The sequence below is a fragment of the Desulfoluna sp. CYM3A genome (assembly GCF_056829965.1).
In genome coordinates this window covers 3020001-3076952 of sequence record NZ_CP186556.1, presented here as the reverse complement: position 1 = coordinate 3076952, position 56952 = coordinate 3020001, and the positions used below count along the sequence as shown (strand labels likewise).

Sequence of the window (56952 nt, the reverse complement as noted above, 5' to 3'; positions counted from 1 at the left end):
CGGGCTCAGGCGCCCTGCGGATCTCTACCTTGAGGGTTCCGACCAGCACCGCGGGTGGTTTCACAGCTCCCTGCTCACCAGCGTGGGCAAAACCGGTAAAGCGCCTTACAAGGCGGTTCTTACCCACGGGTTCGTTGTGGACGCCAAGGGACACAAGATGTCCAAGTCCGTGGGCAACGTTGTTGCCCCCAAAGAGGTGATCAACAAGTACGGCGCGGAAGTGCTGCGTTTGTGGGTGGCATCCACGGATTACCGGGACGATGTGCGCATCTCCGACAACATCCTGAAGCAGCTCAGCGACGCCTACCGCAAGATCAGGAACTCCTGCCGTTACATGCTGGGGAACCTGAGCGGGTTCAATCCGGACACCGACCGGGTGGCCTACGAGGACCTCCGGGACATCGACCGGTTCACCCTGGCCCGCCTGGCCGCCCTCATCGAGCGGGTGAACAAGGCCTACGAGACCTATGAGTTCCACACCATCTACCACAGCCTCAACAACTTCTGCACGGTGGACCTCTCCAGCTTCTACTTTGACATCGTTCGCGATGCCCTTTACGTGGAAGGCACGGATTCTGTTGTGAGAAGAGGTGTTCAGACGGTGCTCTTCGATCTCGTGGACGCCATTGTCCGCATGATGGCTCCCATCCTCTGCTTCACCGCCGAGGAGATCTGGGGGCACGTGCCCGATTTCGAAGGCAAGAAAGAGAGTGTGCACCTCATGGCAGGTGCCGAGCCCAAGGCCGACTGGAAGAACGAGGCCATCATCGAGCGCTGGGAGCACCTGGTGACCCTGCGCGACGAGATGAACAAGGCCCTTGAAAAGGCCCGAAGCGAAAAGCTCATCGGCCAGAACCTCGACGCGGCAGTCACCGTGACAGCTAAAGGTGAGACCCTGGCGTTCCTTGAAAGCTTTGCAGAGGAGCTTAAGCAGGTGCTTATCGTCTCCGACTTCACCCTGGCAGAGGGCGACGCCCCGGAAGGCGCCTTTGTGAGTGAGGAGGTGGAAGGCCTTGCCGTTCAGGTTGCCTCCGCTGCGGGCGACAAATGCGAGCGATGCTGGACCTGGAGCCCCTCCGTGGGCGAAGACGGCGAACGGCCCACCCTGTGCAGCCGCTGCCGCGGGATCCTTGACCGCACCGCCTAAAGCGTATAGCTAATAGAGGGGCTGGTGGCATGTAGCGTGCCCCTGCCAGGTTTGCACATGTGCGGTATTATGCAGGGCTGAGAGAAAAAGCAAAAAGCAATGCCTCCGGCGGGCAGGGGATAAATCCCCTGCACCCCAGGTTTGCAAATGCTCCGTCCCTTCGTTCCTCAGGGGCGTCACATTTGCTGACGGGTATTCAAGGAAGTACCCCATTCGCCGGAAAATACGGCACGCCTGTTATACCGAACGGGTAGGAATAATTCAGGTCAGCGGTTGGTTGGAAATGGTGCACGGAGTGCACCCTACGGGTGTCCCGGGTGGATACAATCTAGTTAGAACCCTGTCGGATGGGCACGGATATAACCGCCCACGCCGGGGGACTGGTGTCCGGCATCAGAGCTCTTGTGATTATCATTGTTGCGGGTAGCCCGATGAAAGATGGGCACGCTTCGCGCTTTGCCCATCCTACATGATCGTGGACGAATAACAATGATGGTGGTGGCTTAGAAGGGCGACGCTCTGGCCACACTGAATGGGTGGAAACAGCTCAGGCCGGTGCTTGGTTGAAAATGGTTCACGGAGTGCATACACCCTACGGGCCGAAGTATTTCGACATATTTCTTGATGCCCGTCTATGGGGTGCTGATCCTTCCCGAATCAACCCGTACCGATGCGATGACCGCAGCGCGTAGAGTGCACATGGACCAGAGACGACCCCGTGAGCATGCGAGATGTTGATGCACAGGGTCGGACAACCTGCGGCGCCACCCACGGGCGTAGCCCATCAGGGAATGGGAAGGGCCTGAGGGACGAAGGCACGGAGCATTCCCGATTTCGGGGGTCCAGGGGATCATCCCCGGCCGCCGGAGGCACGATTTTAATTACTGAAAGGACAATTGGATGACATGGTTTAAGCAAAAATGGCCCCGGCTTTTGCTGGTGGCCGGGTTGGTGGTGCTTCTGGATCAGCTCTCCAAGCAGCTGGTGTTGCACTCCATGCCCGTGGGCAGCGGGTTTCCTCTGATCGACGGCTTTTTCGACATTGTCCATGTGAGGAACCCGGGCGGGGCCTTTGGGTTTCTCTCCGGCCAGAGCCAGTCGGTGCGGGAGTTTTTCTTCCTCTTTGTGACCGGCGTTGCCACCATTTTCATTCTGTGGGTATACAACACCATTCCCGAAACCCACCGGGTCCTTTCGTCGGGTCTTGCCATGGTGTTCGGCGGGGCCGTGGGAAACCTCATCGACCGGCTTCGGTTCGGCAACGTGGTGGACTTTATCGACTGGTACATTGGCGACATGCACTGGCCTGCCTTTAACCTGGCCGACAGCGCCATCTGTATCGGGGTGGGGATTCTCATTTTCCATATCCTTTTCAATCGCATGCCTGAGGAGAATTGATGCATCCGGTACTCTTTAAAATCGGTCCGGTGGTGGTTCACACCTATGGGTTGATGATGGCCCTGGCGTTTCTCGCGGCCATGGTGATTTCCAAACGCGAGGCCAGGGTGTTCGGCGAAGATCCCGACAAGATCGCCGATTTGATTTTTTATATTTTGCTCTGGGGGGTGATCGGTGCCCGGTTGTTTTATGTTGCCGTGAACCTCTCCTGGTTTGCCGCCCATCCCCTTGACGTGGTGAAGGTGTGGGAAGGCGGCCTTGTGTTTTACGGCGGGTTCATCGGCGGCCTGGGCGCGGCGCTTTATTGTGTGCGCAAGCGGCAGATCCCTTTCTGGAAGAGCTTCGATATCCTGACCCCGGCCCTTCCCTTTGGCCATTTTTTAGGGCGCATCGGGTGCTTCAACGCCGGGTGCTGTTACGGCAAGGTGTGTGACCTGCCCTGGGCCGTGACCTTTACGAACCCCGATTCCCTGGCGCCCCTTCACACCCCGCTTCATCCTACCCAGCTCTACGAGTCCCTTGCCAACCTGGCCCTGTTCGGGGTGATCATGGCGGTGCGCAAGAAAAAGCGGTTCGAAGGGCAGCTTTTCTGGGGATATGTGGTGGCCTACGGCGTGATCCGTTTTCTTCTGGAGTTTGCCCGGGGGGATGAACGGGGATCGTATCTGTTGGGTCTTTCACCGGCCCAGCAGGTGGGCGTTCTCTTGTGCCTTTCGGGAGTGGTGATGCTCTTTGTCCTTTCCAGGCGGGGGCGCAGGGAGGTGGTTCGTGGCTGAGCTGGCGCATAATACCCTTCAAAAGGGGCTGGCCAAGGCATCGGACTCTCCTGTCTGGCTGATTTACGGGGAAGAGTTCCTTGTGGACCGGTCCCTGAAGGCCCTTGTGGGGACCCTGCTTCCCGGTGGTCTGGGGGATTCCTGCTGCGAAGTGGTGGAAGGCGATGCCGAACTTCGGGATGCCCTGGAGCAGGTGTCTACGTTTTCCCTTTTTTCCAGCGGCAAGGTGGTGGTGATTCGGGACTCCCACATCTTTTATGCCAAAAAAGGGGAGAACAAGGAGCTTGCCAAGATCACCAAGGCCTTTGAAGAGGGCAAGATGAAGCTTGCTGCCCGGCGCCTTGCCCAGCTGCTCTCCAAGCTGAAGCTTCAGTTCAAGCACCTCTCCATGCCCAAAGGGTTGGACAAGCTCAAGGCCCTCTCCGAAGACGGCCAGGTGCCTCCCTGGGTGGGTGAAGTGGCGGCCTGGGCCGAAGCCAACAAAGCGGTGGTCCCCGAGCCCATGGACGACCAGAGCCTTGTGGAGCGTGCCATCCGCGCCGGGCTTCCCGCAGGGCATTACCTGGTGCTCACCACGGACCAGGCCGATAAGCGCAAGAGCCTTTTTAAGGCCTTTAAAGAGTGCGGCAGTATCGTGGACTGCTCGGCCCCCAAGGGGGAGCGCAAGGCCGACAAAGATCAGCAGGCCAAGATCATCGATGAAACCGTCAAGGCGGTGCTCTCCCGGTACGGGAAAAAGATGGAACCCCGTGCGGTGAAGTACCTTGTGGAGATGGTGGGTTTTGACTTAAGGGCCCTTGTGGGGGATGTGGAAAAGCTCTGCTCCTTTGTGGGGGACAATCCGTCCATCACCTACGACGACGCACGGCGCATCGCCAAAAAGACCAGGCAGGACCCCATCTATGAACTCACCGGCGCCATCTCCGAGCGCAACGGCCGGACAGCCCTTGCCTGTGTCCGCAACCTCCTTGCCAACGAGACCCACCCCCTTCAGGTGCTGGCCGCCCTGGTGAACCAGGTGCGCCGTCTTCTGCTGGCCCGGGCGTTTCTGGAGAGCCGTGAGGGCCGCTCCCTTGGTGGGCTCAGGGACTACAACCAGTTTCGTGCCAGCGGCATCAACGCCGTGAAAGCCGCCGACGAGATCATGGGGGGCCGGGTGGAGGCGTGGCAGGCATCGTTGGGCCTGTCCAAAAAAAAGAGCGATCTGCTGCTTAACCGCGGCGGGAGCCCGTACCCCCTGTTCTTCTCCTGCAGAACGCAGCCAGGTTTTCCATGGCCGAGCTCACCACCATCCACTCGCTTCTTGCTGACTGCGACCGCACCATGAAAAGCAGCCCCGAAGACCCCACCGTGCTTCTTGATCGCATTATCCTGCGGATCTGTACCCGGGAGACGTAACCCCGGTTCGCACATGCTCCGTACCCTCGTTCCTCGGGTGCGTCACATGTGCTGACGGGCTTCGCCCGTTGAGGTCTCGGGCAAAGCCGAAATTGGCCAAGCCGCATTGGAGCGCCGCACTCCAGTGCGGCTTTTTCATTTCGTTCCCAGGCTCTGCCTCCCCACATCCTAATGATTTAAATTTTCAACCATTGACGAGCGCTTGAGCGCAATCACGCCATGGCTCCATCCATGGTCATGCTGGAACGCCTTCACGGCATCTTGCAGGGCAATGGCTCAGACCTTTATCAATCAGGGAGAATGTGGGACCACACGTCATCCCGTAGGGTGCGCTTGCGCACCATTGCCTTTGCAAGCCAATACCGCTTGCCGTTCAAGCAAGGGGGCGATACCGCCATCACCCTTTTTCTGTCTGCGGGTTCGGTTTATCGGCGGTGCGCAAGCGCACCCTACCGTCGCTTGCCTCGTTTTTTATCGGAACGCAGCAATATCTCGAATGAAGAGTGTCGGAGATTCAAAGTGTTTCAAGGTGTTTCGTGTATACCTTGACATGCGCATCGGAAAAGAGCGCGAACACCACCTGTTCGATATCCGGGTACCGATTCAGCGCTTCAACTGTTTCTCGCAGGGCAATGGCGCAGGCCTCCTCCACGGGGTATCGGTACACCCCGCAGCTGATGGCCGGAAAGGCGATGGAGGAGAGCCCGTGTTCGGCGGTTAGCGTGAAACTGTTTTTGTAGCAGGCGGCAAGGAGGTCGGGATCGCTTGGGTTGTTGCTGTAGACAGGGCCCACGGTGTGGATGACGTGCCGGGCAGGGAGGCGGTAGCCTTTGGTGATTTTGGCCTCGCCCGTAGGGCAGCCCCCGAGGGTTTTGCATTCAGCCAGGAGCTCCGGGCCTGCGACCCGGTGGATGGCGCCGTCTACGCCCCCTCCGCCGAGCAGGGAGTTGTTGGCGGCGTTGACAATGGCATCCACATCAAGGGTGGTGATATCTGCTTGCCTGATAGCGATTTTTTGCGTAACATTTTTCATGGAAGTGCCTCGATTGGATAGGGTTCGTGATGGTTTTCAAGTGTAGGCAACCCTGTTCTGAAAGGCAAGGGTAGGAATTCGAATGGGATTGTCCCCGGGAGGTTCCTTCCGGCGGTAGGGCGTTTCTGTAACTGCCGGGACTTCCGAGGCTTTCGAAAGGGGATGCCATGACCGTGATTACCGTATCCAGGCAGGTAGGGAGCCATGGCGGCACCATCGCCGCGCGGCTCGCCGAAGAGAAGGGTTACCAACTTTTCAACAAGGAACGATTTCACCGTGAGGCCGAGGGGTTTGACGGTCATTTTTCCCGGGAGGTGGAGGCTCTGACCAACGAGAGCCCGCCCAAGCTGTTTGAAAAGTTGTTCCACAACCATTGCGTGTACGGCAATATCATCGCCGCCATGGTGTATGAAGCGGCGGCAGCAGACCACGTGGTGGTGGTGGGCAGGGGAGGGCAGTTTATTCTTGAGGGGCTTAAGTGCGTTCTCAATGTGCGCGTGGTCTCGCCCGTCGAAGAGCGGATCCGCAACTACGCCGGGTTCAAGGGTATTGAGATCGGCATGGCCGGGGACATCATCAAGGCCTCGGACCGTGAGCGCAGCTCCTTTATCAAATACCTCCACAACCGGAACATCGCAGACCCGGATATCTACGACCTGATTATCAACACCCGGGTGGTCTCCAAAGACATGGCGGTAAGGCTTATTCATGAGACAGCCGAAGAGCTGAGCCGGCTTCATCCGGTGACAGCTGAGATCAAGATGGAGTTCCGGCAGATGGCCATCTGCAAGCGGGCGGAGCTGATGCTGATGATGGAGATGGGCGAATCCAACGCCGTAAAGGTGTCCCCTTGTGAAAGCGGCAAGGTGATGCTCACCGGCTATCTTCCCACCGAGGGAGAACGGATTTCTGCGGAAAACATCGTCCGGAGCGTCAAGGGGATCCACAAGGTGGATAACCGTATTGTGGTGTCCCAGTTTCCTGTGCGGCCCTGGTATTGATGGCGCGGGTGTCGGTATGACGGGTTGTATTGTTATGGCTGTAGATTGATTTCTGGCTGTATCGCATTTGGGGCTCACGCCGCGTCCGAAGGGCTTCCGGGGCCGTGAGGGGTGTGAGGTGTGGCTGTGACCAGAAAAATTCTGCGGGGCAGGGGCTACTTTTTTTTCCCGTTTTCACATATACAGGTGCTGCAACAGCAACGCATGATTCATTTCGGGCGGCATCGCAGGGAGGTGGCCCCTCTCTGCTTCGGACCTGCAGACAAGGCCAAGGGCGCATGTGTCGTCGGGGATACGATCCAACCAACAGGAAGAGATTTTGAAAAAAGAACTGGTTATTACGATTGACGGGCCATCCGGTGCCGGCAAGACAACGGTGAGTAAGACGCTGGCAGCCAGGATCGGCTACCGATACATTGATACCGGGGCCCTTTATCGCGGGATTGCCCTTGAAACACTGGAACGTGGGATTACAGCCGACGACGAGAAGGCCATGGAGGAGGCGTGCCGGACCATCGACCTTCGGTTCAGGATCGAAGACGGCGAGCTTCGCCTCTACTCCGGTTCGCGGGATATCTCAGAGTTGATCCGCACTCCGGAGATCTCCATGCGCGCTTCGGCCGTGTCTGCCCTTGCGCCGGTACGTGCCTGGCGGTTCCGCTACGGCAACCTGGGGGAGGAGCGCTCGGTGGTGTTCGAGGGGCGGGACATGGGGACCGTGGTGTTTCCCGAGGCAGATGTGAAGTTTTTTCTTGATGCCGACACCGATATCCGTGCAGAACGCCGCTATCTTGAATTGAAGGCCCGGGGGGAAGACCTGGACTACGAAGAGGTGAAGCGGGACCTGATCACGCGGGACGCCAACGACAGCAGTCGCAAGCTGGCTCCGCTCAAGCCCGCGGAGGATGCCATCCATGTGGACGCAAGCCGCATCGGCGTAGACGAAGTGGTGGAAAAGATGGCAAAGGTTGTGGCTGAGATAAGAGCATAATTTTTCGTTGAATTTTTTTGAACCAACTGATATGTTGACCCGGATTACGCTCTCATTCATAACCGGTGGGGGCGTAAAATACATTGTTTAGGGGGTTAATATTAATGTCATTCAGTACAAACGAAACCAAGGGTAATAGGGAAGTGAAAACAGATCTTTTTGGTGATGCAATCGACGGTAATCTTACCACAGACGGGGAAGAGAGTTACGAGGATTTTCTCAAACTTTATGAGGAGAGCTTCAAATCTTTTTCCGAAGGCGAACTCGCAATTGGTAAGATCATTGCCGTAGACAAAGATTACGTCCTTGTTGATGTCGGATACAAATCCGAAGGTCTCATTTCCATCCACGAATTCAAAAATGAGAACGGCGAAGTTAACGTTGCCATTGGCGATGAAGTGGAGGTCATGGTTGAGCTTTGGGACGAAGAGGAAGAGCGTGTTGTCCTCTCCAAAGACAAAGCGGCCAAGATCAAGGTATGGGAGAAGATCAAAGAGATCTACGACGCAGAAGGCACCGTGGAAGGTGTTATCGCCAGCCGCGTCAAGGGTGGCTTCTCCGTCGACGTTGGACTTCAGGCTTTCCTTCCCGGGTCCCAGGCCGACCTGCGACCCATCCGCAATCTCGACGAGATGGTTGGCAAGACCTATACCTTCAAGGTTCTCAAGTACAACAGAAAACGCAGCAACATCGTCCTCTCCCGCAGGGTTATCCTTGAGGAAGAGCGTGAAAAGACCCGTTCCAAAACCCTCGAGACCATCGAGGAAGGAAAGGTCATGGACGGCGTTGTCAAGAACATCACCGAGTACGGTGTCTTCGTGGACCTCGGCGGCGTGGACGGTCTCCTCCACATCACCGATATCTCCTGGGGCCGTGTCAAGCATCCTTCCGAGCTCTTCTCCGTTGGTGACAATATCACCGTGAAGATCCTCTCCTTCGATCTTGAGAAGGAGCGTGTCTCCCTGGGTATGAAGCAGCTTTCCGAGGATCCCTGGGCATCTGCCGCAGAGAAGTACCCCGTGGGCTCCAAAGTGGGCGGTCGCGTGGTCAGCCTCACCGATTACGGTGTATTCGTTGAGCTCGAAGAGGGCATCGAAGGCCTCGTTCACGTGTCTGAAATGTCCTGGACCCGAAAGATCCGTCACCCTTCCAAGATCATCTCCGTGGGCGAAGAGATCGAGGCCATTGTCCTCGACATCAAGCCCGACAACCGCCGTATCTCTCTGGGTATGAAGCAGGTTGCGGAGAACCCCTGGGAGGTCATCAGTGACAAGTATCCCGTGGGTACCATCATCGAAGGCAAGATCAAGAACATCACCGACTTCGGTCTCTTCATCGGCATCGACGACGAGATCGACGGCCTGGTCCACATCTCAGATATCTCTTGGACCAAGCGCATCAAGCACCCCTCCGAAGTTTACAAGAAGGGCGATGTGGTGCAGGCGGTTGTTCTGGATATCGACAAGCAGAGCGAGCGTTTCTCCCTCGGCATCAAGCAGATCCAAGAAGATCCCTGGAAGAGCGTTGGCGAGCGTTACGCCGTGGGCACCGAGATCAACGGTACCGTGACCAATGTGACCGACTTCGGCGTGTTTGTTGAGCTGGAAGAGGGCATCGAAGGTCTGGTTCACGTTTCCGAGATCAGCAAAGAGAAGATCAAGACCCCCGTTGGTACCTACAACGTGGGCGACTCTCTGGTTGCCAAGGTGATGAATATCAACAGTGACGAGCGTCGTATCGGTCTCTCCATCAAGCGTCTCGAGATGGAAGACGACAAGGCGATTCTGAGCGAATACATTAGCAACTCCAAGAAGCCCACTTCTGACTTCGGCGAGATCCTCCGTGAAAACCTGGCGGATCAGCTGAAAGGCGAAGAAGAAGGCGGTGATGACGCTGCTGAGTAGGCATATCCCATACGATTTGCCTGCAGGCTTTCTAAGGAGGGCCTGATAAAAGTGTGAATAATGCCCCGGTCATGACGTGAGTCTTTCCGGGGCATTTTTTTTATCTGGCACAACGCCCGGCGGCCGATTCTTTCGGGTTTTGAGGTTTTGGTAGGGCCGGCCGCCGGGTAACTGAAATTAAGGGCAGGACTCAGAGATTTTGGTGTGTTTGTCGGGCTTGGTCATTGTTTGGGCCAACAGAGTGTTATTGATGATACGGTCCCAAAAGGCCGGCAGTCCGTAGGGTGACTCTGGCGAGCCGTCCAGGTCGCCCAAGGTTTCTATTTTACTAAGGCGTTCGGAGTATGGCGGGTTTTGATTTTGGTGCGCGGAGTGCATCCTAATATGATTGCCTGTGTGTCGATGATTTATCCCTTATTCAAAATTCGATGCGCTTGGGTGCCGAGGTTTAGGTAGGGTGCGCCGTGCGCACCGCCGAGTGGCCGAAACCAAGCGCAGAGCTCTGGAATTGACGTGTGTCGATTTTTTAGAATTATTATCACCCTTATAATGCTCTTTTTATAGCAAAAGGTGAAACTATGTTTTCAAGACGTCATCCGATTCTGTTTTTTATCCTGATGTTGACCGGGATGTTTTCTGCGACCATTGTTGTGATCAGCGTAGCGGTGATGATTTCCCTGGCCCCCGAGGCGCCTGTGTTGGAGGAGGGGGTGGGGGTGGTGGAAATCACAGGCGTGATTTCCGACTCCCAGCAGGTGCTGGATGACCTGAAATATTTTCGAGATGCCGACGAGGTTAAGGCCATCGTTGTAAGGATTAATTCCCCCGGTGGCGGGGTTGGTCCGTCCCAGGAGATCTATCGCTCCCTCATGAGGACTCGTGAGCTCAAGCCGGTCATTACCTCCATGGGTGGCGTAGCCGCATCTGGCGGCTATTACGCTGCCGCCGCCACAGATGGCATCGTGGCCAATTCCGGGACGATCACCGGGAGCATAGGGGTCATTATGGGCTATACCAATTTTCGTCAAATTTTGGACAAAATTGGCCTTGAACCCGTGGTTTTCAAAAGCGGTGACATGAAGGATGCCGGATCCCCCACCCGTGAGATGACCGAACAAGAGAGAGCCTATCTCCAGAAACTCGTCACGTCCCTTCATACCCAGTTCGTGCGTGACGTGGCCCAAGCCAGGGAACTTGAAGTGCCCGAGGTGTCCAAGCTTGCCGACGGCCGTATCTACACAGGTGAAGAGGCGCTGGCGCTTGGCCTCGTGGACCGCCTCGGTAATCTCGAAGATGCCCTGGAATGGGCCGCAGAGCTTGGGGGGCTCGAAGGTGATCCCGAGGCCCTCTATCCCCCGCGTCCCAAAGAGAAGATGATCGATTATCTTCTTGATAACGCGGCGGTGCGGATTTCATCTGCGCTTCAGCCGTCGGAAATGGGGCGTGCGTTTTTGTATAGGATGGGGAATTAAAACAGGTTATAGAATCTCAGCGAATAGGTGATAGAAGGGAAGGTGCTGGACTGGTAATTTACCACGGATGAGTCTGACGTTGGTGAAAGCAGGCGGATAACTTGGTTTTATACATTTAATCTGTTCTTTGTTAGTCGTAGGGTGCACTTCACGTTTCAGACCATCAAAGGGAAAAGGCTTTCAATTGCCCCCAAAGGTACCCTGTATTTGACGGGATTGAATTCAGGTAAGAGCATGCACCCTGCTGACATATAGACTATCTATTCAAACATCGACACATCCCCAGCGCCTTCCCGGATGACCTCAGGCTCATCATCCGAAATCGAAATCACGCTGGAATCTACCTCCGGCACATCCCCCCCATCAATGACGATATCCACCAAGTGGCCAAATGTATCGTCAATCATCCAGGCATTGTTAAGAATCTCCTCATCAGGAAGCCCTGCCGACGTGGACAGGATCGGGTTTCCAGTTCCTGATAATCTCCATGCATATTGGGTTGTCAGGAACCCGGATGCCCGCAGTCTTGCGCTTGGTAAGCATCATTTTTGGGACCAGCTTTGTGCCTTCCAGAATGAATGTATATGGCCCCGGCAGAAGCTTTTTCAACATCCGGTACGCATAGTTAAAAAGTATTTTTGCATAGTCACTGATATCTTTCAGGTTTGAACAGATAAAGCTGAAGGGCTTGCTCTTGTCCCTCTGTTTTAGAAGGTAGACCTTCTCAATGGCCTTTTTGTTCATGATGTCACAGCCGATACCGTAGTGGGTGTCGGTTGGGTAGGCGATAAGCCACTTTCAAGCAGTCCACGACTTGGGAGCGTTTACGGGGTTGTGGGTTCATTGGGTTGATGGTCAGGATCATTGCGATGCTCGCCTTTACGGAAATAGAATAAATTCGCTTTGTGAAATTTTTCATTTGTGGACAACTCATTAGTTGATTAGGATAAGTCCTCGCTCTTGTCAAAACAATAAATAAAAGGTGTTGGTGACGTTCTTTTTTTTGTGGCTCGGTGGCTCGAAATATCCAGTGACTGAAGTTGCTTCGTGATATTCGGAAAATGTCGTTTTGGTTTGTGTATACAATGATTGCGAATGTGTCGTTTGTCTCAGAAATTCAACCAGCTGGTTGTGTGGGTGTGATATGTATATGCTCTGCAATGCCGGCTGCCTTTTAGCCCGCTTTTGATAATGGTAATTGGGAAGGTATAACTGTTGACATTGGCTTCCCCGAGAAGTAGTGTCATGACGATTTAAAACTCAAGCAGACTCAGGTAACTGCCGATGTTTCTTTAGTCTACCCCACCGATTCTCAAATCCGCTTACTGTAAGTGGAGGGGCGGAGCTATGTGCGCACCTTTACACCACAACAAAAATGTCAATCGCTTTCAGAATCAACATATCAAATCTTCCAAAACATGGAATCGAGAATGACTACTGAAACGAACAACGACCCCCAGCGATTCACTCACCCCATGCCGCCTTACCAGGCAATGCCCTATCCTGATGACGAAATTGACTTAAGAGAGGTCTTTGCGACTCTCTGGGCTCGTAAAAAATTTATCGGAATTGGTGTTTTTTTGATTGTGCTGGTTGCCACAGCGGTTGTTTTTTCCATGCCTGATATATACAGGGCTAAGACACTGGTGAGGCCAGGTATTATTTCTCGAAAACCGGAGGCAATGGCTACCTTTACGAAAAAATTGGTAAACTACAAGGGGCGGCTTGACGCTGGAGAATTCAGTGCTCAGATAAATAAACATCTTCAAGATAAATACCCAAATTTATCATATGTTCAAAATTTACTTAAGGTAGCTATACCTAACAATTCCGATGCTCTAAGTATGTCTTATGATACACCGGTACCAGAGTTTGGAAAGGCTGTTTTAAGTCTCTTGATTTCTGAGTTGCGAAAAAAAGATAACGACAGCGTAAATTCTATTGTTATGGATTTGCAGTTAAGAGTAGAAAATAATAAAGAGTTTTTGTCTGAATGTAAAATAAAACAAGACAATATTGCGTATAGTATAGTCGAACTACAGAAACTGAATAATAATAGTAAAAAAGAAATTTTAGACTTATCAATTAAAAGAAAAAAATTTATTATTCAACCACTGAAAAATTTATCTTCAGCTAAATCTTCCAATGTGAACTTTCAAAACGCACTTTTTCATAACAGCCTCGTGATTCAGAATAGGCAATACTTTTTAGATTTGAAGAGAGAGCAAAGATCGATCAGTGCTGAGATCGGTTCGCTTGAGGATAGACTTCAATACACAAACGAATTGGTTAAAGAAATTCAGTCAAGTATAGATGAAGATATGCTTGCTATACAGAATATTAAAAACTTTAAAGAGATCGTGCCTGTGATTGTTGATAATGATCATGTTAGCCCGAATCGAAAAATCATTATTTTAATGAGCTTTGTCTGTGGCATTTTCGTTATGGTTTTTACCGCATTTGTGGTTGAGTATGTAATGCCTCACAATAACAAAGATTTTTAAATTGTTGTTTGCTATTCATAGAGAGTGATAATGCTAAATATTGACGAAATCAAACTTGCTATTGTTGGCCTTGGTTATGTAGGTCTTCCTCTTGCCGTTGAATTCGGAAAAAAAATCGATGTTATCGGTTTTGATATCGATGAAGCGAGGGTTGAAGAACTTATTGCCGGTAATGACTCTACCCTTGAGGTTGAACCAGAACTTCTTAAACAGGCGGTTAAACTTACCTTTGGTTCAAAGATTGAGGCCCTGAACGATTCCAATGTATTCATCGTGACCGTTCCCACACCGATTGATGCTCACAAACAGCCAGACCTCACACCGCTTGTGAAAGCCAGTGAGATGCTCGGGAAGATATTGAAAAAGGGGGATCTTGTAATCTATGAATCCACAGTTTACCCTGGCGCCACAGAGGAAGTCTGTGTTCCTGAGTTGGAACGGTCCTCAGGCCTAACATTTAATGAGGACTTTTATGTTGGGTACAGCCCTGAGCGTATCAACCCCGGCGATAAGGAACACCGAGTTACTAATATTTTGAAAGTAACTTCGGGCTCAACTCTGGATATTGCCGATTTTGTGGATGCCCTTTACAAGATAATTATTGAGGCCGGCACCCACAAAGCAAGTTCTATCCGTGTGGCTGAGGCTGCAAAAGTAATCGAGAACACCCAGCGTGACTTAAACATCGCATTGATTAATGAACTCTCAATCATTTTCAACAAGCTGGGTATCAATACTGAAGAGGTCCTGAAAGCAGCAGGCACTAAATGGAATTTTTTGCCGTTTCGACCCGGTCTTGTTGGTGGACACTGTATTGGTGTTGATCCTTACTATCTTACATTCAAGGCTCAGGAGATCGGTTACCATCCCGATGTGATTCTGGCCGGCAGGCGAATTAATGATGGCATGGGGGCTTACGTTGTCTCTCAGGTCGTCAAGTTGATGGTGAAAAAGCGAATTCAGGTCGAAGAAGCCAATATTCTTATTATGGGGCTTACCTTTAAAGAGAATTGCCCTGACCTCCGTAACACACGGGTGGTGGATATCATATCTGAGTTTAAGGATTACAATACCCGCGTTGATGTGTATGACCCTTGGGTAGATTCGGAAGAGGCCGAGTACGAATACGGTATTACTCCTGTAAAAGAGATGAAGCAGGGGTATTACGACGCAATTGTTTTAGCTGTTGCGCATGCTGAATTTAAGAATATTCAAGATATCAGAGTTTTTGGTAAAGACGTCAATGTTGTCTACGATGTCAAGTACCTTTTTTCTGCGGAATCAACAGATGGGCGACTGTAAAACACGAATAGCTTAAGTGTAAGCTGTTTTTTAAATTTTTCATAAAAATACGGTGATTTCTCGTGTCACGATTTGATCAGGTTAAGAGAATTCTAATTGAGAATGAATATAAATGGCTTATAACTGGCGTAGCAGGCTTTATCGGATCAAATTTACTTGAACATCTTCTACGGCTCAACCAGCGGGTTGTCGGACTCGATAATTTTGTAACGGGGTTTCAGAGGAACCTTGACGAAGTGAAGGGGCTTGTTACACGCGACCAGTGGGACCGATTCAGATTTATTGAAGGGGACATACAAAATGTCTCCGTATGCAATGACGCCTGTCAAGGTGTGGATTATGTTCTGCACCAGGCGGCATTGGGCTCTGTTCCTCGTTCTCTTGAAGACCCCATAACGACAAATGAAACAAATATATCGGGTTTTCTGAATATGCTGGTGGCAGCCCGTGACGCTAATGTCAAGAATTTTGTCTATGCCGCGTCGAGCTCAACCTATGGTGACCATCCTGCACTTCCCAAGGTCGAAGAGAATATTGGAAAGCCCTTGTCTCCGTATGCCGTGACCAAATATGTGAACGAGTTGTATGCGGACGTGTTCGCGAGATCATATGAATTTAATACCATAGGGTTGCGCTATTTTAATATTTTTGGCCCTCGCCAGGATCCCAATGGTGCCTACGCAGCGGGTACTCCAAAATGGATTGCGGCACTGTTAACTAAAGAACAGGTTTTTATAAATGGTGACGGCGAAACGAGCCGTGATTTTGTTACATCAAAAATACAGTACAGGCTAACATCCTTGCATCATTAACAGAGAATTCCGAAGCTTTGAATCAGATCTATAATGTCGCGGTGGGTGACCGGACGACACTAAACCAGTTGTTTCGGGCAATTCAGGATAGACTTCTTACAACTGTAAAAAACATTGAAAAAGTTGAACCAAGTTATCGTGATTTCAGGGCTGGAGATGTAAAGCATTCTCAAGCCGATATCTCCAAAGCCGCTCACCTTCTTGGGTATGAACCAACCCATAACATTGACGCAGGACTGGATGAGTCAATGGGTTGGTATATCGATTTTCTTGGAAATATGTCGTAAGGATCTGAAAAAATGCAAATTTACAGTGGTTGGAACTGGGTATGTTGGGCTTGTAACGGGTGCATGTTTTTCAGAGATGGGTAATACAGTCACCTGTGTCGATGTTGATAAGAAAAAATTGGAGAGCCTCGAAAAAGGGATTCTCCCGATTTATGAACCCGGACTTGATGGAATTGTTATCGACAATTATAAAAATGGTTTTTTGCAATTTTCTGATTCTCTCGAAGACTCAATGAAAGATACATCCATTGTGTTTATCGCGGTGGGCACCCCGCCGAAAGAGGATGGCTCTGCCGATCTTCAGCATGTTGTTGCCGTTGCTTCAGAAATTGGTAAGTATCTGAATGATTATACCGTTGTCGTGAATAAATCTACTGTTCCTGTTGGCACAGCTGAGCGTGTCACTGAGACGATAAACGAAGAATTGGAAAAAGAGGGGTTCAGGTAGGATTTGATGTTGTGAGCAATCCTGAGTTTTTAAAAGAGGGGGATGCTGTCAATGATTTTATGAAACCGGATAGAATTATACTCTGGATAGAATCTGCTAAAGCCGAAAACTATATGAAAGAGCTTTACAGCCCCTTTAACAGGAACCACGATAAAGTTCATGTCATGGGCGTCAAAGACGCTGAGATGACAAAATACGCAGCAAACTCGATGCTTGCCACCAACAATTTCTTTGATGATGAATAGCGGCGTTCGTGAAATACTTGGCGTCGATGTCGAGAACGTCAGGAAGGGGATAGGGTCCGATACGCGCATCGGGTATTCGTTTATTTATCCTGGTTGTGGTTACGGTGGTTCCTGCTTTCCTAAAAGATGTAAAGGCGCTGATTCGAACAAGCCGGGAGAATGGATTTGAGCCGATACTTCTTGATGCTGTTGAGGCGAGAAATGCATCTCAGAAGCATGTTCTGTATAAAAAGATTGTATCGGGGTTCGGTTCGGGATCTTACGGGAAAGTGCTTTGGTATTTGGGGGTCTGCATTTAAGCCGGGAACAGATGATATGCGAGAAGCATCTTCAATTATCCTTAGTACTAGCCTGATTGAGGCAGGTGCGACAGTCAGGGCCTATGACCCTCGGCAGCCATGGGGAGGCTCTTGAGTGCTTTGAGCCTTCTTTTTTCAAAGACCAGAGACTGAGTCTCACTGAAAATCAGTATGACGCTGTCACGGGTGTCGATGCAATGGTTCTGTGACAGAGTGGAAGCAGTTCCGTCAGCCTGATTACAAAGCGCTGAAAGAGTCAATGGCAGGCAATTTCATCTTTGATGGAAGGAACCTGTATTCTCCCGAATTTGTCAAATCTGTCGGTTTTCATTATATCGGAATTGGAAGATAAGTGATGATGGAAGTGTTTGCGCCCAAAAAATGCCTGATTACCGGAGCCGCAGGTTTTATCGGCTTTAGCCTCTAAAAAGGTTGCTGGATGAGGGCATTGAGGTTGTCGGAGTCGATAATCTTAATGATTATTACGATATCGAACTTAAAAAAGCACGCCTTGCGATTTTAAACGGTTACGCTTATCGGTTTACCTTTATAAAGGCCGATATTGCTGACCGTGATGCGACGGCTTCGCTCTTTGAAGAGCATACTTTCGAAGCCGTGATTAACATGGCGGCCCAGGCCGGTGTTCGCTATTCCATCGAAAATCCCAATGCCTATGTGGATTCCAATTTGGTGGGATTTGTTAATCTACTTGAAGGGTGCAGGCACACCTGCGTGAAGCATTTTCTTTATGCTTCATCAAGTTCTGTCTACGGGGCTAATACAAATATGCCTTTTTCGGTTCACGATAACGTAGATCATCCCGTCTCCCTTTATGTCCTACTCAAAAAGTCAAATGAGCTTCTTGCCCACTCCTAGCTACAGCCATCTTTATGGCCTCGCCTGTACTGGCCTTCGATTTTTTACTGTATACGGCCCTTGGGGACGTCCTGATATGGCGCTATTTCTTTTTACAAAGGCCATTTTGGATGGTGAGCCAATAGATGTCTTTAACCATGGAACACTTAAAACGCGATTTTACATATATTGATGATATTGTAGAAGGTGTTTTCAGGGTGATAAAAAAAATCCCTGTTCCCTATGCTTCTTGGAATGGCGATAGACCTGATCCCGGAACATCCTACGCGCCATATAGGATCTACAATATTGGCAACAATGCATCTGTGGGCTTAAATGAGTTCATTTCTGAAATAGAGAAAGCTTTGGATAAGGAAGCTTTCAGGAATTTGATGCCCATGCAGAATGGAGATGTACCTGAAACATTTGCTGATGTCGAAGATCTGATTAGCGAGATTGGTTTCAAGCCAGCTACTTCAATAAGAGAAGGTGTCAGGAAATTTGTTGATTGGTATATGTCCTATTACAAATCGCGTGGATAGGCTAATTAATAGTTAAGGGTGTGACTTGCTGTTTGAATAGGTCTTTCAAGCGGCCTGGTTAAGACTGGTCTAATCTATCTATCAACTGAGGTGTTGGTATATTTTGAAAGTTTTGGCTATAATTCCAGCGCGCGGCGGCTCAAAAGGGATTCCGAATAAAAATATCATTGATTTGAATAATCGTCCTCTTGTGAGTTACTCGATTGCTTCGGCCTGAAATTTAACTACGTATCCGAGGTGGTGGTAACTTCAGATGATGACCGAATACTCAGTGTTGGCGATCAATATGGGGCCAGATGTATAAAGAGACCTGATATTCTGGCAACCGATGAAGCGAAAATGGAGCCCGTGATTGATCATGCATTGAGGTCCGAGTTAAAAGCAGGAAATGAGTACCACTACTTTATCTTATTGCAGCCGACGTCGCCTTTAAGAAATTCATCAGATATTGACTCGGCAGTTGAGCAAATTATCGACAGCGGAGCCAATTCATTGATCAGTGTTTCTGAATTTGGTTATAAGCCATTCAAATGTTTCGTAATGACGGCGAAAGGGCGTTTGAAAGGGTTTGTCGATGATGAACTTCCGTTTATGCGCAGGCAGGATCTACCCCAGACATATCTTCCAAATGGTGCAATATATATATGCAGAACAGATTTGTTTTTGAAATCAGGAAAAATTTTTAATAATCCATGTGTTCCCTATATAATGTCAAACGATAGAAGTATAGATATGTCGACAGCCTCGATGATATTAAAACGATAGGAAAGATCTTGGATACTAACGTGGCAGAAATGAGAATTAACAACAGGAAGATTGGTCCGGAATATCCTCCACTTGTCATTGCGGAAATCGGCATCAACCACGAGGGGGCTTTTTTAAAGGCAAAACAGATGGTTGATGACGCGTATAACGCCGGATGCGAGTGCGTAAAGTTCCAGTGTCATGTCATTGAAGATGAAATGGTTCCAAATGATGTGATTCCCAAAAATGCAAATGAGTCCATATGGGATATCATGGACCGCTGCAAGCTGAGCGAACAGGAAGATCGGGAGCTACAGAGGTATGTCGAGTCAAAAGGCATGATCTATTTGTCAACACCTTTTTCAAGGGCAGCAGCCGACAGGCTCGAAGGCATGAATGTTCCAGCTTACAAAATCGGTTCTGGGGAGTGCAATAATTACCCTCTCATCGAGCATATAGCCAAGTTTGGCAAATGAGTTATTCTCAGCACAGGCATGAATGATATCAAGTCTGTTTCAAGGCTGTGGGTATCCTTAGAGAAGCCAAGGTTCCGTACGCGCTATTGCATTGCACATCCATGTACCCGACACCTTATGAAAAGGTGAGGCTGGGAGGCATTTATGATTTGGCTCAGGCCTTTCCTGATGCGATTGTCGGGTTAAGCGACCACTCGATTGGTAATTATACCTGTTTTGGAGTCGCTTCTGGTGGGTCTATACTGGAAAAGCATTTCACATCCGACAAGACGTGGCCGGGACCCGATGTACCAATCTCCATTGACCCGCAGGAACTGAAAGACCTCATTGTTGGCTCGCGTGCAATCCATGTAGCGTCGGGCGGTAACAAAACAATTATCCCCGAAGAACAGCCCACGATAGATTTTGCATATGCGTGCGTCGTAGCTATTAAAGATATTGGTAAAGGTGAAGTGTTCACAGAGGATAATATATGGGTTAAACGGCCGGGAACCGGTGAAATAAAAGCTGAATACTATAAAGATGTAATCGGAAAAATTGCAACTCACGGCATTAAGCAGAATAAACAGATAGAAAAGAAAGATATAGAAAAATTTTAGAGTTGTTCTTTCCTTGAGGTAGACTTGTTTGGTATGCATGTATGCAGGCATGGCTTTCAGATAGGCAGTGCCGGCTCAATTCTGAAAGATCATTTACAGGGTACCATGCTATATATTAATGGACATTTGGCGATTGTTTTGAAAAAGTGCCCTTAAACGATTTAGGTAAACATTTTGAGAATAGTTGTCACCGGTGCAAATGGCTTTATCGGAACAGCAGTGGTTAGAGAACTGCTAAAAAGGGATGTTGAGTGCATTCCTGTGTCACGATCAAAACAAGCTACTAATCCAAATCAGGTCATTGTCAAGCATTATGCCCATGCCCCCGAAGCAGATATTTTAATTCATCTCGCCGAGAATTCTAATGTCGCAGAAGTCACTAATTACGAAAAGTATATCGGATTGGCAAGGGATACCTTAAACCAGTTGATAGACAAACGTTATCGGAGAATTGTTGATGCATCTTCCTGTTTGGTTTATGGGGATAAAGGTCTAAAAAAGTGGAAAGAATCTGATTGCGTAGCGCCATATAACACATACACTAAGATGAAATTATCTTGCGAAGGCCTCATAAAAGAGAGAGTTGATAATTATGTCTGTGCCAGACTGAGTAATGTATATGGGCCTAGGATGTCATCTGTTAACGTATTTTCAGATATTATGAAACAAATTGATGGCTCAGGACCAATAATAGTCAGAAATGAAACTCCTCTGAGGGATTATATACATGTAGAGGATGTTGCTGTTGGTTTGGCCGATATGGCGATGGGGCGGCCCAAAGGGATATATAACATAGGAACAGGTCAGCTCTTTTCTGTAAGGGATATAGCTGAAAAGATAGCCTGTTTATCCAAAATTTCTAAGGATCGGGATATTAAGTCTATGGCAGAAAGCCGGGATGCCATATCATGCATCAGCATTGACGTATCTAAAGCGCAAAATGATTTTGGGTGGATGTCAAAAATAGATCTAAACCGTGGTATTAACCAGTTGATGAGTTAAGGTTATAAGAATGAGCTCAAAAAGAATAATTGCAGTATTTACTGGAAACAGGGCAGAATATGGACTGCAATATCCTATTCTCGAGGCTATTGATAAACATCCGAACTTGGATTATCGCTTGATTGTTTCCGGAGCACACTTGGACAAAAATTTTGGTGAAACCTTGAAAGAGATTGAACGCGATGGCTTTACTATTCATGCTGAGGCCAAAGTCGATCTCGAAGAGGATACGCTTTATGCAACATCAAAGGCAATCGGTTCAGGTATTCTTTCTATTACTGAAATTCTTAATGATATCAGGCCAGATGTGTTTGTCGTCTATGCTGATAGATTTGAAGGTTTTGCAGCTGTTATTGCTTCAACTCAAATGAATATACCCACAGCTCATATAGAAGGTGGAGACCTTACAGAAGGTGGAGCGCTGGATGATTCAGTGAGGCATGCAATGACAAAACTCTCGCATATCCATTTTACGACTAACCATCAGGCTAATGAACAGGTTATTGGCCATGGGCGAAGAATCATGGCGAGTGAATACTGTTGGGTTTCCAGCAATAGACATGATATCCAATGGAACTATGCTTCAAAAGAGGAACTGGCAGCTTCCTACGGACTTGATTTTGCAAAACCGATTCTTCTTTTTACCCAACACTCTGTACCGGAGTTTGATTCTGCAGTCGATCAATTGATACCTTCAATTGATGCCTTCGAGAAGAACTTTCATTACAAGGGTGCCAGGTAATAATAACATACCCCAATAACGATGCTGGGGGCGAGCCTGCATTGGGTAATCCAGTAAAATCGATTTGAATGAATATCCAAATATTCAGATACGCAGTTCCTTGGGGCGATACAACTACCATGGCGTTCTTGCTTTAGCACGCGAGGCGGGTATACGTATTGTATGTGTTGGTAACTCGTCATCTGGCATCAAGGAAACCCCGGCATTTGGTTGTCCTACCGTCAACATTGGGTCAAGGCAGAAGGACGGTTGCGTGCCGCAAACGTGGTTGATGTCGGGTATGATAAGGAACAATTGATTAAGACTATCGACCACTGTCTGTCTGACGATGACTTTATAAAGAAATGTAATATGTGTGAGAATCCTATGGTATTGGAAATGCGGGGCAAAAGATTGCACAGGTACTTACAGAAATTGAGATCAATCAAGCTCTTTTGAGAAAAGGAATGACCCTGGAAGGAAAATCCGACAAGGGATGGTTTAAATGATTGATTGTGAACTAAGCATCCAGGCAACTTTGAAGAATGCGGTGGATGTCATAGAAAAAGAGAAAAACCATAGCGGTCATAACAAACGACAGGATGGAGGTGGTTGGAACCATAAGTGACGGCGATATCCGCAGGGCTCTTCTCTCGGGGTATGATCTGGGCAGCCCTGTTACATGCGCTTTGAATGCCAATCCAGTTGTAGCGTCTGAGAACCAAACAAAATCTTATTATAAAAAAATAATCAAGGAGAATTACCTTGAGGCTGTCCCGGTCGTTGGAAACAATGGCCGGTATATCAAAACGATACATATTGCAGAACTTTCAGGTGGCTTGGAAAATGATCTCATGCGTCTGGCTTCTCCTGTGCAGTAATAATGGCAGGTGGAGAAGGGAGACGGCTGAGGCCATTTACAGAGACAATCCCAAAGCCCATGGTGCAGATTGGTGAAGTTCCACTTATAGAGTTACAGGTAAAACGACTCGTAAAATTGAAAATCACGCAAATATATATCTGTGAAATCACCTGAGTCACGCGATTGAAGACTATCTTAAAGACGGGGCTCATCTGGGCGCTTCAATTACCTATATTCGGGAAACAAAAAAACTTGGACTGCCGGTGCCTTGTCACTGATCGAAAACAAGCCTGATGGCCCTAATCCTGCTTATGAACGGGGATGTCCTGACCAATTCGCAATTTGGGAATCTTTTAAAATTTCACAATGAGTATGAAGGTTTGATTACGGTTGCTTCTGTCGAGCATAATATTCAGATACCTTACGGGGTCATTCGTTCCGATGGGCCAAGAATTGTCGCGCTTGAGGAAAAGCCATCCCGAAAGGTTTTTGTAACGCCCGGAATAGATATGCTATGTCGCCGGATGTGATTAGTGCCATACCTTATAACACTTTTTTTGATATCACAGACCTAATTGAAGATTACATTGGAAGATGAGAAGTGCGTCAATGTATTCCCGATTTATGAACACCGGACAGATTGGAACCCCATCGGATCCTAAAAGAGTTCGTAATGAAATAAACATTAGGAGTTCGGGAATGCATAGTGAATTACAGGGTAAATCAGTATTGGTCACTGGTGCGGACGGTTTTATCGGAAGCCATCTTGTGGAGTTGCTTGTCCAATATGGCGCGTCGGTTAAAGCCTTCGTTTATTATAACTCATGGAATCAAATCGGTTGGCTCAGTGATATCAGGCCAGACTTTTTAAGTGCCATTGAGGTTGTTACGGGAGATATACGCGATTGCGAGCGTGTTCGAAACACCGTTGCGGGGTGTGATTATGCTCTTCACCTTTCAAGTCTTATAGCTATTCCTTACAGCTATCATGCGCCGAGGACCTATGTGGATACAAATGTCACCGGTGTATTGAATGTGCTTTCAGCGTGCCGTGAGTCTGATTCATTCTGGCTTGTACATGTTTCTACCTCTGAGGTGTACGGGTCAGCCCAGGTCGTCCCCATCGGAGAGTCGCATCCTCTCGTAGGACAGTCCCCATATTCTGCCAGCAAAATTGCTGCAGACAAGATGGCGGAAAGTTTTTATATGTCATTTGGCCTTCCTGTCGTAACAGCCCGCCCTTTTAATACCTTTGGTCCCAGGCAGACAGCCAGGGCCGTAATACCCACAATCGCGAGCCAGTTGGTGTCTGGTTGCAGTGAACTTACCCTGGGGGCTTTGTCACCGACGAGGGATTTCAACTATGCGACAGATACCGCTGAAGGTATGATTGCTTTGGCGCTTTGTAAAGAAGGCGAAGGCATGGTTGTGAATATTGGCAGTGGAAAAGAGTGGTCAATCCAAGAAACAGCTAATTTTTTGATGGATATTACAAGCAATAGGGTTCCAATTGTTCCTGCTGATCAAGAGCGCTTGAGGCCAGAAAAAAGTGAAGTGAATAGGCTGCTTGCAGATAATAGAAAAATTATGCAATTGACTGCTTGGGAAAGTAGGATTCGAGTTTCGCAAGGGCTTGGAACTGACTGTTGATTGGATAAGAGAGAATATTGATTTGTTTAATGCGACGCGCTATTCTCTGTAAGTTTCGTTTTGAACACCTTTTTGGCATTGCAATAGTGGTGAGAGTGTAAAAAAATGGCGAACTATAAAATTCTGATGCCCGTTGAGACAGCATCCAGAGAGTTGCCATATAAGTGAATGCTTGCGTCTCAGTTTTCTGCTCTGGGTTATCAATGCTACATCGGGTCAAAGAATGAAATATTTAAGTTAATAGATAAACTGAGCCCTGTTGTTTATTTTGACAAAGGTTACCATGAAGGTCAATCAGAATCGATTTATAGAAAAATTAAGTCACAAAATGGATTAATTATAAATCTCGATGAGGAAGGTGGTGTCGATTATGAGAACTGTACAACCATACTTTCTCGTTATTCGAAACCTGTATTTGACTATTGTGACCTGGTTTTTTTTTGGGGGGATTGCCAGAAGCGGATGATTGAGAATAGCGGCTCTTTCGCTCCAGAAAAAGCTATTGTCACCGGCCACCCGCGTTTTGAAATGCTGAAGCCTTCATTTCATGGGCTGTATCAAAAGGAAGTTGATGAATTAAAGAGTTCCTATCAGGACTACATTCTTATAAATACAAACATGGGATTTGGAAACAACCTTAGAGGTGACGAATTTGTCCGCTTGAATTATGGAGACAGAATAAAAAATATTGAAAAAGTAATCAAGTATGACAAAGAAAAAATCTGGCATTATATCACCTTGGTTAAGGAATTGGCTGCAAAAAGCAATTTGAATATTGTAGTAAGGCCACATCCAGAGGAAAATATTCACGCCTATTCTTCAGAATTGAAGAACTTGTCTAACGTATACGTTGTGTACTACGGATCTGTTGTTCCTTGGATTTTGGGGGCAGAGGTTATGATCCATCCTGATTGCACTACTGGAATCGAAGCGTTTATGATGGGAAAAACTTCTGTCTGCATTCACGAAGCTCCTCAGAAATGAAGTATTTACCTATGTTCCTGTTGAGTTGAGTCATAAGTTAGAAAAAAAGATGATGTCGTAACATTTTTGAAAATAGAAGCCATTTAAGAAAAAATTGCCGGCAAAATCAAATGACTTGCTTAATGACTATTTTTCATACTCAACGGGTACCTCCCAGCGTGTACAAGCATGTTACAGACCTGACAGCCCAAGTGTCTGATGTCAAATCAACTGACCTTTCATTGATGTATCAATTGCAATGTCGGATACGATACAATTTATCTGGATTTTATCATAATATGCTGAAGGATAATGCTTTTGTATTATCTAAGAAAGAGTCTGAAAGGTCTGAACAGAGAGTGTATGCAGAAAATTATTGGTAAGTATGAGTCACAGGAATATCCAGCAAAAAGATAATAATAAAGAAGGTTAATGGCGGATTATTTCTTTTACGGGAAAAAAGAGTCTGTTCTTTTTGATGTTTGGATGTTGGCGTGCTGACCATCTCAATATTTCAGATCAGCAGATGAATCATGCGATTTATTTAAGTTATTACGATTTGTCTTTTTTTATTGGAACTGATCCTGGCATTAATAATTAACAGGCTGCGAAGCAGTTATGGTATCCGTAGTTTACTTGGTGAGTGTTGAAAAGTTACATGGTAAAGCCTTAAGTTGCAAAGTAGCTCTTTTAGAGTAAATGATATAATGAAAACAACGTATGATCTGGTTTTGGTGCTGGGATACTTCAGGCGTTTGACCTCCTATTTTAGTATCATTAGGTACTTATCTAAGGAATTTCGCATTGGCTTGTTGCCTATACCTTTATTTGAGGAAGGTAGAAACAAGCAGATTTCAGCCCAAAAAGACTTCATCAAAAGGTGTGTTTCCTTGGGAGCTGAGGTTGTCCCTGAAGGAGATGTTTCATCAGAACTCTTTTTGATACCTCAGGAGCATTATACTGAGGATGCTTACAGGTTAATTCAGGAACAGGTTGGAGACTCAAAGCGTGTGGGGATGTGTAATCTTGCTTGGGCTGGTCTTCATGACGATTTTATTTCTATCCTTAATATTCAGAAAGTTTTTGTTATTCATAAAGAATTTTTTAATTTTTTATTAGAGAAAAGAGAACTCCTATCACAAGTATTGTCTAGTTGGCCTGCCTTTTTTTTAAATATCCAGTATTTCAAGAATTTCGTGCCGATTATTTGTTTGCAATGCCGACGCCGTACAGTTTTCCCCATGAAAAAGATAAGTGGCATTTTTTGGAAACAGCATCTTCCCTCCTTGATGAAATTCCAAAAACAGATGTGATTGCATACAAAACTCACAACGCATCAGAAGTAGAATATTTTTCAACACCTCCATACCGTTTCTTGTCAAAGGTATTCAGGCTTTTGCCTTTTATCGGCAAAAAGCTTCTGAGGTGGCTAGCTGAGAGCTCATCAGATAAGGTAACCAGTTTTTTTGGAAAGGTTTATTCAGGGTATCTGTTCGATGACATCATGAAACGTGTTGTTCCTATGATGAGAAAAACACCTGATTCCCATTATGCATTGGAAGCTTTTTTGCCGGGGATAAATAAAGGGATTATTGGGGGGTCAGCAATACCATATGGGTCTACTCTAACTGAAACTTCCATATTACAACTGTATAGACATATCCCTTCAGGACCTTTACACGGAAAAAAACCTGTATAATAAACGGCCCCCTACGTCACTGTTGCATTTGAATTTGAGTTTTTTTGGGTTCCTTATTGTAAGGGGCATTTGGATTTTGACAGGGATTTGTTTGATATAATCGATGAAGAATCTCGTAATCGAGACCTTCTGTTTGAAATCAAAAGCTTAATTGCAGATCAATAGAAACTTATTTAATAAAGTGGGATAAAGATGAAGCCAGTATCCGTTGTGATAAATGCACGTTTAGGATCAAGTCGGGTAAAAAATAAACTGACACGCCCGTTTGCAGGTGAAAGCCTGATAAAAATTGCTTTGGAAAAGTTGAACACAATGGATTTTTTCCAGAACAGGTATTTGGCCGTAGCTGAGCCCGAATTAATGAGGCTTGCTGAAGGGTATGACAATGTCGAAATTTTAGAACGAAAGCCCGAGCTTGTGAGACCTGGAGTTAACCCGCAAAATATAACTTTTGCGCATTATCTGAAGATTCCCACAAAATATATTTTTGTATTTAATCCGTGTTTGCCCTTGCTTAACGTTGAAACCGTTAAACGAGCTTATGACTATTTTCAAGCAACCGATTTTCCATCATATACCTCGAGTATTCCTACACGCGACTGGATTTTTGATGATGCGGGTAATGCTGTTACAAATGATGACCCCCGAAATTTAACGACGAATAAAGGCAAGCAGTTTTTTAAAGCAGCACATGCGTTCCATATTGTGAACCGCGATGTTTTAAAAAATGAAGGATATCATTGGACATTCACACCGAATGATCCGCATCTTATTCAGATTCCGGAAGCCGAATCCGTAGATGTTGATGAGGAGTTGGATTTTGAATTTGCCGAGTTCTGTTATAAAAAAGTGAGATTGCATGGATAGTACGCATAAAATAGCAGTAATAATTACCAATCGCACAAATTATTCAAAGCTTAAACTCATCCTGTTGGAGCTCTCTAAGCACAGCAATGTTTGTATAAAGATTATTGCCAGTTCATCTATTCTTCTCGAAAAGTACGGTGCCGGCATATAAAGATCTGGAGGCAGACGGATTTCAAGTTGATGTGACCCTCGATTGTTTGATGATGAATGATAGTCATGAAGCAATGGTCAACACTGTTGGACTTTCCATGATCAAACACTCAAGCTATTTTGAGAGGTATAAGCCGGATATGTTATTAATTGTAGGGGATAGGTTTGACACCTTATCGCCTGCTCTGGCTGCCATGATGATGAATATACCCATTGCACATGTGCAAGGCGGAGAAGTAACAGGAACGATTGATGACAAGGTCAGAAATTTAATCACCATTGGATCCAATCTGCATTTTGTTTCTACAGAAGCAAGTAAGGAAAGATTGATTAATTTTGGCTGCAATGAATCCACCGTATTTAATTATGGATGCCCTGCCGTAGAATATATCAGTTCGCTTGATGTAGGCGAATCTCTTGATGCCGGAAGGCTTAAGAAAAAATTTAAGCGAAAAATCGAGATAAACTCCAATGAGGACGTATTCCGTACATGGGGCCCACCAAGAACACAACCAATGCCAGGGATATCGATATGGATACGATATTAACTGCTGTGGAATCATTCGGGAAGAAAGCATTCGGTGTTTTATCCAAACATTGATGCAAATAACTCAAAAATAATAGAAGGGATGTCAAGGCACAAGGCGAACCCTCACTTTTACAGTATCCGCCATATGCCGCTGGAGGGTTTTTCACATTTAATGGCTCATTGCTCCTGTATGATAGGAAATTCCAGTGCCGGAATACGGGAGGCAGCCTCTTTCGGTGTTCCTGTTGTTAATATCGGGGACCGTCAGTACGGAAGAGAACGCAATCACAATGTTATCGATGTGTTATGTGATTACGATGAGATAGTTTCTGCAGTCAGAATATCGCTGGAAACCAAATATTCGAAAGCGAACATATATCACAAACCCGGACGCGCAAAGCGCATTTCTGATCAGATCCTGTGTTATTCGGATGCACTAAAGGCGGAGAAAAGTGAGAATCACTGGTCAACTAAAAATTGAAGACAGGTCAATCGGGGGGGATTATCCTTCATTCGTTATCGCCGAAGTTGCCCAGGCTCATGAAGGTTCTCTTGGTATTGCGCACAGTTTTATTGACCGTGCGTCCAAACTGGTGGTGATGCCATTAAGTTTCAGACTCATATCGCTGATGCCGAAAGCACGGTGGATGAAGAATTCCGGGTTATTTTTCAGACCAAGACAAGTCCCGCTATGACTACTGGAAACGTATGGAGTTCACCCCAGAGCAGTGGGCTGGTCTTTACCAGCATGCGAAGGATTCCGGGATCGTTTTTCTGAATTCAGCGTTTTCTGTCGAGGCAGTCAAAATGCTGGACGAAATCGGGATCCCGCGTGGAAGGTTGGCTCGGGTGAAATCAACAACCCGCAACTTTTGAATGCAATGATCGATACCAAGAAACCCATTTTACTCAGTACCGGGATGAGTAATTGGGAGGAAGTGGATGCATCTGTAGAGTTGTTGAAGGCTGCACATATCGATTATGCTTTGTTTCAATGCACTAGCAAATATCCATCAAAGCTCAGCGAAGTTGGGCTTAATGTCCTTTCAGAAATGAAAGCCCGTTAGGGTGTCGCGGTAGGCCTTTCCGATCATTCGGGTACTCTGTTTCCTTCTTTGGCGGCAATTGCGCAGAGTGCCAGTTTGGTTGAGGTTCACGTTACCTTTGATAAAGCGATGTTTGGCCCAGATGCACCGGTCGCTAACGTTCGATCAGCTGGAATTCCTGATAGAGTCCCGAGATGCTTTTTATGAAATGCACCAAAATCCTGTAGAGAAAAACGATCTCTATCATGATTTTAAACATATGAAATCGCTTTTCAATAAAAGTGTCGCGCTCAGGTGGGACATGGATGCGGGTACCATTCTCTTGAGTGATATGCTGACCACAAAAAAACCCGGGACTGGCATTCCAGCAGATAGTATTACAAGATTGTATCGGAAAAGCGTCTCAAAAAAAGAATAAATGCAAACCGCGTTTTGAAATTCGACGATATTTATTGAGTTTTATTATGAAACTAAATTCAATCATTATTTATGTAAACGAACCTGATCTCTATCAGCATGTTGATTTCAGTCAATATCCTGAAAATAAAGCATGTCTATTACCCAGATACATTGAATGGGGGTGGGGCAGAGGTCGATGCTGTATTCGTCGGTTCGAAGGATGTAATCGATGACCGATTTTTACACTCCTTTTTAAACGTGCGATATATTGTTTCCAGCACCACCGGTACAGATCATATAAAAACATCACGTGACATCGAAGTTGTCAATCTGGACCCGCGGGAAATAGAGGCTGTTTCTGCGACTGCAGAATTCAGTTTAGCCCTGCTTCTGGGGTTGGCTGCGGAAAATTCCTTTCATCGATCATGACTGCGTGGATGACCGCCAGCTCTACAGGGGTGTTCAATTGCGTGGAAAGCGCATTGGGATATTCGGAATGGGACGCTTGGGCAAAAAAATGGCCAAATATGCCGAAGCCCTGGATATGGAATGGGTAGGCTTTGATCGTGAAGGGACTTCCAGTGAGAAGGAAGAAATCCGAAGACCTCGGATATTATATCGATTCATCTGCCGCTTAGGCCCGAAACTATTGATTTCATTGATCAGAATTGCTTTGAAATGATGAAGAACAAACCTTATATTATCAACACGTCAAGACCGCAGATTATCTCAAAGAGTGCTTTGATTTATGCCCTATATAACTATTTGATATCCGGTGGCTGCTTGATGGATTTTATCAACTATCATGTAGATCATAAGTGGACATGGCGTTGAAACCTCATACAAAGGATAAGTTGTTTCTAACACCACATATTGCAGGCAATACACATGATTCTATAGAGTACACCTCACGTGTTGTTTTAAATAAGCTAATGGCGATAATTACTGCGGTTTGAGGGGGCGTTGTATGAAATTATTGTATGCTGTCTTTACATACAACAGATATTATCTGACGAAAAATTGTATTGAATCAATTAAAGAATTCGGGCCGGAAGCAGATCTTCTTGTTGTTGATGATGGAAGTTCAGACAAAAGGCTCTTGGAGTATTTACAAACATTAGAAGGCAATGAAAATACGAAGGTACTATACAGGTCTAATCGCTTAAAAAGAATTGCATGGCGGTGTATACTTTAATATGGATGCAGCCGTTGAATATGCACATGACAGAGGCTATAGTCATATATTTTTTATTCAGGATGATACTCAGTTTATGTGGAAAGATCATTCTTTTATAGAGCGAGTTGAAAAGATATTTGAATACCATTCTGATGCGGCAATGGTTGGGAGCATATTTCAAAAAGGCATAGTATTTCCATCGGCATCTGTACGATTTATCGCGTATGAAGAAACGGAGTGCTGGCATCTAAGGCCTTACGCATTAACTGACATAGGGATAATGCCAGTCGGTTTGATCAAGAAGCATGGGTTTAGCTTCTCCGATGTAAGTCATGAAAGCAAGAATAGCTTGTTTTGGAAAAATAAGGGCTACAAATTTTATACGACTTCATCACCTGTGATGGCTTGGGTTCCCTGGCCCATGGTTGTCAGATATAATAAGGAGAGTTCGGGAAGAAGCCCTGTAAACAAATATTTCCTTAAGCCATTAACAGTTCAACAGGTCGGGTTGCTTAGCGAGCTATATTTTAGCGATACCAACTCACGAAAAGTTCTGTCAAACGTGGGGATGGCGAGCTTTGAAGCCCTATTGGTTTACGAAAGATTATTGGGGGTATCTTAAGTGGTTGAAAAGATGGATGATAGAGAATAAGAAGATCCCCTGTTTTTCAAAAGTGAATTGAATTTGCTGTGATTCGATTTATTATTAATTGTTTTGAAAAGGCGACTTTGGCTTGAGTCTTATTTATAATAAAATTAGAAGTCTTTTATTACATTTTATCACGCTTTATCAGATTATCCATTTTCTAAAGCATAAAAATGAAATTTTTGATAATGAAATAATATATCCCTTTTTCCGAAGAGCTTTTGGCTATCAAATCGTGGGGTTTGATTACGCATCCAGGCTTTACTATCCTCATCGAATCTTCTGTTGTATACATCCAGAGTCCACGTTCAAACCCATATCTTCCGTTATGTTTTGAACACAATATGGATGTATTTCAATTCAGTGGGGTAAAAAATACCAATATTCAGTTTCGTATACTAAAATTTTTGCTAATTTCGATTAGTGCTTTTTCCAATAAACATTTTGTTGTCCTTTGGGAGTCATTGTTTAAACAACTTTCCATTTCTGGTGGTAACCTGCAGTGCGGTTATGAAGATAACTCACTAATAACAGATTATAAAGACTATACAGGATATGCTATGGTTGTTAGGTTGGGGCTCGGTGAATCTCCAAAGCTTCCAGATTTCCTGATAAGCGAAGTCGAGTTAAAGATTAAAGCTGTATACCCAAACTTCTTGAGTAAACCGTTTGTTACAATGCTTCTACAGGAAAGAAAAGGGGGGACGGTTTGATGATTACATCAGAAGCTCAGGACCACAGGGAAATTATGTTAGCACCGTTAAATTTTTAACTGTTAGTGGATATCATGTGGTAGGAACCGGTGAAATCCAACATTCACATTTTGAAGCCATTCATGGCTACTATTCACTTTCTGATGTCGATGTTGATCCAAAATTGCTGAATCTATATTTGATTATGCGGTCAGCTATTTTTATTAATCAGCATTCTGGACCATATCATTTGGCAGAAGCCTGCGGGATACCTGTAATTCTTTGCGATGTTATGCCATATTGGCAGGGCGCTTGAATTGCAATATAGTTTTAAAAATAAACAAAATCGAGCAAGATCACAAGCGAATTCTTCGATGAGTTACATTTATAATACCTATTATGATTTAGTATTGGGCATAAAAACTATAAAAAGAAAAGATATTCATGTGCTACCTAATGATTCTGAAGAAATATATGAAGCAACCAAAGAAACTGTTTTAATATTGAATAAAGAAAAGAAGTATACAAACGATGAACTGTGTATACAAAAAAAATTCAGAGGTCTATTTACTCAAAAAAATATTTTAGTTACTTATACTCTGAATTGCCCGCCAATATTTGTTTTAAACAAGCTAAAAGATGAACTTGCGAATATTTAAATAATTCAATTTGGTTTTTAGTTGGGTATGAGAGTAAAATATTTCTATAGCAACTAAGCCAGAATATAACCCTCACTCTAATTATCCTTTTATTGGGTATTAATTGTTTTGGTGTCTAATTCACTGTAAGCACAGTTTTTTTTTTGTTGATTTCATAGTGAATGACTTGAATACTATATGATGTTTTTATGGAGATAGCATAATGCGAAAATTATATGATTTGTTGAATAAAGTTCGTAGGAATATTGCAGAAAGACTACTTCCAGATGACTGTTATGTTCAACACAATCCAAATTTTAATTATGTATTGAACTATTATCCCGATTTTATGAGTGATATGGAAGAATTTAATAATCATAGTGAAAAATTGTTACGTGATGGAAATAGATGGTTAATGATTAACCTCTTGTGTGATATTGCCAATAACTGCAAAGAGGGGACTATGCAGAATTAGGTACATATAGGGGGGCTTCTGCACGTTTGCTGTTTAATCGAAGAATAGTGAATCAACTTTGTACTGCTTTGATACCTTTGAAGGATTTCAGTCTTTTGACCTAAGAGTTGAACAGGAAACAACTAATTTGAATCTACAAGAGGGAAAGTTTTCTGAGACCTACTCATCGAATTGGTTATCAAAACAATATCAGGTGAGAATTGCCATGATCGCTTGGTGGTAAAAAAAGGTCTTTTTCCAGAGACATATACCGGCCTTAGCGGCAGTAACCGCGTTTTGTTCATTGACTGTGATTTATATTCTCCTATGAAATCTGGGCTCGAAAAGTTTTGGCCCTATATCGTTCCGGGAGGTGTTTTATTGGTTCATGACTATAATTCAGCCTATAGTGGTGTTAAGAAGGCCGTAGACGAATACTTTAAAACGATGGGAGTCATACCTTTCCACTGTGTGACAAAGTTGGAAGTGCTGTTATTATTAAGAATCAACGATAGTAATTATGATGAGATTTGGTATTATTTGCTTCTTGTGTAAATGAATAAATTTCAGATATCTGTCTTGTCGTTAAATCAAAATTTACTGTTATATAAATTGATTATATTTTGGAGGAGTATGAAGTCGATTGTAACTGGTGGCTGTGGGGTTTATTGGAAGTCATTTAGTTGATCTGTTGGTTGCTGAAGGACATCAAGTTACTGTTCTGGATAATCTCAGCACTGGAAGATTAGGTAACATTAGTCATATTAATGATAAAATCAATTTTATCAAATGTGACCTATCTATAGCTGGGGATTGGCAAAATGTTTTCAGTGATGTTGATTGGGTGTTCCATTTGGCAGCTTTGGCTGATATTGTTCAATTTCAATAATCCCCATGATTATTATATGTCCAATGTAAATGGAACGTTTAATGTCATGCAGTCCTGTCGTCAGCATAACGTTAAAAAGGTAGTTTATTCTGCTTCATCATCTTGCTATGGGATACCAAAAACACGAGTAACCCCTGAAACGGAAAGCATAAGTCCCCAATACCCCTACGCCCTTACCAAGCTGTTAGGAGAAGAGATTGTTCTACATTGGAGTAAAGTATACGGTATTGATGCAGTATCTTTGAGGTTTTTCAATGTGTATGGGACCCGTTCACGAACATCGGGTACGTATGGCGCTGTATTTGGGGTCTTTTTAGCTCAAAAGCTTGCTGGGAAACCTTACACTGTTGTTGGTGATGGCGAGCAGACACGTGATTTTACATACGTTACAGATGTTGCGGATGCGATGATTGCTGCAGCTAAGAGCGAAAAAACCAATACAGTCTATAATGTTGGAAGCGGTGAAACCATTTCTGTAAATAGGATTGTGGAGCTTCTTGGCGGAGAAAAAGTCTATATACCCAAGCGTCCCGTTAGCCGCACTGCACCTTTGCTGATATTTCGAAAATCCAAAGCGAACTGGGGTGGAATCCAACGGTAAAAATCGAAGATGGTGTTCAGAAACTTTTAGATAATATAGATTACTGGCGAGAGGCACCCGTGTGGGACCCCGAAAGTATCGGAGAACAGACGAAAGATTGGTTTAAATACCTTGGGAATAATGATGGATAAATTCAATCCACCACGTGTGCAGAGCTTTAAGCGCGATCTTAACAAGCAACAAAAGGTTGTCTTTGTTTCTGGAAACTTTAACTCATCCGCATCCCGAAACCAACTGCGCCTGTTGAAGTTTGCATCCCAATGTGGGGATTATCTTGTTGTGGGTGTGAACGCTCAAGAAGATAGGACTTTCGCCTGCTGATTTGAGATATGAATCAGTATCTTCCGTTAGTTTTGTTGATGAGGCTGTTTGTCTCAATGAACATCCAATTGATTACATCAAAAAATCGAAACCGGATGTCGTGGTTAAAGGGAAGGAGTTTGAGGACAAATACAACGAAGAACTCGAGGTGCTCCAGAGTTATGGCGGGAAGTTAATTTTTTCTTCGGAGAAGTGACATTTTCGTCCTTGGATTTGTTGAGGTTCAAAATTAAAAATCCATCTGTAGCAGGTATTATCACGCCCCATGATTTTATTCAGAGACATAAAATATCTTCCATAAGTCTATGTCAAACTGTTCGTCAAATGAGTCAGTTGAAGGTCTGTGTCATAGGAGATGTTATCGTTGATGAGTATATATCGTGTGATCCTTTGGGATGTCCCAAGAAGACCCTACAATTGTTGTAACTCCCGTTATGAATCAGCTCTTCTTAGGAGGAGCTGGTATTGTTGCAGCTCATGCAAAGGGCTTGGGGGCACGGGTGACATACGTGACGGTGGTTGGTAAAGATGAGAAAGGGGGACTATGTAAAAAGATCTCTTCAGGACTATGGGGTTGAAAGCATTCTTTTCGAAGATGAAAGCAGGCCGACAACCCTTAAACAGAGGTTCAGGGCTCATGATAAGACTCTGTTGCGAGTCAACCATTTGATCCAGCGGTCAGTAGGAAAAGACATTCAAGAAAAGATAAAAGAAAAGCTCAGATCGGTTATTGAAAATATGGATCTGGTTATCTTTTCTGATTTTAACTACGGGTGTTTGCCCCAGGAGATAGTGAACTATCTGTCCAATCTTTGCATGGAAAATGATATCCCGATGGTAGCTGACAGCCAGTGTTCCTCCCAGGTCGGTGATGTGTCTCGATTTAAAAACATGGCTTTTATAACCCCTACCGGAGCGAGAAGCACGAATTGCAACCAAGAATTATGAAAGAAGGTCTCGTGATAATGACCGAAGCGCTGAGGCAAAAAACACAATCAGATAGTGTTTTGGTTACTTTGGGGGCCGAAGGGGTTTTAATCCACACGAATGAAAACTAAATACTCATGTCACTGATCGCATTCCTGCACTCAACCTCAGCCCGAGAGATCCAGCAGGTGCCGGAGACTCTTTGCTGACCTGTTCTTCTTTGGCAATGGCTCTCGGTTGTGATATATGGCAATGCGCATATCTTGGCTCTGTTGCGGCTGCGTGTCAGGTTGGGCGGCTCGGTAACGTTCCATTGAGTCAAAACGATCTCCTCGGCCAAATTAAGTTTTGATGAAGGATTAATAGGTAAGTGAAAGCAATTCTATTGGCATCTGGTTTCGGGACCAGGTTAAGGCCGTTGACGGATCATATTCCGAAGTGCCTTGCGCCTATCAATGGTAGGCCCCTTCTCGATTATTGGATATCACTTCTAAAAAGCTCGGGTGTTGATGAGGTATTAATCAACCTGCATTACTTTCATGATCAGGTTGCAGAGTTTGTTCAAGACTATCCGTCAGACTTGAATATTACCACAGTGTATGAGCACGAACTGCTGGGCACAGGTGGAACCCTTCTTGCAAATCGGGACTTTTGCCATGATGAGCCTATCCTCCACATTCACGCCGAGAATTTGTGTTACTGTGATCTGAGAGGTTTCATGGCTTCACACGAGAAGCGTCCTTCTGGTACAGAAATCAGCATGATGACGTTTCATACGGATCACCCCGAGTCGTGCGGAATTGTTAAACTAAACGCCCAAAATATCGTTACAGATTTTTTCGAAGTTGAGTGAACCCCACGGCAATTTGGCAAACGCTGCAGTATATATTGTTGAGCCTACAGTGATTGACTTTATTGAAGGTTTAAGTAAACAACAGCAAGTGGATTTCAGTACTGAGGTGCTGCCGAGATATGTCAATAGGATACATTCTTACCTTAACGATATGTACTTAAGGGATATTGGCAATATCCATCATCTTCTTCTGGCTCAGAATGAGTTTGACTATGAAGTTAGTTGTCATACTGAAAATAAATCCTGGTTTAGAAAGCTTAATGCTGATGGGCTGCATATCTCGACTGACCTGCTTAATGCTTTAGCCGCTTTTTATCAGGCCGAAATCATTTATGCTGATGAAAATGTTCAAAATAAACCATTGTCAAGTAAATCCCCTGTGATTTTATGTTGTGAGCGTTATTCAGAGGAATTGGCAACAGCTATTGTTGATTTTGGTTCAGTCTACGACATTGTTTTGGTGCTTTTTAAAACCGTACCACATCATTTTTCTGCTCATAGATTTTACAATCGATTTAAACTGAACTGTTTTGCTGTGTCGAAAGACACAGATGAAATGGAAATTAATTAGGAGTCTTCAAGCATGAATCCATCACAGTGGTTGCGTGAGCTTTCTGCCGCAATTACAATACCAATTCGAAAATTAGCGGCGTAGAAACTTCGTTAGAGGCGTCGTTTAAGCATCTTGCAGACATTTTTCGAACTGTTCGTGATAACGGTAAGGCTGTATGGTGGGTAGGGAATGGCGGTAGCTCTGCACGTGCTCACATCTTTCACAGGACATGATGAATAAATTGAGTATAAGGTCCATGACTTTGAGCGACTCGGCAATGATAATGTATGGAAAATGATTTTACGTACAGTAATGTTTATTCTCGGCCATTAGAAACGCTTGCAAAAAGTGGTGATTTGATTATCGCTATTTCGAGTTCTGGTAATTCAGAAAATATTTTAAATTGTGCTAAGCTTGCATGTGAAGAACATGTATTGTCACTTGTATTGCACGTTACAGTCAAATAAACTGTCGAGTATCCTGCAGATATTTCTTTCTATACTCCATGCGAGTACTATGGCCAGGTTGAAGTAGCGCATGAGGCCATCTTTCATTCTGTAATTGAAACGATGTGGATAAGTGAGCAGTGATTGATATTTAGTTGCTTAGCTTATGGGCCAATTTGTCTCAATGCTTTAATTACCTTTGAAAGTTCGTTTCATATCCGCTGCTTGAAGCGTAGAGAGTAGGTGTCACATCATTAATTTGCAAGATCGTCACAGACACATCCATTTTTATAAACGATTAGTTCAATATTATCTTCTCTTTTATAACTATGTAGGGTGCAAGATTCTGTACTTTGTAGGCTTAAATGTTCTGACCTCCATATTGGATGTTGTGGGCGTCTCCCTGTTTTTCCACTTATACAGCAACTGGATACCGGAACTGCGTCAACTGGGGATAAAGTTACAGAACTGTTTAACAGCATATTGGTATATGTTGGGCTGGATATTAATCTGAAAAATGTTTTGATCGTTATCGGTCTTGTATATGGCTGTAAAGCGATTCTCTATTTTTTTACATGTGTTTCCCGATATTTTATTTTATACGTTTTCGAAAAAGACTTGAGGGAAACTTTAAATTCGTCTTTTTCCGGGATGGCCTACGGTTATTATATTCAAAATAACTTAGGCTATTACTCTAATCTTGCGACGACAGAAATGCAAAAACCATATCTTGCTTTTCACATTATACAGAAATGTTGGGGGGGGTGGTTCAGGCCCTGATCCTCTGTATCGCTTCGTTTTATATAAACCAGAGTTTCACGATTATCGCTATTTCATCAGGCACGTTTATTCTTGTTTAAGATCCTGTCGAAGTTGTCCTTAAAATACTCGTACCGAGCTGTCCAGGAAAATGCAACCTTGAACAACTTGGTTATTCAAAAACTATCAGCGTTTAAGTATTTGGTTGCTACAAATAAAATCTTTAAACTCAGGGACAAGATCAATGATACCATAAAAACTGTTGCGATGATCCAACTGAAGTTCGGTATCATTGCTTCGGTGCTAAAATCTATCAAAGAGCCCTTAGTGGTAATGGTTGTTGTGGTGATCGTCTATTACCAGTTAGTCGGTGGCAGCGGTCGGTGGAGTTGTTATTTCAACGCTTTTTGTCGGTAAAATACTACAGTCAATCCTGGCATTCCAGCTGAGCTGGCAGCGTTGGGGACCTCTGCTGGGCCGCAAGTTTTGCATAATTGTATTACAGAAATGTCAAGAGAAAATGTTAAGTAGCCGGAAAAAGCAAGGATGCTGATTATATATCCGTATTGTTTTCAACAATGTTTCTTTTGCATACAAGAAGGCACGCCTGTCATTAATGACCTGACGATGAACATTAAGAAAAATGCGATGGTTGGAATCGTTGGGGCTTCTGGTGCAGGTAAATCCACGATCGTCGATTTAATTACGCCGTATTTCGAAGTTCAAAAGGTAATATCTGCATAGACGGTGTTCCTTTGACAGATATGGATACAGTCAAATACAGGGACCTTATTGGTTATGTGACTCAGGATAGCTACTTGTTTGATGATAACATTCTAAATAATATAAGCTTCTGGGAAACAGAGTTAAGCCCGGTAGAAGTCGAGAGCAAAGTATCCGATGTAACGAAAATGGCAAACTGTGACGAATTTATAGGTGCTATGCCAAACAAGTTTTTGACCAATGTAGGGGACCGTGGAGTTAAAGTTTCGGGTGGGCAAAAGCAAAGACTCTCATTTACCGTGAACTGTATACTAAGCCCGAGATTTTAATATGGACGAAGCGACAAGTGCTTTAGATACTGAGTCAGAAAAATATATACAAAAAAGCATAGAATCCCTAAAAGGAACAATTACAATAATAACCATCGCCCATAGATTGTCCACGATAAGAAACTGTGACTACATATATGTTATAGACAATGGGTATGTGGTTGAAGAAGGGACATCCAGTCAACTAAAAACGAATAATGATTCAAAGTTTTACAAGCGATATATGAAGTGCAGAATCTTTAGTATCATCAAAGTGTAGATGTTGGGTCATTTTATTGTATTTATCAGGGGTCTTTATGGTAGCCAACAATAAAATAAAGATATATTTCAACTACAAGCACATTGATTCACCTTGGGGGGGCGAATAATTTTATTAAAACGTTGCATAAGGCCCTATCCATCAGCGATGATTTTGCCATTGCTGATGATATACAAGATGATTATGACATACTTTTCATGAACGATCTCGGAATGGGGCCCCTTAACGGCAGCAAGAGAATTCCCTTGGAAAAGGTTTTAAAACTCAGGGAGGAGAAGAGAAAGAAGGGGATTGATTTGAAAATAGTGGTGAGGCTTGTCAACTTAAAGCGACATGCACACAAGCTTGGTCCCCGCAGTTATATATATGCCTGTATGGACGATCGAAAGACTTTGAAACTTGCCAATATGGCTGACTTTGTAATTTTTCAAAGCGAGTATCAACGCAGTTTTTTTAAGAAATACGGTTATAAAAATCATCAAGATGTCGTTATTCATAATGGCGCTGATGAAAGATTTTTTAATTCTGAACCGTCGTTCCTCAGGAGACGGTACAATAAGGCTCGTTTCAGCCACTGCAACTGATAACGATATCAAGAAACACGATTGGATTGCAAAAATATCCGAGCATCAAGGTGTGGAAATGGTTCACCTTGGCAGGTGGCCTAAGAACAAAGATAAAAAAAAAGTAATAACAAAAGGATCCTTGGACAGTTCGGAGATGGCAAACATAATTTGGAACTGATTTATCTCGTCCATACTGCAATTAAAGATGCCTGTCCGAATGTTATATTTGAAGCAATTTTATCCGGCTTACCTGTAATTTATAATCCCAATGAGGGGAAGCAGCCAGGAAATTGTCAAAACAAACGGTTTTCCTGTTGATATTGAAAATATTTCAGAATATTCTACCAGGCAAGATCGAATTATAATCACTATGTGGACAATGTGAATGTTTCTCGAAATGATTACTCAATAGATCGAGCATCTCGTAATTATATGGATATTTTTAAATCTATATGTTCATAGCTTATTTTTAGTTTTCTATTCCGTTTTTTGGGTGGGTGTTTTCCCGACAACAAAATATACACATTTGATTCGATAAGCAAATTATATGATAATAAATAAGCGATTTTGCGAAAAGATAATTGTCTTCACAGGATTGATTTTTCTCTTTTTTTGTCTTTCGTTTCAGTTTAAAGTTAATGGACAACAAGCGCTCAGGCCTTTGCACTATCCTGGTATATTTATGATGATGGGTATAGGAGGAGACCGCCTTTTCGTAATCGCTTCTTCTCAATACAAAATTTAAATCACCGTTAGTATCATGGATTCTTACAACTCTTCTCTTTTTTTATGCCTATATTCTGCTGAGTACTATCGGTGGGCCTATGAAAGCAATAGATATTATTGGTTCGTCAGTTGATATATTAATAATTGCTCTTAGTGTATACTATCTTGCAAAAGATACCAATAACCTGAAACGATTAACTGTGCTGGTCTCGAAAGTGGTTATAATGGTTGCTGCGATGTCTGTTTTCATAGGCATTGCAGTTTTGTATTTAGGGTCAGTCAAACATTGGGCCAGTTCTGGTCGCGCAATCAGTATCTCTTTCCCGGTCGAATATCACGGGTTTGTAGGTGATCCAACCCACTTCGGGGCATTGATGGGGTTGGGCGTCTTGTTTTCGATATATCTCTACTCAGTCTATAAACAGAAACGTTATGTTTTTACAGGTGTAATTTTGTTTGGCTTTCTGGTTTACTCTGGAAGCAGGAGTGGTGTGTTAGCGCTTTGTCCTAGCCTTGCTTGTTCCTTAAAACTGAAAATTAAAAAATCACATCTTCAAATGTGCATTTTGATTTTTTTCTTTTATCGGGCATCCTTTGGGTTTAACTTTTGCTTTTTTGATGAAATTGTGGGTTTCATGAATATAAAGTTCAGGTTAAATGATTCCAATGCCTGGGACCGAATACGGTTTTGGATGAATACGATCGACTTTTTTGAGAATGGATCTATTGTTAACTCCCTTTTTGGGCATGGCTATAACGCTTTGGCAATGAATGGTATAGCGTGTTTCAATACCTACCTCAGTTTTATGGTTAATTATGGAATCATATTTCTATGTTCATTTTTTGTTTTTGTGATTTTGGTCATACTGTTTTTAATGCAGGCTATGGCAAGTGGAATGGGTAATGAACTCAAGCACCTTTATCTATGATGCTAATCGTCTACTCCTGTTCTTTCGGGATGTTCATTGAACTCATTTTTTGGGTTTTTCCATTTCATAAACTTTGCCTTTATTCTGGGCCTAATTATAGCCGATAGGGTAATCGGATTCGAAAAAACATTATTCCGAGAGGCTGCACAGAAGAGATGTGTCAGGGATTCTTTAACTGAAGATAGCGTTTTAGGATATTGCTAAATATGCCAAGTGCCAAATTTTATGATTGTCATTATGATCAGAAGTGATAGATAATTCGAAGAGTCTAAATTCTCATTTAAAACCTTAATCACATGTGAGCAGAGAAGTTGAAGAACATAAATGGAATAAAGTTGGCGAATGCCCAACAGGGTTACTCATCGTACATACACGCGTGCAAAACCGGAGAAGCACAATTTCGGTTCACACTCAACTCTGAAACAACGCCCTTTGCTCTGTGCTTTGCTATCTTTGGTCTTCACTTGCTGCGTGACCTTAAGTCATTTGAATCAAATAATGATGTGTTGTCCGAGGTGTTGATCAATAACCTCTTCAAATATAAAAAGGCCAGAGAGATACTACGAGCTGGTATATGACAAGCCATTTTTGCAACTGCTCACTTTTACACTGAGTTCCCTTTGGATCATTGATAGGCTTAACGATAACCGATTGGAAGAGTTGGTTGGGTTGCTGATGCGCCGTGACGTCAAGAATTACCTGACATGGATCGGGGCTTTTGACGGAAGGCCTCAAAGTGGTAATATGGCCATGTTTATGGCTATTCTTTATATCTATAGTCGGATTATCTAGGATAAAGATGCAGGTACTCATAGATCAGTGGGTCGATCTACATATTCAAAACATGAATCCCAACGGGTTTTGGGGGAATTGTAAAGATATGTCTTATCTCCAATTTCAGAATGGATTCCACCAATATGAAATTTTAGAATATCTGAATATCGATAACCCGAAATCAAGGATAGCAGCTCAAGGTGTGTTGGCGTTGTCAGACGATAAGGGGCACTATGCACCTTATTATGGTGGTGGTGGATGCTATGATTATGATGCCATCAGTATAATTACAGGTGGTTTTTCCAAACTCAATGACAGCATCAAGCTTCACTTGTTGTTAACAAGCACTACGCTTCTTGGTGAGCAGAATGCTGATGGTGGATTTGCAGAAAATCATTATGTAAGACCCAGGTCAAAGACTCTTTTATATCATAATCTTAAGAAACTTGCTAAGCTTAAGGGTAAAAGAGCAGTGTATGAAGCATTAAGATCTTTCATAACGCTACAAAGGCCCGTGAACAATCGGGTTCACACTCATTGGAGCAGGTATTCCAGTAACTGGTACGAATCTAATTTATGGGACTCATGGTTCCGTATGACGATTGCAAGGATAGATTGTACTTTAAATAAAACCCCATTGTTTCCCTGGGGTTTCATTCAATTTCCTGGGATTGGTTTTCACTCTAAGTAAATTAGTTAGTAAATTTATTATGCGTATAATATACATATCACCCTCTTTGATGCCTTTAAAAGTGCGAATTCAATTCATGTAGCGAGGATGTGCGAGGCCTTTTCTAATTTGGGGTACAGAGTTGATCTTTACTATGCCCATAATCAGGCATTTTCTCCTTTTTCAAAACATGTCCTTGAAAATTTTTATGGCGTGGACTTGAAACATGTGACCTGCAAGCCGGTTGTTTGCAACGAAATAACCCCGGGGATCAATGCGCGTATTGCGTTTAAGTCATTTGTTGACATTGTATGCTCCTTAATGCGTTTCAGTTTCAAAGATAATCTTTTGATTTCCAGGAACTTATACGCTGTTTTTCTCCAATGGATAAAAATGAAAAATATAATATTCGAAACGCATCATTTGGAGTATGGCTTTCAGAAAATTTTTTCAGTCGATTCTATTGAAGAATAAAAAGGTTAAAACAGTCGTAATATCGGAAGCATTGCATGACGATTTGGAGAAGCATGTTGGTTTACGGCTTTGCGATATAGTCGTACTTCCTGATGCAGCCCCTTCAGGAATAACGCGCGTTGAATCTCAACACAAGCCTGGAGAGCGTAGAAATATAATTGGTTGTGAAAAACTTGATCGGTTTTCATTGGTTTCAGGTTATTTTGGGCATTTATACGAAGGCCGCAGCAGTACGATAAACTAGTTCTCTATTATCATTGAAGAATCCGGATAAATGCTTTTTGATACTCGGAGGGAACGAACAGGATGTTATCGAAAGCCGAAAAAAATATCAGTCAGACAATTTAAAAATCATGGGCATGTACGCATTGAAAAAGCAATTCGTATCATGAGTTTAATGGACGTGCTTTTGATGCCCTATCAAAAAAGTGTCTCCATTGGAAGCAAGAAAGGGCATGACGCATCAAAGTGGATGTCTCCAATGAAAATGTTTGAGTACATGGCAACAGGGGTACCGATTATAGCTTCCGATTTGCCTGTTATTCGGGAAATCCTGCACGACAAGCACAACTGTCTGCTGGCTCATCCTGAAAATGATGAAGAGTGGAATACGTGCCTAAAACTCTTGGCTCAGATACGTCTATTTATAGTAAGATTGGTTGTACTGCGCATAAAGAATATTTAAATAATAAATTGGGACTCACGGGCAAATAGTCTTTTGGGTTTAAGCTTAATCTAATAGAATACCTCTGGAATAAGAATGAAAAAAACGGTATTTATCATTGTTCCCTCCTTCACGCTTGCTGGCCCTGTAAAGGGGGCTATTGCTTTATCTAACAGTCTTGTTGATCATGTTAATGTCAATATTGTCCCACTGAAGAGTGATACAATCGATAACTCATTATGCTTCATCCTAGAGTCAGTATTATTTCACTTGCAAAGATTCAGTAGTTGAGGAGACATAAATTTCAATTTTTCAAAAAGGTGATAAATGCAAATGGTAAAAAAAATCTACTGTTTAGGTTTCATTTTCCTTTTCTGCAGACCTTTTTAGCTCTTTTTAGTTTCCTATACAATGATTGTTAGCAGTGTTCGTGGAAACCTCATAAAAAACTATTTTTATGATTATGGTTTGAGGGGGTTCTTCGTCCGTGTCTCATTATTTGCTCTTGCATCGATTTGATACTGTTGTCGCTATGTCCTATACAATGCGAAAACAGCTAAGGGTTTTGGGGCTCAGGCGAATAGTTGTTATTGGAAATTTTATTGACGAATATAGTATATCAAAATACAAGGTAACGCATCAAAAAAATGATGAAAATCAAGGTTTCAAGTTCTTCTTTCTTGGGAGTTTAACAAGTAGAAAAAATCCTTTGCTCCTTATTGAAGCGATTCATAAACTCAAAGTATCTGGGTTTCCATGTGAAATTGATTTTGTTGGCGTAGGCCCTGTTACTGCCAAGTCTTCAGGAGAAGTGCGTTCAATTGCATGTCCAAAAAAATGTTAATTTTCATGGTTTTGTCAAGTGTCCTTATGAGCTTATCACAAAAGCTGACTGCATGGTCTTGCCCTCATATTCGGAAGGAGTGTGAGGGAAGTGATGAGTGATTATCAGTATCACCTGCTGAAGTGATGTGAATGGTGAAATAGGTGCATGAGGAGTTAATGGAGAGCTTTTTACTTATGACGGTGCGATTGTCGATGCAATGAAAAAGATGATTGTCAATAAAAATAAGTTTAATCCAAAAATGAATGTTCTGTTGCCAGAGATGTTTAGGCAGTATGAGTCAGTTTCTCGATTTATCCAACTTTTCGAAAGTGCTTGAAATGAATTTTAAAGAATACAATACATATTTGTTAATCAAGAAGTAGGTTGGGTAAGCTGTATAAGTTATGGTATTTATATCCTCGTATTAATAAGTATTTACCAGGAAAGGTATTAGATGTTGGCTGTGGTATTAGAAACTATTAATCATGAGGCGCTGTTGGAGTCGATATTAACCCATATAACGTTGACTATTGTAGACTGAATTCCTGTGATGCGCGTATTATGCGTAAGGATATATTGCCTTTTTCTGATAGTTCTTTTGATGGTGTCATACTTGACAATGTTTTAGAGCATTTAAGTGATCCAAATGGCTTGTTATCGGAAATCAAAAGGGTCTTGGCTGATAGTGGTTTTTTTGTTGCCGGAGTTCCTGGCAAATATGCTTATAACACCGATGAAGATCACAAGAAGTTTTATGATGAAGACCTTTTGGTTAAAACAATGTGCTCACATGGATTTGAAAAGATGCGCATTATGCATATGCCTGTAAAATCTCGTTGGCTTGAACAAAATATACTCTCAATACTGTTTGTATGGTTTTTTTCAGAATAGAAAAAAATAATAAATTGTACAGTCAGCTTGTATGTCCTCACTTGTCATGGTGGCGCTCCGACTAAACGGCTCCAATGCTGATTTTGAATCCCCGCCCTGAATTTTCAGGTCAAAGACCAGAAAGGAAGATAAAAAAAAACTACAAAACCTGAAATCATTTTAAGTGTGAATTTTAAAGTAGCTCATCGTAAAATGCCCACTTCCTAAAGGCTCTTGTTTTCGGGTGAAACAATTTGCGTTGGGTGAGGTATCGTATGGGTTGGATAGGGAGATGTGGAGAAGTGGCTCACAGCGTTCATACTTTGATTACAGTTCTGTCAACTTTCTCTGTCCTCAGTGGTGTTGATTGTTGGACGTAAAAGTTACTATACATTATGTATACACATCGTTGTTTATTGGGCAGCTTCAATAAACCGGAGACAGGTTTTGGGTTTGAGAATATTTCGCTACGACCGCAGAGGACTTGCGCAAATTACTTGGAATTATATGCACCATAAGAATACGAAGATAGGCATGAAAGCTAACAGGTTCTGTACATGGGGATCGCTTAGAGTGAGTAATATTCAAGCTCTCCGTTATGCTGGGGAATGATAACAAAAGAAAGATTGGTGTTATGGATTTATCAATTATTATTATTAACTATAATACAAAGAAACTAACCCATGAATGTGTGGACTCCATATATGCTCTGACGGAGGATATCGATTTTGAGGTCATAGTTATTGATAACGCATCTACAGACGGGTCATATCACGAACTTTCAAACTTAGCATACGATAACTATACATATATTTATAACGATTTAAATGTCGGCTTCTCAAAAGCAAACAATAAAGCAGCTCAGCACGCAAAAGGGGCTTACATTTTTTTTATGAATAGCGACATGGTGTTTGAAAATAATGTCCCAGGAAAATTGCATTCTTTTTTGTGTAAAAACAAGAATGCCGGAGTCGTAGGGCCAAAGTTTTTGAATAAAGATAAAAGTCTTCAGGTTTCATGTCGTGATTTTCCCTCAATTAAGTTTGGGTTTATTAAGTTCTTTCCTTTTCTTAAATTGTTTTTTTCTGATGAGTATAGCAGTTATTACAAGAAGTCTTATGAGTTTGAAGAAATTCAAGCAGTTGATACTATATCGGCAGGCGCTCTTATGATTCAAGAGACTATTTTAATCAAATCGGTAAGTTTGATGAGTTTAGTTTTATGTATGGAGAAGATGCTGATATTTGCCGGAGGGTTCGTGACGATGGGAAAGATGTGATGTATTTTCCTCATGCGGTTTTGGTTCACTATGGTGGTCAAAGCAGCAAGCTCAATAGTACCAAAGCAATTTGGTCCTACTATATGGCATTTTACTTCTTGTATAAGAAATATCACTTTAGCAAGGTGGGTGTGCTTTTTAAACCTATGTTTATTGGACGGGCCATCGTTGAAATAGGAATAAGTTATTTCCGCTCCGACAAACGTATTACATGGAATACAAAGTAAATTGAGAAAAAAAAATATTTGGTACCCGGGGGGGGGGGGGCAAATTGGTACAGGCTTGCTACGGCTTCTCCTGAAAAGTTGCTCTTTCAATGTTCTTCGAGTGATTGCTAAAGATAAAGCCGATGCAGATCGAATTTCTCAAGTGGGAGAGTTCAATATTGTGCATGCTGATATTTCACGAGGTTTTACCCAAATCGCCAAAGAACATTTTGAAGACATTGATACTGCTATCCACTTGGCCGCTTTGGTCCATACACCTAAGGCGAGAGAAGAAGAATATTATGACACTAATTTTTCCGGTACTGTTGAGTTGATCAATCTATTCAATAAATACTCTAAGGCAAGTGTAAAACAGTTTGTCTATGTATCAACGGTAGCCGTCTATGGTAATTACAAAAATTCAGTCTACTCTGAAAAAGATGAATGTTATCCCGAATCTCCGTATGCAAGAAGCAAGCTTCTGGCAGAAAAGGCTTTGCAAGATATATGTGAAAAGCATGATTCCCTAAAATATTCCATTGTTCGCCCTGCAACAATCTATTGCAAAAACGATAAAGGTAATGTGGGAAAAATAGGTTACTTTGTGCCAAAAATGCATTTTTTTCCGGTGTTTGGTAGGGGGGACAACAGGAAGACGTTAATTCATATTGATGACATCATCGGTGGTATTTATAACTGTATTGGCAATTCAAAAGCCTATAATGAGCTTTTTGTTTTTGGTGGCGAAGGATATACTATTTACGAAATACTAACGTCCATAAAGCGCGCTTACAAACTTAAGGCGATATTCGTTTTTTTGCCTATGGTATTTACCGATAAGATCGATGTTGTAAAAAAACTTACTTTAAACAGTATTTATTCATATAAAAAGGCTGAATCGCTTTTGGGCTACAAACCTGTTGCCTTGGATAAAGGCTTAGAGAAAATATCGAAATAATGATGCTTTATATTGTTTGTTTAACATCCCTTCTTGTTGGCTTGTCGGGGGCCTTTGTAATAAGAACTTATGGTCGAAAGTTTGATATTATTGATATTCCTACAGATCGAAGTTCTCATGTTAAACCTGTTCCGAAAGGTGGTGGGATAGGAATACTGTTGAGTTTTGTTTTTTGGGCATTGTGTAGCGATGTATCTATTGCTTATGTTTTTGCTGTTTTGACTTTGGCTATGATCAGTTTTTGGGGGGACCGACAGGAGCTCTCACCCCGGTTTAGATTGTTTGTACAATTTGTGTGTGCGCTGATAGTAGTTATTTGCGATTGTTATCCTATGTGCGCGCCTGGCGGGGGATGTTTTGTTTATTCCAATGTTAATATACCTTGTTGGGGACCTCAAATTTTTATAACTTTATGGATGGAATCAATGGTATTGCAGGTATCACTGGTGTTATTGCCTTTGCCTTGTTATCAGTCTATTCTGTTGTATCTGGATTTGAGCCTAACTATATTTTTCTGTCTCTTTTGTATTTCTTTTTCGTGTTTGGGTTTTCTTCCATTTAATATGCCGACTGCCAAGGTTTTCATGGGGGATATTGGAAGTATTCTTTTAGGCTTTGCTTTTGGAAGTATGGTTCTTTTCTTGGCTCTTGATTTCGGTGACTTTGTCTGTATGAGTGGCTTTCTGTTTTTGTTTTATTCTGACGTTTTGACGACGATGGCTATTCGAATAAAAGACGGTGAGTCTCTTAGCAAGCCTCATCGTAGGCATTTGTATCAGATCCTTGCAAATGAATTGCAAATAGACCACTGGAAGGTTTCAGCCGGATACGGCGTTGTGCAGTTAGGGGTAGGAATCGTTTTAATTGTATGTCGATCTGACACTCCTTTATGTATTTGTTTTTTAGTTCTTGGCTTTATAGTTTTTTCCATTACCTCTTTATATATCCGTAACGTGAAATGGTCCAATGAGTTCAATGGGAAAACAGAATAAGATTTTTGAATTTGCCTAACATTTCGCAACCACTTTGTTTAGACGATAGCTTTTCGAAAGATTGTCATGAATAAATATATAAAATCTCTCCCAAATCTTCTTATAGTTCTTTTTGCCGATCTCTGTATAGTGTGCATGGCTTATTACCTCTCATATTTTATACGATTTGATTTTGATATTCCTGTTCAAATGGCTGTGCGCTTCAAGGAGAGTTTGTTCTGGGTTGTAAGTATAAAGATCGCCTCATTTGCAAATTTTAAGTTGTACAGGGGCATGTGGCGATTTACAAGCATAACGGACCTCTTTAATGTTCTTAAAGCATCCACTTTCGGGTCGGCATTCCTCGTCTTGTTTATTCTTTATATAAACCGCTTTAATGGTTTTTCTCGATCAATTTTTATAATCGATTGGTTTTTTAACTGTATTATTTGTCTCTGGGTTTCGAGTGCTTGTTCGTATTTATTTCGAAGGGCGATTCAAAGCTTGGGCACGCTTGATTTTTCCAGCGCTATTTAAGTGCCAAGGCAAATCGGTTTGGAAGCAGAAACAAAAATTGTTGATTATCGGCGCCGGGAATAGTGGCGAAAAAATATTTCGAGAAATCAAAGACAATGTCGGGCTTGATTTTTATCGAGTTGTTGGTTTTGTCGATGATCATCCGGTAAAGAAAGGGAAGTATATCCACGGTAGAAAGGTTTTTGGCGGTGTCAGCGATCTGCCTCAACATAGTACGGAAAACAAACGCCGAAGTGCTTTTGATAGCTATCGCTTCAGCAACCTCCAAACAGATGAGGCGAATCATTGCTGAATGCAAAGGGACTGGTCTTCCTTATAAGACCATCCCGGGCATCGGTGAAATTATTACTGGTGATGTTTCTGTCAGTACAATTCGGGATGTTTCATATAATGATCTGCTTGGGCGGGATAATGTAAAACTGGACACCGGACTGATCAATACAATGTTGCATAGAAGTACGGTTCTCGTTACCGGTGCCGGGGGCTCTATAGGGGCTGAACTTTGTCGTCAGATCTGCCGGTTCAATCCCAAGCAAATCATTCTTTTTGAAAGAGCTGAAAGCCCTCTTTACTCGATAGATATTGAGCTGAAACATCTTTTCCCGCAACTTGATATCGTTCCTCTGCTTGCCGATATCCAATACCCGAATCAGGTTCGATGGCGTTTGAAAAGTATCATCCTGAAATTGTTTTTCATGCAGCTGCTTACAAACATGTGCCAATGATGGAGCAATACGCTTGGAAGGCCGTGAAAAACAATGTTATCGGATCTCAAAATGTTGTTGATGTTTCTCTCAGCTATGGTGTGAAGCGTTTTGTGCTGGTTTCCACGGACAAGGCCGTGCGGCCTACCAATGTCATGGGCACGACCAAGAGGGTTGCCGAGATGATGGTTTTAAACCAGATGCATAAAGAGGGGTGCCAGACCAAGTTTATGGCAGTGCGCTTTGGCAATGTGGTTGGTAGTGCGGGAAGCGTTTTGCCGCTTTTCAAGAAGCAGGTCAAGGAGGGCGGCCCCATTACCGTCACCCATAAAGAGATAACCCGCTATTTTATGACCATTCCCGAGGCGGCTCAGTTGATTCTCCAGGCTGGTGCCATGGGCGAGGGCGGTGAAATATTTGTACTGGACATGGGCGAGCCTGTGAGAATCGATGCTTTGGCACGTGATTTTATCCGCCTGTCTGGTTTTGAGCCGGATGTGGATATTGAGATCAAGTATATTGGTCTACGGCCAGGGGAAAAGCTTTATGAGGAGCTGATTACGGAAGGCGAAGGGATTGTTCCCACAAAAACCTCAAAAATTATGGTGTTGAAAGGGCGGCAAAAGGACCTCGTCAAATTAAACGGGAATATCGATAGTCTAAGCGCGTTGTCGGAAGAGTATCGTGGGGATGACATTCGGGCAAAGTTGATGGAAATTGTTCCAGAATATAAGCCAGCTTCGCACTAATTGGGCGATTGTATAAAAAAGCTTTTAAAAAACTTGTCTGGGTGGTAAAAGAATCAAAAAGCAGTGGGTTAGTTCGATGCTTGTGGAGTCTTTGGAATGCCTTTCTGATCATCATGAATGATTTACAAGACTTTAAGGAGAACCAAATGAGACGATTTGTACTTGCTATTCTATCTATCCTCACCCTGGTATGCTTTTTTTCTTTTTCAGCGGCTGCCTCTACTAACGCGAAAGTTAATATCAATACCGCCTCTGTTAAAGAGTTGTCTACCCTAAAAAAAATTGGTGAGAAGGTTTTCTCCAACGTATCATCGAGTTCAGGGACACCGTGGGCCCCTTTGAAAACCCTCAAGATATCATGAAAGTGAAGGGGATCAGCAACAAGATATTTGAGATGAACAAGGACCGGATTGTTGTGAGGATGAACCTGCCCCCAAAAAATCCTGATACAATCCGTTAGAAATTTCATAAAAGCCATATCGTGTACCGGTGTGGCTTTTATATTTTAAATAATCATTATAGGGAAGATATGAAGAATCATATTCTTGTGACGGGTGGAGCCGGGTTTATCGGATCAAATTTTATCAGTTACCTGCTTTCTGAAGACAAAGACACTCATATTGTTAATTTGGATGCCCTGACCTATGCCGGGAACCCCTTAGTCTTTCTCATTGCGAGTACAATGATCGCTATACCTTTGTACATGGTGATATTCTGGACAGGGAACTTCTTGAAACTCTGTTTCAAAAATACGCCTTTACCGGCGTGATTCATTTTGCAGCAGAATCCCACGTGGATCGTTCCATTCTCGGGCCCGAGGCCTTTATTGACAACAATATCAAGGGTACCTTCAATCTGCTGGATGTGGCATACCGTAACTGGAAGAAGGGCGGGGGGCTCACCCGGTTTCACCATATCTCCACGGATGAGGTGTATGGCAGCTTGGGGAGAGTCGGGGGCATTTACCGAAACGACCCCCTACGATCCATCCAGCCCTTATTCTGCGTCAAAGGCCTCCTCGGACCACCTTGTGAAGGCCTATCATCGGACCTATGGGTTCCCTGCTCTTGTTACGAACTGCTCGAACAACTACGGCCCTTATCAGTTTCCGGAAAAACTGATTCCCTTGACTATACTTAGTGTCATGGATCAAAAGCCTCTTCCAGTGTATGGCAAAGGACTGAATGTCAGGGACTGGCTTTATGTGGAAGACCACTGCAGCGCCATTCCGTGGAGACAGTGATGGAAAAGATGGGGAGACATACAATATTGGCGGGGGGGCTGAGCGGAAGAATATCGAGATCGTGCATCTTCTCTGCGATTTGGTGGATCAAAAACTGGGGCGTAGCTAGTCTGGTTCAGCCGAAATCTCATTGTGTACGTCAAAGACAGGCCCGGGCATGACTTCCGCTATGCCATCGATGCATCTAAACTGAAAATGAACTGGGTTGGGAGCCTGCGTTTACCTTTGAAGATGCCCTTGAAAAGACAGTGGACTGGTACTTGAGCAATATGGCGTGGGTGGATGATGTGAGAAGCGGGGCCTACAGGGAGTGGATCGATACAAATTATGCAAAAAGGTAATGTTGAGTTAACCACGGCTTCAAGGAGAAAACCATGAAAGGTATTATTCTGGCCGGTGGTTCGGGGACACGGCTTTATCCCATTACAAAGGTTGTGAGCAAGCAACTTCTTCCCGTCTACGACAAACCCATGATCTATTACCCCTTGTCTATTCTGATGCTGGGGGGAATTCGGGAAATTTTGATTATTTCCACACCTGAAGATCTTCCACGGTTTCGTGCGCTTTTAGGGGACGGAAGCCAGTGGGGACTTGATTTTTCTTATGTAGAACAGCCGCGACCCGAAGGGTTGGCCCAGGCGTTCACATTGGGACGCTCTTTCATCGGGGGGAGCCCCGTCGCCCTTATTCTGGGTGATAATATTTATTATGGACAGGGGTTGACCGGCCAATTGAAGGCGGCTGTTGAGAGAAGCAATGGGGCCACAGTGTTCGGTTACTGGGTTTCGGATCCCGAACGATACGGTGTCGTGAGCTTTGACGGACAAGGACGCGTTACGGACATTGAGGAAAAACCCGAAATACCGAAGTCGAACTGGGCAGTGACCGGGCTCTATTTCTATGACAATCGAGTTGTCGAGTTTGCTTCTAAATTGAAACCCTCAGCCCGTGGGGAGTTGGAAATAACGGATATCAACCGAAGGTATTTGAAAGAGAACGCTCTTCATGTGGAAAAATTGTCTCGCGGGACTGCTTGGCTGGATACAGGGACCCACACCAGCCTTATGCAGGCCGGAAGCTTTATCGAGACCATCGAGGCCCGGCAAGGGCTTAAAGTCGCATGTCTTGAAGAAATTGCATACAAAAAACAGTACATCGACGCTGAGCAGGTCGAACGTCTTGCACAGCCTATGCTGAAAACGGGCTACGGTCAGTATCTGCTGTCGATGCTTTCATATGGGATTGAAGAGGTATGAAGATTCTTTCTACGTCCATTGAGGACATTAAACTCATCGAACCGACAAGGTATGGCGACCAGCGAGGCTATTTTTTTGAATCCTGGCATCAGGAACGCTACAACTCGTTCGGCATTACCTCTCGGTTTGTTCAGGACAATTGTTCCATGTCTAAAGCCGGAACGGTTCGTGGGTTGCATTACCAGCTAACCCATCCTCAAGCCAAACTGGTTCACGTACTCAAAGGCGCTGTCTACGATGTGGCGGTGGATATCCGTGTGGGCTCGCCCACCTTCGGTCAATGGGTGGGGGCTGAGCTGTCCGAGGAGAATGGCCGCCAACTCTACATTCCTGAAGGCTTTGCCCACGGTTTTTGCGTCCTTAGTGACGAGGCAGTGTTCTCCTATAAATGCAGCGACTACTACATGCCGCAAGATGAGGGGGGGGTCCTTTGGTCGGATGCCCAGATCGGCATTGAGTGGCCTGTTTCAGATCCTATCCTTTCGGAAAAAGACAACGTCTATCCGTGCCTTGCGGAAGTGGAACCTTGCAGGCTTCCTGTGTACGAGGCGCTGGGAGGTGGGGCGTGAAGATACTCCTGCTTGGTGCTGGTGGACAGCTCGGAAAGGATATCCAAGCTCGTTGCGGGTATCATGGTCTGGATATCGAGGCCGTTGGCCATGGCAGGTGCGACATTGCCTCAAAGGAACAGCTTCGTGCCGTGTTTGGTGAGGTCTCCTGCCATGGTGTGATCAATGCCGCAGCATATACCAAGGTTGACCAGGCAGAACGTGATGTGGACGCTGCAACCCGTGTGAATCAGGACGGGGCCGGCTTTGTGGCGGAGTTGTGTTACGAAAAGGGCGTGCCCCTGCTCCATGTCTCCACAGATTATGTGTTCGATGGTGCAGGCGCTGAGCCGTATGCCCATGATGCATTGGTGAGTCCCCGGTCGGTGTATGGAAAGACAAAAGCGGAAGGGGAGAAAAGGGTCCTTGAGGCTCATCCCGGTGCTGCGGTGGTCAGGACGTCCTGGCTTTTTGGGGAGCACGGGCCCAATTTTTTGAAAACCATGGTGAGGCTCGCTTTTGAGCGAGAGGAGATTCGCGTGGTCAGCGATCAGGTCGGGTGCCCCACGTGGTCAGGGCATTTGGCGGATGCACTCCTTTTGATGATGAAACAGAGGCTCACCGGTGAGGCCGTTGCACAGGGGGTGTATCATTACTGCGGATTTCCTCAATCCAGTTGGTATGAGTTTGCCGATGCCATTATCTGCGAAGTGAAGCGTCTGGGAGTTGGGTGCAAGGTAAGGGCGGTCCACCCCATCACAACAGAAGAGTACCCCACACCTGCGGAACGTCCCCGGTACTCTGTTATGGACTGTTCCCGGATTGAGCGCGAGTTCGGGGTTCGTCAGGGGGATTGGCATGAAGGCGTTGATGTGGTCGTGGCCCACCAGCTGCGGGAATTGAAGGCTCTGAAGCAGCCGTAGGGCAGCCTGTGGTCCGGGACTCTGTCCCCCTTCGTTGTCACGACTCGCTGGGTTTAGGAAGAGGGTGTGGGCTCAAATGACGAATAGCTGGACGAGACCCCCTTGGCCAGGATTCCCCTGATTCGGTCAAGGGTTTCACATCCGTCGGCGCAGGCCGGGAAGCGGTTTTTGGTTTTACACGTGATGCAGGGGCTTTTAACAAGTTGCCCCACCTCAAAGTCAAATTTGTCTCGAACGGCACTCATGGTTGGTTCTATTCCGGGATATCGGAACCCTTCTTTGATAATGATATGTCTGGATGTCTTGGTTTGCAAAAATCCAAATATACCATAGTTCCGTGAATGATCAAGGGGCGGTTGCCCACCATGCCGTGACCGCCGGCTAACGCGCGAGACGTCGTCCGGCTTGAGACTGATCGCGTATCGCCTGGGGTATAGGCGGACGCGATTGGTTCAATGGCTTTTGGTGGGGGAGCGCAGTGTCGAATTTTAGGGCGCTTTACCCCAAAACAGGGGGAGGAAGGGGGCGTCGGGAGCCGTACTGCTGTGCAACTGTTTGGAATGCAAAAAGAACGTAGGATGGCATGATAAATGATGCCAAAAAGCTGTTGACACCCTATGGCTGTAAGGGGTATTTTTAAGAAGCTCGCATAAACTTGGGCTCGTACCGTAATGGTGCCTTCGGTATTCAT

67 protein-coding genes and 5 pseudogenes (1 of these 72 cut by a window edge) are annotated in these 56952 nt (G+C 44.2%); 70 read left to right on the top strand and 2 right to left on the bottom strand.

The window, feature by feature from the left end; genetic code table 11:
* The 4 genes from ileS to holA form a co-directional block, all read left to right on the top strand.
* Positions 1 to 1147 carry the 3' portion of an isoleucine--tRNA ligase gene (ileS, locus tag ACOYW1_RS15700; protein WP_482423535.1) on the top strand. It extends 908 nt beyond the left edge of the window, so only the last 1147 of its 2055 coding nucleotides appear in the window; its start codon lies beyond the left edge, outside the window; the stop codon is at positions 1145 to 1147.
* Positions 1148 to 2047: 900 nt separating this feature from the next.
* Positions 2048 to 2545, top strand: a complete 498-nt coding sequence (gene lspA / locus ACOYW1_RS15695; RefSeq protein ID WP_482423534.1) for a signal peptidase II — start codon at positions 2048 to 2050, stop codon at positions 2543 to 2545.
* Complete coding sequence (lgt, locus tag ACOYW1_RS15690) at positions 2545 to 3321, top strand: prolipoprotein diacylglyceryl transferase (protein WP_482415756.1); 777 nt, start codon at positions 2545 to 2547, stop codon at positions 3319 to 3321. The genes lspA and lgt overlap by 1 nt, the downstream gene beginning before the upstream one ends.
* Positions 3314 to 4648, top strand: coding sequence for a DNA polymerase III subunit delta (gene holA / locus ACOYW1_RS15685; protein WP_482423533.1), 1335 nt, complete (start codon positions 3314 to 3316; stop codon positions 4646 to 4648). Before lgt ends, holA begins: the two co-directional genes overlap by 8 nt.
* Before the next feature lie 585 nt (positions 4649 to 5233).
* Here holA and ACOYW1_RS15680 read toward each other — a convergent pair.
* The gene (locus ACOYW1_RS15680; RefSeq protein ID WP_482423532.1) at positions 5234 to 5752 is read right to left on the bottom strand and encodes an O-acetyl-ADP-ribose deacetylase; all 519 of its coding nucleotides are present in this window, start codon (positions 5750 to 5752) and stop codon (positions 5234 to 5236) included.
* Positions 5753 to 5919: 167 nt separating this feature from the next.
* Between ACOYW1_RS15680 and ACOYW1_RS15675 the strand changes: the two genes are divergently transcribed.
* The 4 genes from ACOYW1_RS15675 to sppA all read left to right on the top strand — a co-directional run bounded on the left by ACOYW1_RS15675 (position 5920) and on the right by sppA (position 11120).
* Positions 5920 to 6753 (top strand): cytidylate kinase family protein, encoded by an 834-nt coding sequence (locus tag ACOYW1_RS15675; protein WP_482415759.1) that lies wholly within the window; start codon positions 5920 to 5922, stop codon positions 6751 to 6753.
* A gap of 319 nt (positions 6754 to 7072) precedes the next feature.
* Complete coding sequence (cmk, locus tag ACOYW1_RS15670; protein WP_482423531.1) at positions 7073 to 7744, top strand: (d)CMP kinase; 672 nt, start codon at positions 7073 to 7075, stop codon at positions 7742 to 7744.
* A gap of 104 nt (positions 7745 to 7848) precedes the next feature.
* Positions 7849 to 9648, top strand: coding sequence for a 30S ribosomal protein S1 (locus ACOYW1_RS15665; RefSeq protein WP_180143487.1), 1800 nt, complete (start codon positions 7849 to 7851; stop codon positions 9646 to 9648).
* A gap of 578 nt (positions 9649 to 10226) precedes the next feature.
* Positions 10227 to 11120: a signal peptide peptidase SppA gene (gene sppA, locus ACOYW1_RS15660; protein ID WP_482423530.1), complete on the top strand. Its 894-nt coding sequence runs from the start codon at positions 10227 to 10229 to the stop codon at positions 11118 to 11120.
* Between the two features lie 260 nt (positions 11121 to 11380).
* Here the strand turns inward: sppA and ACOYW1_RS15655 are convergent.
* Positions 11381 to 11864: pseudogene (locus ACOYW1_RS15655) on the bottom strand (L-threonylcarbamoyladenylate synthase).
* Positions 11865 to 12469: 605 nt separating this feature from the next.
* Between ACOYW1_RS15655 and ACOYW1_RS15650 the strand changes: the two are divergent.
* The 62 genes and pseudogenes from ACOYW1_RS15650 (at position 12470) to rfbD (ending at position 56261) form a co-directional block, all read left to right on the top strand.
* Complete coding sequence (locus tag ACOYW1_RS15650; RefSeq protein WP_482423529.1) at positions 12470 to 13624, top strand: Wzz/FepE/Etk N-terminal domain-containing protein; 1155 nt, start codon at positions 12470 to 12472, stop codon at positions 13622 to 13624.
* A gap of 30 nt (positions 13625 to 13654) precedes the next feature.
* Complete coding sequence (tviB, locus tag ACOYW1_RS15645; RefSeq protein ID WP_482423528.1) at positions 13655 to 14926, top strand: Vi polysaccharide biosynthesis UDP-N-acetylglucosamine C-6 dehydrogenase TviB; 1272 nt, start codon at positions 13655 to 13657, stop codon at positions 14924 to 14926.
* Between the two features lie 62 nt (positions 14927 to 14988).
* Positions 14989 to 15738 (top strand): NAD-dependent epimerase/dehydratase family protein, encoded by a 750-nt coding sequence (locus ACOYW1_RS15640; protein ID WP_482423527.1) that lies wholly within the window; start codon positions 14989 to 14991, stop codon positions 15736 to 15738.
* A 240-nt stretch (positions 15739 to 15978) separates the two neighbouring features.
* Complete coding sequence (locus ACOYW1_RS15635) at positions 15979 to 16473, top strand: 2-dehydropantoate 2-reductase N-terminal domain-containing protein (RefSeq protein WP_482423526.1); 495 nt, start codon at positions 15979 to 15981, stop codon at positions 16471 to 16473.
* Between the two features lie 11 nt (positions 16474 to 16484).
* A complete protein-coding gene (locus ACOYW1_RS15630; RefSeq protein WP_482423525.1) occupies positions 16485 to 16718 on the top strand; it encodes a hypothetical protein in 234 nt (77 codons plus the stop codon).
* Positions 16708 to 16887, top strand: a complete 180-nt coding sequence (locus ACOYW1_RS15625) for a hypothetical protein (RefSeq protein WP_482423524.1) — start codon at positions 16708 to 16710, stop codon at positions 16885 to 16887. Before ACOYW1_RS15630 ends, ACOYW1_RS15625 begins: the two co-directional genes overlap by 11 nt.
* Complete coding sequence (locus tag ACOYW1_RS15620; RefSeq protein ID WP_482423523.1) at positions 16878 to 17132, top strand: UDP binding domain-containing protein; 255 nt, start codon at positions 16878 to 16880, stop codon at positions 17130 to 17132. The genes ACOYW1_RS15625 and ACOYW1_RS15620 overlap by 10 nt, the downstream gene beginning before the upstream one ends.
* 317 nt (positions 17133 to 17449) lie before the next feature.
* Positions 17450 to 17893 (top strand): GDP-mannose 4,6-dehydratase, encoded by a 444-nt coding sequence (locus ACOYW1_RS15615; protein WP_482423522.1) that lies wholly within the window; start codon positions 17450 to 17452, stop codon positions 17891 to 17893.
* Entirely contained in the window at positions 17850 to 18065 is a 216-nt protein-coding gene (locus ACOYW1_RS15610; protein ID WP_482423521.1) for an NAD-dependent epimerase/dehydratase family protein, read from the top strand. Before ACOYW1_RS15615 ends, ACOYW1_RS15610 begins: the two co-directional genes overlap by 44 nt.
* Positions 18019 to 18414, top strand: coding sequence for a Rossmann-fold NAD(P)-binding domain-containing protein (locus ACOYW1_RS15605; protein ID WP_482423906.1), 396 nt, complete (start codon positions 18019 to 18021; stop codon positions 18412 to 18414). The genes ACOYW1_RS15610 and ACOYW1_RS15605 overlap by 47 nt, the downstream gene beginning before the upstream one ends.
* A gap of 103 nt (positions 18415 to 18517) precedes the next feature.
* Positions 18518 to 18631, top strand: coding sequence for a cytidylyltransferase domain-containing protein (locus ACOYW1_RS15600; RefSeq protein WP_482423520.1), 114 nt, complete (start codon positions 18518 to 18520; stop codon positions 18629 to 18631).
* 23 nt (positions 18632 to 18654) lie between these two features.
* A complete protein-coding gene (locus ACOYW1_RS15595; RefSeq protein ID WP_482423519.1) occupies positions 18655 to 19179 on the top strand; it encodes an acylneuraminate cytidylyltransferase family protein in 525 nt (174 codons plus the stop codon).
* An 8-nt stretch (positions 19180 to 19187) separates the two neighbouring features.
* Entirely contained in the window at positions 19188 to 19634 is a 447-nt protein-coding gene (locus ACOYW1_RS15590) for an N-acetylneuraminate synthase family protein (RefSeq protein WP_482423518.1), read from the top strand.
* Between the two features lie 47 nt (positions 19635 to 19681).
* A complete protein-coding gene (locus ACOYW1_RS15585) occupies positions 19682 to 20233 on the top strand; it encodes an N-acetylneuraminate synthase family protein (RefSeq protein WP_482423517.1) in 552 nt (183 codons plus the stop codon).
* A gap of 174 nt (positions 20234 to 20407) precedes the next feature.
* Positions 20408 to 21235, top strand: coding sequence for an NAD-dependent epimerase/dehydratase family protein (locus ACOYW1_RS15580; RefSeq protein ID WP_482423516.1), 828 nt, complete (start codon positions 20408 to 20410; stop codon positions 21233 to 21235).
* Between the two features lie 10 nt (positions 21236 to 21245).
* Positions 21246 to 21977, top strand: coding sequence for a UDP-N-acetylglucosamine 2-epimerase (locus ACOYW1_RS15575; protein ID WP_482423515.1), 732 nt, complete (start codon positions 21246 to 21248; stop codon positions 21975 to 21977).
* A 587-nt stretch (positions 21978 to 22564) separates the two neighbouring features.
* Entirely contained in the window at positions 22565 to 22837 is a 273-nt protein-coding gene (locus ACOYW1_RS15570; RefSeq protein WP_482423514.1) for a CBS domain-containing protein, read from the top strand.
* Between the two features lie 2 nt (positions 22838 to 22839).
* Positions 22840 to 22992 (top strand): nucleotidyltransferase family protein, encoded by a 153-nt coding sequence (locus ACOYW1_RS15565; protein ID WP_482423513.1) that lies wholly within the window; start codon positions 22840 to 22842, stop codon positions 22990 to 22992.
* Positions 22993 to 23111: 119 nt separating this feature from the next.
* Positions 23112 to 23348 (top strand): sugar phosphate nucleotidyltransferase, encoded by a 237-nt coding sequence (locus ACOYW1_RS15560; protein ID WP_482423512.1) that lies wholly within the window; start codon positions 23112 to 23114, stop codon positions 23346 to 23348.
* 169 nt (positions 23349 to 23517) lie between these two features.
* On the top strand, positions 23518 to 24468 hold the full coding sequence (locus tag ACOYW1_RS15555; RefSeq protein ID WP_482423511.1) for a GDP-mannose 4,6-dehydratase: 951 nt from the start codon (positions 23518 to 23520) through the stop codon (positions 24466 to 24468).
* Between the two features lie 168 nt (positions 24469 to 24636).
* The gene (locus tag ACOYW1_RS15550) at positions 24637 to 25452 is read left to right on the top strand and encodes a surface carbohydrate biosynthesis protein (protein WP_482423510.1); all 816 of its coding nucleotides are present in this window, start codon (positions 24637 to 24639) and stop codon (positions 25450 to 25452) included.
* A gap of 686 nt (positions 25453 to 26138) precedes the next feature.
* Positions 26139 to 26744, top strand: coding sequence for a hypothetical protein (locus tag ACOYW1_RS15545; RefSeq protein WP_482423509.1), 606 nt, complete (start codon positions 26139 to 26141; stop codon positions 26742 to 26744).
* Positions 26696 to 27130 (top strand): hypothetical protein, encoded by a 435-nt coding sequence (locus ACOYW1_RS15540; protein ID WP_482423508.1) that lies wholly within the window; start codon positions 26696 to 26698, stop codon positions 27128 to 27130. Before ACOYW1_RS15545 ends, ACOYW1_RS15540 begins: the two co-directional genes overlap by 49 nt.
* 192 nt (positions 27131 to 27322) lie before the next feature.
* Positions 27323 to 27997 carry a cytidylyltransferase domain-containing protein gene (locus tag ACOYW1_RS15535; protein WP_482423507.1) on the top strand — a complete coding sequence of 225 codons (675 nt, stop codon included), beginning with the start codon at positions 27323 to 27325 and terminating at the stop codon, positions 27995 to 27997.
* Positions 27998 to 28134: 137 nt separating this feature from the next.
* Positions 28135 to 29157: pseudogene (gene neuC, locus ACOYW1_RS15530) on the top strand (UDP-N-acetylglucosamine 2-epimerase).
* A gap of 227 nt (positions 29158 to 29384) precedes the next feature.
* A pseudogene (locus ACOYW1_RS15525) lies at positions 29385 to 29929 on the top strand (N-acetylneuraminate synthase family protein).
* 309 nt (positions 29930 to 30238) lie between these two features.
* Entirely contained in the window at positions 30239 to 30550 is a 312-nt protein-coding gene (locus tag ACOYW1_RS15520) for a hypothetical protein (RefSeq protein WP_482423506.1), read from the top strand.
* A 4-nt stretch (positions 30551 to 30554) separates the two neighbouring features.
* Complete coding sequence (locus ACOYW1_RS15515) at positions 30555 to 30803, top strand: NAD(P)-dependent oxidoreductase (protein ID WP_482423505.1); 249 nt, start codon at positions 30555 to 30557, stop codon at positions 30801 to 30803.
* Entirely contained in the window at positions 30734 to 30955 is a 222-nt protein-coding gene (locus ACOYW1_RS15510; RefSeq protein ID WP_482423740.1) for an NAD(P)-dependent oxidoreductase, read from the top strand. The genes ACOYW1_RS15515 and ACOYW1_RS15510 overlap by 70 nt, the downstream gene beginning before the upstream one ends.
* 133 nt (positions 30956 to 31088) lie before the next feature.
* Positions 31089 to 31316 carry a glycosyltransferase family 2 protein gene (locus ACOYW1_RS15505; RefSeq protein ID WP_482423504.1) on the top strand — a complete coding sequence of 76 codons (228 nt, stop codon included), beginning with the start codon at positions 31089 to 31091 and terminating at the stop codon, positions 31314 to 31316.
* A 1-nt stretch (position 31317) separates the two neighbouring features.
* Entirely contained in the window at positions 31318 to 31920 is a 603-nt protein-coding gene (locus tag ACOYW1_RS15500) for a hypothetical protein (RefSeq protein ID WP_482423503.1), read from the top strand.
* 368 nt (positions 31921 to 32288) lie between these two features.
* Positions 32289 to 32657, top strand: coding sequence for a hypothetical protein (locus tag ACOYW1_RS15495; protein ID WP_482423905.1), 369 nt, complete (start codon positions 32289 to 32291; stop codon positions 32655 to 32657).
* A complete protein-coding gene (locus ACOYW1_RS15490) occupies positions 32614 to 32952 on the top strand; it encodes a TIGR04372 family glycosyltransferase (protein ID WP_482423502.1) in 339 nt (112 codons plus the stop codon). The genes ACOYW1_RS15495 and ACOYW1_RS15490 overlap by 44 nt, the downstream gene beginning before the upstream one ends.
* Before the next feature lie 58 nt (positions 32953 to 33010).
* A complete protein-coding gene (locus tag ACOYW1_RS15485) occupies positions 33011 to 33295 on the top strand; it encodes a hypothetical protein (RefSeq protein ID WP_482423501.1) in 285 nt (94 codons plus the stop codon).
* Positions 33296 to 33920: 625 nt separating this feature from the next.
* Positions 33921 to 34283 carry a class I SAM-dependent methyltransferase gene (locus ACOYW1_RS15480; protein WP_482423500.1) on the top strand — a complete coding sequence of 121 codons (363 nt, stop codon included), beginning with the start codon at positions 33921 to 33923 and terminating at the stop codon, positions 34281 to 34283.
* A 97-nt stretch (positions 34284 to 34380) separates the two neighbouring features.
* Positions 34381 to 34617 carry an NAD-dependent epimerase/dehydratase family protein gene (locus ACOYW1_RS15475; protein ID WP_482423499.1) on the top strand — a complete coding sequence of 79 codons (237 nt, stop codon included), beginning with the start codon at positions 34381 to 34383 and terminating at the stop codon, positions 34615 to 34617.
* Positions 34550 to 35218, top strand: a complete 669-nt coding sequence (locus tag ACOYW1_RS15470; protein WP_482423498.1) for an NAD-dependent epimerase/dehydratase family protein — start codon at positions 34550 to 34552, stop codon at positions 35216 to 35218. Before ACOYW1_RS15475 ends, ACOYW1_RS15470 begins: the two co-directional genes overlap by 68 nt.
* Positions 35219 to 36067: 849 nt before the next feature.
* Entirely contained in the window at positions 36068 to 36487 is a 420-nt protein-coding gene (locus tag ACOYW1_RS15465; RefSeq protein ID WP_482423497.1) for a carbohydrate kinase family protein, read from the top strand.
* A 397-nt stretch (positions 36488 to 36884) separates the two neighbouring features.
* Positions 36885 to 37319 (top strand): nucleotidyltransferase family protein, encoded by a 435-nt coding sequence (locus ACOYW1_RS15460; RefSeq protein ID WP_482423496.1) that lies wholly within the window; start codon positions 36885 to 36887, stop codon positions 37317 to 37319.
* Positions 37312 to 37890, top strand: a complete 579-nt coding sequence (locus tag ACOYW1_RS15455; protein ID WP_482423495.1) for a hypothetical protein — start codon at positions 37312 to 37314, stop codon at positions 37888 to 37890. Before ACOYW1_RS15460 ends, ACOYW1_RS15455 begins: the two co-directional genes overlap by 8 nt.
* 1733 nt (positions 37891 to 39623) lie before the next feature.
* Complete coding sequence (locus tag ACOYW1_RS15450; RefSeq protein WP_482423494.1) at positions 39624 to 39821, top strand: ATP-binding cassette domain-containing protein; 198 nt, start codon at positions 39624 to 39626, stop codon at positions 39819 to 39821.
* Positions 39761 to 40129 (top strand): ATP-binding cassette domain-containing protein, encoded by a 369-nt coding sequence (locus ACOYW1_RS15445; protein WP_482423739.1) that lies wholly within the window; start codon positions 39761 to 39763, stop codon positions 40127 to 40129. Before ACOYW1_RS15450 ends, ACOYW1_RS15445 begins: the two co-directional genes overlap by 61 nt.
* 456 nt (positions 40130 to 40585) lie before the next feature.
* A complete protein-coding gene (locus ACOYW1_RS15440; protein WP_482423493.1) occupies positions 40586 to 40972 on the top strand; it encodes a hypothetical protein in 387 nt (128 codons plus the stop codon).
* Between the two features lie 806 nt (positions 40973 to 41778).
* A complete protein-coding gene (locus tag ACOYW1_RS15435) occupies positions 41779 to 42609 on the top strand; it encodes a hypothetical protein (protein ID WP_482423492.1) in 831 nt (276 codons plus the stop codon).
* A 799-nt stretch (positions 42610 to 43408) separates the two neighbouring features.
* Positions 43409 to 44074 carry a hypothetical protein gene (locus ACOYW1_RS15430; RefSeq protein WP_482423491.1) on the top strand — a complete coding sequence of 222 codons (666 nt, stop codon included), beginning with the start codon at positions 43409 to 43411 and terminating at the stop codon, positions 44072 to 44074.
* 727 nt (positions 44075 to 44801) lie between these two features.
* On the top strand, positions 44802 to 45212 hold the full coding sequence (locus ACOYW1_RS15425) for a glycosyltransferase (protein ID WP_482423490.1): 411 nt from the start codon (positions 44802 to 44804) through the stop codon (positions 45210 to 45212).
* Between the two features lie 466 nt (positions 45213 to 45678).
* A complete protein-coding gene (locus ACOYW1_RS15420; RefSeq protein WP_482423489.1) occupies positions 45679 to 46035 on the top strand; it encodes a hypothetical protein in 357 nt (118 codons plus the stop codon).
* Positions 46013 to 46120, top strand: a complete 108-nt coding sequence (locus ACOYW1_RS15415) for a hypothetical protein (RefSeq protein ID WP_482423488.1) — start codon at positions 46013 to 46015, stop codon at positions 46118 to 46120. The genes ACOYW1_RS15420 and ACOYW1_RS15415 overlap by 23 nt, the downstream gene beginning before the upstream one ends.
* A 404-nt stretch (positions 46121 to 46524) precedes the next feature.
* Positions 46525 to 46908, top strand: a complete 384-nt coding sequence (locus tag ACOYW1_RS15410) for a class I SAM-dependent methyltransferase (protein ID WP_482423738.1) — start codon at positions 46525 to 46527, stop codon at positions 46906 to 46908.
* Positions 46909 to 47521: 613 nt separating this feature from the next.
* A complete protein-coding gene (locus tag ACOYW1_RS15405; RefSeq protein WP_482423487.1) occupies positions 47522 to 48166 on the top strand; it encodes a glycosyltransferase in 645 nt (214 codons plus the stop codon).
* Between the two features lie 228 nt (positions 48167 to 48394).
* Positions 48395 to 49330, top strand: coding sequence for an NAD-dependent epimerase/dehydratase family protein (locus ACOYW1_RS15400; RefSeq protein ID WP_482423486.1), 936 nt, complete (start codon positions 48395 to 48397; stop codon positions 49328 to 49330).
* Entirely contained in the window at positions 49330 to 50322 is a 993-nt protein-coding gene (locus ACOYW1_RS15395; protein ID WP_482423485.1) for an MraY family glycosyltransferase, read from the top strand. Before ACOYW1_RS15400 ends, ACOYW1_RS15395 begins: the two co-directional genes overlap by 1 nt.
* Before the next feature lie 445 nt (positions 50323 to 50767).
* Complete coding sequence (locus ACOYW1_RS15390) at positions 50768 to 51130, top strand: nucleoside-diphosphate sugar epimerase/dehydratase (protein ID WP_482423484.1); 363 nt, start codon at positions 50768 to 50770, stop codon at positions 51128 to 51130.
* Positions 51111 to 52291 (top strand): annotated as a pseudogene (locus tag ACOYW1_RS15385) (UDP-N-acetylglucosamine 4,6-dehydratase family protein). Before ACOYW1_RS15390 ends, ACOYW1_RS15385 begins: the two are co-directional and overlap by 20 nt.
* Positions 52292 to 52437: 146 nt before the next feature.
* Positions 52438 to 52653, top strand: a complete 216-nt coding sequence (locus ACOYW1_RS15380) for a ComEA family DNA-binding protein (protein ID WP_482423904.1) — start codon at positions 52438 to 52440, stop codon at positions 52651 to 52653.
* Complete coding sequence (locus ACOYW1_RS15375) at positions 52620 to 52751, top strand: ComEA family DNA-binding protein (RefSeq protein ID WP_482423483.1); 132 nt, start codon at positions 52620 to 52622, stop codon at positions 52749 to 52751. Before ACOYW1_RS15380 ends, ACOYW1_RS15375 begins: the two co-directional genes overlap by 34 nt.
* A 69-nt stretch (positions 52752 to 52820) precedes the next feature.
* The gene (locus tag ACOYW1_RS15370; RefSeq protein WP_482423482.1) at positions 52821 to 53060 is read left to right on the top strand and encodes an NAD-dependent epimerase/dehydratase family protein; all 240 of its coding nucleotides are present in this window, start codon (positions 52821 to 52823) and stop codon (positions 53058 to 53060) included.
* Positions 53003 to 53188, top strand: a pseudogene (locus ACOYW1_RS15365) (GDP-mannose 4,6-dehydratase); the annotation flags it as partial. The gene ACOYW1_RS15370 and the pseudogene ACOYW1_RS15365, both read left to right, overlap by 58 nt.
* Positions 53154 to 53534 carry a GDP-mannose 4,6-dehydratase gene (locus ACOYW1_RS15360; RefSeq protein WP_482423737.1) on the top strand — a complete coding sequence of 127 codons (381 nt, stop codon included), beginning with the start codon at positions 53154 to 53156 and terminating at the stop codon, positions 53532 to 53534. The pseudogene ACOYW1_RS15365 and the gene ACOYW1_RS15360, both read left to right, overlap by 35 nt.
* Before the next feature lie 374 nt (positions 53535 to 53908).
* Positions 53909 to 54790, top strand: a complete 882-nt coding sequence (gene rfbA / locus ACOYW1_RS15355) for a glucose-1-phosphate thymidylyltransferase RfbA (protein ID WP_482423481.1) — start codon at positions 53909 to 53911, stop codon at positions 54788 to 54790.
* Positions 54787 to 55359, top strand: coding sequence for a dTDP-4-dehydrorhamnose 3,5-epimerase (gene rfbC / locus ACOYW1_RS15350; protein ID WP_482423480.1), 573 nt, complete (start codon positions 54787 to 54789; stop codon positions 55357 to 55359). Before rfbA ends, rfbC begins: the two co-directional genes overlap by 4 nt.
* On the top strand, positions 55356 to 56261 hold the full coding sequence (rfbD, locus tag ACOYW1_RS15345) for a dTDP-4-dehydrorhamnose reductase (RefSeq protein WP_482423479.1): 906 nt from the start codon (positions 55356 to 55358) through the stop codon (positions 56259 to 56261). Before rfbC ends, rfbD begins: the two co-directional genes overlap by 4 nt.
* Positions 56262 to 56952 lie beyond the last annotated feature (691 nt).

Excerpts from the sequence above, each read along its gene's own strand:
- ACOYW1_RS15635 (WP_482423526.1), top strand. The coding sequence starts at position 15,979 with ATGAGTCAATGGGTTGGTATATCGATTTTCTTGGAAATATGTCGTAAG.
- ACOYW1_RS15560 (WP_482423512.1), top strand. The coding sequence starts at position 23,112 with ATGGCCCTAATCCTGCTTATGAACGGGGATGTCCTGACCAATTCGCAA.
- ACOYW1_RS15395 (WP_482423485.1), top strand. The coding sequence starts at position 49,330 with ATGATGCTTTATATTGTTTGTTTAACATCCCTTCTTGTTGGCTTGTCG.
- ACOYW1_RS15520 (WP_482423506.1), top strand. The coding sequence starts at position 30,239 with ATGTTGATTTCAGTCAATATCCTGAAAATAAAGCATGTCTATTACCCA.
- sppA (WP_482423530.1), top strand. The coding sequence starts at position 10,227 with ATGTTTTCAAGACGTCATCCGATTCTGTTTTTTATCCTGATGTTGACC.
- ACOYW1_RS15625 (WP_482423524.1), top strand. The coding sequence starts at position 16,708 with ATGATGAATAGCGGCGTTCGTGAAATACTTGGCGTCGATGTCGAGAAC.
- ACOYW1_RS15370 (WP_482423482.1), top strand. The coding sequence starts at position 52,821 with ATGAAGAATCATATTCTTGTGACGGGTGGAGCCGGGTTTATCGGATCA.
- tviB (WP_482423528.1), top strand. The coding sequence starts at position 13,655 with ATGCTAAATATTGACGAAATCAAACTTGCTATTGTTGGCCTTGGTTAT.
- ACOYW1_RS15430 (WP_482423491.1), top strand. The coding sequence starts at position 43,409 with ATGCAGGTACTCATAGATCAGTGGGTCGATCTACATATTCAAAACATG.
- ACOYW1_RS15550 (WP_482423510.1), top strand. The coding sequence starts at position 24,637 with ATGCTTGCGTCTCAGTTTTCTGCTCTGGGTTATCAATGCTACATCGGG.
- ACOYW1_RS15620 (WP_482423523.1), top strand. The coding sequence starts at position 16,878 with ATGGATTTGAGCCGATACTTCTTGATGCTGTTGAGGCGAGAAATGCAT.
- ACOYW1_RS15505 (WP_482423504.1), top strand. The coding sequence starts at position 31,089 with ATGAAATTATTGTATGCTGTCTTTACATACAACAGATATTATCTGACG.
- ACOYW1_RS15665 (WP_180143487.1), top strand. The coding sequence starts at position 7,849 with ATGTCATTCAGTACAAACGAAACCAAGGGTAATAGGGAAGTGAAAACA.
- rfbC (WP_482423480.1), top strand. The coding sequence starts at position 54,787 with ATGAAGATTCTTTCTACGTCCATTGAGGACATTAAACTCATCGAACCG.
- ACOYW1_RS15470 (WP_482423498.1), top strand. The coding sequence starts at position 34,550 with ATGTTTTCAGTGATGTTGATTGGGTGTTCCATTTGGCAGCTTTGGCTG.
- ACOYW1_RS15605 (WP_482423906.1), top strand. The coding sequence starts at position 18,019 with ATGTCTTTAACCATGGAACACTTAAAACGCGATTTTACATATATTGAT.
- ACOYW1_RS15405 (WP_482423487.1), top strand. The coding sequence starts at position 47,522 with ATGGATTTATCAATTATTATTATTAACTATAATACAAAGAAACTAACC.
- ACOYW1_RS15555 (WP_482423511.1), top strand. The coding sequence starts at position 23,518 with ATGCATAGTGAATTACAGGGTAAATCAGTATTGGTCACTGGTGCGGAC.
- lspA (WP_482423534.1), top strand. The coding sequence starts at position 2,048 with ATGACATGGTTTAAGCAAAAATGGCCCCGGCTTTTGCTGGTGGCCGGG.
- ACOYW1_RS15485 (WP_482423501.1), top strand. The coding sequence starts at position 33,011 with ATGAGTTACATTTATAATACCTATTATGATTTAGTATTGGGCATAAAA.
- ACOYW1_RS15360 (WP_482423737.1), top strand. The coding sequence starts at position 53,154 with ATGTGGCATACCGTAACTGGAAGAAGGGCGGGGGGCTCACCCGGTTTC.
- ACOYW1_RS15675 (WP_482415759.1), top strand. The coding sequence starts at position 5,920 with ATGACCGTGATTACCGTATCCAGGCAGGTAGGGAGCCATGGCGGCACC.
- ACOYW1_RS15610 (WP_482423521.1), top strand. The coding sequence starts at position 17,850 with ATGTCCTACTCAAAAAGTCAAATGAGCTTCTTGCCCACTCCTAGCTAC.
- ACOYW1_RS15435 (WP_482423492.1), top strand. The coding sequence starts at position 41,779 with ATGAAAGCAATAGATATTATTGGTTCGTCAGTTGATATATTAATAATT.
- ACOYW1_RS15575 (WP_482423515.1), top strand. The coding sequence starts at position 21,246 with ATGAGCTCAAAAAGAATAATTGCAGTATTTACTGGAAACAGGGCAGAA.
- ACOYW1_RS15680 (WP_482423532.1), bottom strand. The coding sequence starts at position 5,752 with ATGAAAAATGTTACGCAAAAAATCGCTATCAGGCAAGCAGATATCACC.
- ACOYW1_RS15425 (WP_482423490.1), top strand. The coding sequence starts at position 44,802 with ATGCTTTTTGATACTCGGAGGGAACGAACAGGATGTTATCGAAAGCCG.
- ACOYW1_RS15495 (WP_482423905.1), top strand. The coding sequence starts at position 32,289 with ATGGATGTATTTCAATTCAGTGGGGTAAAAAATACCAATATTCAGTTT.
- rfbA (WP_482423481.1), top strand. The coding sequence starts at position 53,909 with ATGAAAGGTATTATTCTGGCCGGTGGTTCGGGGACACGGCTTTATCCC.
- ACOYW1_RS15545 (WP_482423509.1), top strand. The coding sequence starts at position 26,139 with ATGAAAACAACGTATGATCTGGTTTTGGTGCTGGGATACTTCAGGCGT.
- ACOYW1_RS15465 (WP_482423497.1), top strand. The coding sequence starts at position 36,068 with ATGAGAAAGGGGGACTATGTAAAAAGATCTCTTCAGGACTATGGGGTT.
- ACOYW1_RS15565 (WP_482423513.1), top strand. The coding sequence starts at position 22,840 with ATGGCAGGTGGAGAAGGGAGACGGCTGAGGCCATTTACAGAGACAATC.
- ACOYW1_RS15450 (WP_482423494.1), top strand. The coding sequence starts at position 39,624 with ATGCTGATTATATATCCGTATTGTTTTCAACAATGTTTCTTTTGCATA.
- ACOYW1_RS15440 (WP_482423493.1), top strand. The coding sequence starts at position 40,586 with ATGAACGATCTCGGAATGGGGCCCCTTAACGGCAGCAAGAGAATTCCC.
- ACOYW1_RS15500 (WP_482423503.1), top strand. The coding sequence starts at position 31,318 with ATGGATGCAGCCGTTGAATATGCACATGACAGAGGCTATAGTCATATA.
- ACOYW1_RS15535 (WP_482423507.1), top strand. The coding sequence starts at position 27,323 with ATGAAGCCAGTATCCGTTGTGATAAATGCACGTTTAGGATCAAGTCGG.
- ACOYW1_RS15380 (WP_482423904.1), top strand. The coding sequence starts at position 52,438 with ATGAGACGATTTGTACTTGCTATTCTATCTATCCTCACCCTGGTATGC.
- lgt (WP_482415756.1), top strand. The coding sequence starts at position 2,545 with ATGCATCCGGTACTCTTTAAAATCGGTCCGGTGGTGGTTCACACCTAT.